Source organism: Algoriphagus boseongensis (genome assembly GCF_004362805.1).
In the GTDB taxonomy this organism is placed as follows: domain Bacteria; phylum Bacteroidota; class Bacteroidia; order Cytophagales; family Cyclobacteriaceae; genus Algoriphagus; species Algoriphagus boseongensis.
Genome location: NZ_SNYF01000005.1, coordinates 1,012,468 through 1,068,261, shown reverse-complemented (window position 1 = coordinate 1,068,261; position 55,794 = coordinate 1,012,468). Strand labels below are relative to the sequence as shown.

The 55,794-nt window shown below is 40.0% G+C and carries 57 protein-coding genes and 1 riboswitch (1 of these 58 only partly in view); of the genes, 18 read left to right on the top strand and 39 right to left on the bottom strand.

The genetic code is table 11. The features are described from left to right. Positions 1-1,172 carry the 5' portion of a glycoside hydrolase family 32 protein gene (locus tag DFQ04_RS04675; RefSeq protein ID WP_133553166.1) on the bottom strand. 313 nt of this gene lie to the left of the window's left edge, so 1,172 of the gene's 1,485 nt are visible here — the first part of the coding sequence; its start codon is at positions 1,170-1,172; its stop codon lies beyond the left edge, outside the window. A gap of 174 nt (positions 1,173-1,346) precedes the next feature. Between DFQ04_RS04675 and rfbA the strand changes: the two genes are divergently transcribed. Beyond that, positions 1,347-2,207 (top strand): glucose-1-phosphate thymidylyltransferase RfbA, encoded by an 861-nt coding sequence (rfbA, locus tag DFQ04_RS04670; RefSeq protein ID WP_133553165.1) that lies wholly within the window; start codon positions 1,347-1,349, stop codon positions 2,205-2,207. A gap of 3 nt (positions 2,208-2,210) precedes the next feature. Further along, positions 2,211-2,666, top strand: coding sequence for a hypothetical protein (locus DFQ04_RS04665; protein ID WP_133553163.1), 456 nt, complete (start codon positions 2,211-2,213; stop codon positions 2,664-2,666). On the opposite strand, the gene DFQ04_RS04660 is transcribed toward DFQ04_RS04665, so the two are convergent. The 6 genes from DFQ04_RS04660 to DFQ04_RS04635 form a co-directional block, all read right to left on the bottom strand. Then, positions 2,659-3,531 (bottom strand): CorA family divalent cation transporter, encoded by an 873-nt coding sequence (locus DFQ04_RS04660; protein WP_166637250.1) that lies wholly within the window; start codon positions 3,529-3,531, stop codon positions 2,659-2,661. The genes DFQ04_RS04665 and DFQ04_RS04660 overlap by 8 nt on opposite strands. A 48-nt stretch (positions 3,532-3,579) precedes the next feature. Then, positions 3,580-4,596, bottom strand: a complete 1,017-nt coding sequence (locus DFQ04_RS04655) for a hypothetical protein (RefSeq protein WP_133553159.1) — start codon at positions 4,594-4,596, stop codon at positions 3,580-3,582. Positions 4,597-4,599: 3 nt separating this feature from the next. After that, the gene (locus DFQ04_RS04650) at positions 4,600-4,911 is read right to left on the bottom strand and encodes a DUF3817 domain-containing protein (protein ID WP_133553157.1); all 312 of its coding nucleotides are present in this window, start codon (positions 4,909-4,911) and stop codon (positions 4,600-4,602) included. A 6-nt stretch (positions 4,912-4,917) separates the two neighbouring features. Next, positions 4,918-5,502 (bottom strand): hypothetical protein, encoded by a 585-nt coding sequence (locus tag DFQ04_RS04645; protein WP_133553154.1) that lies wholly within the window; start codon positions 5,500-5,502, stop codon positions 4,918-4,920. Positions 5,503-5,593: 91 nt separating this feature from the next. After that, positions 5,594-6,121, bottom strand: a complete 528-nt coding sequence (locus tag DFQ04_RS04640; protein ID WP_133553152.1) for an acyl-CoA thioesterase — start codon at positions 6,119-6,121, stop codon at positions 5,594-5,596. Positions 6,122-6,238: 117 nt separating this feature from the next. Beyond that, positions 6,239-6,895 carry a protein-L-isoaspartate(D-aspartate) O-methyltransferase gene (locus DFQ04_RS04635; protein ID WP_133553150.1) on the bottom strand — a complete coding sequence of 219 codons (657 nt, stop codon included), beginning with the start codon at positions 6,893-6,895 and terminating at the stop codon, positions 6,239-6,241. 112 nt (positions 6,896-7,007) lie between these two features. Between DFQ04_RS04635 and DFQ04_RS04630 the strand changes: the two genes are divergently transcribed. Then, positions 7,008-7,598: a riboflavin synthase gene (locus tag DFQ04_RS04630; protein ID WP_133553148.1), complete on the top strand. Its 591-nt coding sequence runs from the start codon at positions 7,008-7,010 to the stop codon at positions 7,596-7,598. 42 nt (positions 7,599-7,640) lie between these two features. Here the strand turns inward: DFQ04_RS04630 and ggt are convergent, their stop codons facing one another. From ggt to DFQ04_RS04615, 3 genes are read right to left on the bottom strand one after another with little or no spacing between them, the layout of a single operon-like run. Further along, positions 7,641-9,344: a gamma-glutamyltransferase gene (ggt, locus tag DFQ04_RS04625; RefSeq protein WP_133553146.1), complete on the bottom strand. Its 1,704-nt coding sequence runs from the start codon at positions 9,342-9,344 to the stop codon at positions 7,641-7,643. Positions 9,345-9,346: 2 nt separating this feature from the next. Further along, the gene (locus DFQ04_RS04620) at positions 9,347-11,707 is read right to left on the bottom strand and encodes a S9 family peptidase (RefSeq protein ID WP_133553143.1); all 2,361 of its coding nucleotides are present in this window, start codon (positions 11,705-11,707) and stop codon (positions 9,347-9,349) included. A gap of 24 nt (positions 11,708-11,731) precedes the next feature. Next, a complete protein-coding gene (locus DFQ04_RS04615; RefSeq protein WP_133553141.1) occupies positions 11,732-12,067 on the bottom strand; it encodes an Hpt domain-containing protein in 336 nt (111 codons plus the stop codon). Positions 12,068-12,224: 157 nt separating this feature from the next. Here DFQ04_RS04615 and DFQ04_RS18305 point away from each other — a divergent pair, with 157 nt between their 5' ends. From DFQ04_RS18305 to DFQ04_RS04605, 3 genes are read left to right on the top strand one after another with little or no spacing between them, the layout of a single operon-like run. Continuing rightward, positions 12,225-12,380 (top strand): hypothetical protein, encoded by a 156-nt coding sequence (locus DFQ04_RS18305; RefSeq protein WP_166637249.1) that lies wholly within the window; start codon positions 12,225-12,227, stop codon positions 12,378-12,380. After that, positions 12,377-12,835, top strand: coding sequence for a DUF2452 domain-containing protein (locus DFQ04_RS04610; RefSeq protein WP_133553140.1), 459 nt, complete (start codon positions 12,377-12,379; stop codon positions 12,833-12,835). Before DFQ04_RS18305 ends, DFQ04_RS04610 begins: the two co-directional genes overlap by 4 nt. Before the next feature lie 3 nt (positions 12,836-12,838). Next, complete coding sequence (locus DFQ04_RS04605) at positions 12,839-13,483, top strand: DUF7255 family protein (protein ID WP_133553138.1); 645 nt, start codon at positions 12,839-12,841, stop codon at positions 13,481-13,483. A gap of 46 nt (positions 13,484-13,529) precedes the next feature. Here DFQ04_RS04605 and DFQ04_RS04600 read toward each other — a convergent pair whose 3' ends face one another. Beyond that, complete coding sequence (locus DFQ04_RS04600; RefSeq protein WP_133553136.1) at positions 13,530-14,147, bottom strand: deoxynucleoside kinase; 618 nt, start codon at positions 14,145-14,147, stop codon at positions 13,530-13,532. Positions 14,148-14,162: 15 nt separating this feature from the next. Continuing rightward, positions 14,163-15,053: a 3-hydroxybutyryl-CoA dehydrogenase gene (locus DFQ04_RS04595; RefSeq protein WP_133553134.1), complete on the bottom strand. Its 891-nt coding sequence runs from the start codon at positions 15,051-15,053 to the stop codon at positions 14,163-14,165. 180 nt (positions 15,054-15,233) lie between these two features. Between DFQ04_RS04595 and DFQ04_RS04590 the strand changes: the two genes are divergently transcribed. Beyond that, entirely contained in the window at positions 15,234-16,067 is an 834-nt protein-coding gene (locus DFQ04_RS04590) for a CvfB family protein (protein ID WP_133553132.1), read from the top strand. Here DFQ04_RS04590 and DFQ04_RS04585 read toward each other — a convergent pair. Continuing rightward, entirely contained in the window at positions 16,064-16,423 is a 360-nt protein-coding gene (locus tag DFQ04_RS04585; RefSeq protein WP_133553130.1) for an arsenate reductase family protein, read from the bottom strand. The genes DFQ04_RS04590 and DFQ04_RS04585 overlap by 4 nt on opposite strands. Positions 16,424-16,486: 63 nt before the next feature. Between DFQ04_RS04585 and DFQ04_RS04580 the strand changes: the two genes are divergently transcribed. Together DFQ04_RS04580 and DFQ04_RS04575 are read left to right on the top strand one after the other, a co-directional pair. Next, positions 16,487-16,987: a YkgJ family cysteine cluster protein gene (locus DFQ04_RS04580; protein ID WP_133553128.1), complete on the top strand. Its 501-nt coding sequence runs from the start codon at positions 16,487-16,489 to the stop codon at positions 16,985-16,987. A 43-nt stretch (positions 16,988-17,030) separates the two neighbouring features. Further along, on the top strand, positions 17,031-17,963 hold the full coding sequence (locus DFQ04_RS04575) for an ROK family protein (RefSeq protein ID WP_133553126.1): 933 nt from the start codon (positions 17,031-17,033) through the stop codon (positions 17,961-17,963). Here DFQ04_RS04575 and DFQ04_RS04570 read toward each other — a convergent pair. After that, positions 17,944-18,330, bottom strand: a complete 387-nt coding sequence (locus tag DFQ04_RS04570) for a hypothetical protein (protein ID WP_133553124.1) — start codon at positions 18,328-18,330, stop codon at positions 17,944-17,946. The genes DFQ04_RS04575 and DFQ04_RS04570 overlap by 20 nt on opposite strands. A 226-nt stretch (positions 18,331-18,556) precedes the next feature. Here DFQ04_RS04570 and DFQ04_RS04565 point away from each other — a divergent pair, with 226 nt between their 5' ends. From DFQ04_RS04565 to DFQ04_RS04550, 4 genes are all read left to right on the top strand, one after another. After that, on the top strand, positions 18,557-19,048 hold the full coding sequence (locus tag DFQ04_RS04565) for a DNA topoisomerase IV (RefSeq protein WP_133553122.1): 492 nt from the start codon (positions 18,557-18,559) through the stop codon (positions 19,046-19,048). Between the two features lie 6 nt (positions 19,049-19,054). Then, on the top strand, positions 19,055-20,953 hold the full coding sequence (locus DFQ04_RS04560; protein WP_133553120.1) for a DNA topoisomerase IV subunit B: 1,899 nt from the start codon (positions 19,055-19,057) through the stop codon (positions 20,951-20,953). Positions 20,954-21,031: 78 nt separating this feature from the next. Next, positions 21,032-23,662 carry a DNA gyrase/topoisomerase IV subunit A gene (locus tag DFQ04_RS04555; RefSeq protein ID WP_133553118.1) on the top strand — a complete coding sequence of 877 codons (2,631 nt, stop codon included), beginning with the start codon at positions 21,032-21,034 and terminating at the stop codon, positions 23,660-23,662. A gap of 21 nt (positions 23,663-23,683) precedes the next feature. Next, a complete protein-coding gene (locus DFQ04_RS04550) occupies positions 23,684-24,391 on the top strand; it encodes a TrmH family RNA methyltransferase (RefSeq protein WP_133553116.1) in 708 nt (235 codons plus the stop codon). Here the strand turns inward: DFQ04_RS04550 and DFQ04_RS04545 are convergent. Continuing rightward, a complete protein-coding gene (locus DFQ04_RS04545) occupies positions 24,388-24,987 on the bottom strand; it encodes a hypothetical protein (protein ID WP_133553114.1) in 600 nt (199 codons plus the stop codon). The two genes, DFQ04_RS04550 and DFQ04_RS04545, sit on opposite strands and share 4 nt — an antisense overlap. A gap of 104 nt (positions 24,988-25,091) precedes the next feature. On the opposite strand from DFQ04_RS04545, the gene DFQ04_RS04540 reads away from it, so the two are divergent. Further along, positions 25,092-26,654: a hypothetical protein gene (locus DFQ04_RS04540; protein WP_133553112.1), complete on the top strand. Its 1,563-nt coding sequence runs from the start codon at positions 25,092-25,094 to the stop codon at positions 26,652-26,654. A gap of 44 nt (positions 26,655-26,698) precedes the next feature. Here the strand turns inward: DFQ04_RS04540 and DFQ04_RS04535 are convergent, their stop codons facing one another. After that, positions 26,699-27,136, bottom strand: coding sequence for a peptidylprolyl isomerase (locus DFQ04_RS04535; RefSeq protein ID WP_133553110.1), 438 nt, complete (start codon positions 27,134-27,136; stop codon positions 26,699-26,701). A 122-nt stretch (positions 27,137-27,258) separates the two neighbouring features. Further along, the gene (pckA, locus tag DFQ04_RS04530) at positions 27,259-28,863 is read right to left on the bottom strand and encodes a phosphoenolpyruvate carboxykinase (ATP) (RefSeq protein ID WP_133553108.1); all 1,605 of its coding nucleotides are present in this window, start codon (positions 28,861-28,863) and stop codon (positions 27,259-27,261) included. 347 nt (positions 28,864-29,210) lie between these two features. On the opposite strand from pckA, the gene DFQ04_RS04525 reads away from it, so the two are divergent. Beyond that, complete coding sequence (locus tag DFQ04_RS04525) at positions 29,211-30,710, top strand: peptide MFS transporter (RefSeq protein ID WP_133554354.1); 1,500 nt, start codon at positions 29,211-29,213, stop codon at positions 30,708-30,710. Between the two features lie 313 nt (positions 30,711-31,023). On the opposite strand, the gene DFQ04_RS04520 is transcribed toward DFQ04_RS04525, so the two are convergent. From DFQ04_RS04520 to pdeM, 9 genes are all read right to left on the bottom strand, one after another. Next, positions 31,024-33,987, bottom strand: coding sequence for a TonB-dependent receptor (locus tag DFQ04_RS04520; RefSeq protein ID WP_133553106.1), 2,964 nt, complete (start codon positions 33,985-33,987; stop codon positions 31,024-31,026). 319 nt (positions 33,988-34,306) lie between these two features. After that, positions 34,307-34,648: a gliding motility protein GldC gene (gene gldC / locus DFQ04_RS04515; protein ID WP_133553105.1), complete on the bottom strand. Its 342-nt coding sequence runs from the start codon at positions 34,646-34,648 to the stop codon at positions 34,307-34,309. A gap of 56 nt (positions 34,649-34,704) precedes the next feature. Continuing rightward, entirely contained in the window at positions 34,705-35,364 is a 660-nt protein-coding gene (locus DFQ04_RS04510) for a 3-oxoacid CoA-transferase subunit B (RefSeq protein ID WP_133553103.1), read from the bottom strand. Between the two features lie 26 nt (positions 35,365-35,390). Continuing rightward, complete coding sequence (locus DFQ04_RS04505) at positions 35,391-36,086, bottom strand: CoA transferase subunit A (RefSeq protein ID WP_133553101.1); 696 nt, start codon at positions 36,084-36,086, stop codon at positions 35,391-35,393. A 12-nt stretch (positions 36,087-36,098) separates the two neighbouring features. Continuing rightward, positions 36,099-37,022, bottom strand: a complete 924-nt coding sequence (locus DFQ04_RS04500; protein WP_133553099.1) for a bifunctional riboflavin kinase/FAD synthetase — start codon at positions 37,020-37,022, stop codon at positions 36,099-36,101. Then, on the bottom strand, positions 37,009-37,692 hold the full coding sequence (truB, locus tag DFQ04_RS04495) for a tRNA pseudouridine(55) synthase TruB (RefSeq protein ID WP_133553097.1): 684 nt from the start codon (positions 37,690-37,692) through the stop codon (positions 37,009-37,011). The genes DFQ04_RS04500 and truB overlap by 14 nt, the downstream gene beginning before the upstream one ends. A gap of 39 nt (positions 37,693-37,731) precedes the next feature. After that, positions 37,732-37,941: a DUF3098 domain-containing protein gene (locus DFQ04_RS04490; RefSeq protein WP_133553095.1), complete on the bottom strand. Its 210-nt coding sequence runs from the start codon at positions 37,939-37,941 to the stop codon at positions 37,732-37,734. 3 nt (positions 37,942-37,944) lie between these two features. Further along, entirely contained in the window at positions 37,945-38,835 is an 891-nt protein-coding gene (locus DFQ04_RS04485; RefSeq protein WP_133553093.1) for a cell division protein FtsX, read from the bottom strand. 41 nt (positions 38,836-38,876) lie between these two features. Next, positions 38,877-39,566: a ligase-associated DNA damage response endonuclease PdeM gene (gene pdeM / locus DFQ04_RS04480; protein ID WP_133553091.1), complete on the bottom strand. Its 690-nt coding sequence runs from the start codon at positions 39,564-39,566 to the stop codon at positions 38,877-38,879. A gap of 56 nt (positions 39,567-39,622) precedes the next feature. Here pdeM and DFQ04_RS04475 point away from each other — a divergent pair, with 56 nt between their 5' ends. Continuing rightward, complete coding sequence (locus DFQ04_RS04475; RefSeq protein WP_133553089.1) at positions 39,623-40,066, top strand: DUF2147 domain-containing protein; 444 nt, start codon at positions 39,623-39,625, stop codon at positions 40,064-40,066. Positions 40,067-40,092: 26 nt separating this feature from the next. Here the strand turns inward: DFQ04_RS04475 and DFQ04_RS04470 are convergent, their stop codons facing one another. From DFQ04_RS04470 to DFQ04_RS04420, 11 genes are all read right to left on the bottom strand, one after another. Next, the gene (locus DFQ04_RS04470) at positions 40,093-41,142 is read right to left on the bottom strand and encodes a homoserine O-acetyltransferase family protein (protein ID WP_133553087.1); all 1,050 of its coding nucleotides are present in this window, start codon (positions 41,140-41,142) and stop codon (positions 40,093-40,095) included. 8 nt (positions 41,143-41,150) lie between these two features. Further along, on the bottom strand, positions 41,151-42,452 hold the full coding sequence (locus DFQ04_RS04465; RefSeq protein ID WP_133553085.1) for an O-acetylhomoserine aminocarboxypropyltransferase/cysteine synthase family protein: 1,302 nt from the start codon (positions 42,450-42,452) through the stop codon (positions 41,151-41,153). A gap of 177 nt (positions 42,453-42,629) precedes the next feature. Beyond that, positions 42,630-42,738: riboswitch (SAM riboswitch) on the bottom strand. A 107-nt stretch (positions 42,739-42,845) separates the two neighbouring features. Then, positions 42,846-44,180, bottom strand: a complete 1,335-nt coding sequence (gene argH, locus DFQ04_RS04460) for an argininosuccinate lyase (protein WP_133553083.1) — start codon at positions 44,178-44,180, stop codon at positions 42,846-42,848. An 11-nt stretch (positions 44,181-44,191) separates the two neighbouring features. Further along, a complete protein-coding gene (locus tag DFQ04_RS04455; protein WP_133553081.1) occupies positions 44,192-45,262 on the bottom strand; it encodes a M20 family metallo-hydrolase in 1,071 nt (356 codons plus the stop codon). After that, positions 45,262-46,062: an acetylglutamate kinase gene (argB, locus tag DFQ04_RS04450; protein WP_133553079.1), complete on the bottom strand. Its 801-nt coding sequence runs from the start codon at positions 46,060-46,062 to the stop codon at positions 45,262-45,264. The genes DFQ04_RS04455 and argB overlap by 1 nt, the downstream gene beginning before the upstream one ends. A gap of 24 nt (positions 46,063-46,086) precedes the next feature. Next, on the bottom strand, positions 46,087-47,031 hold the full coding sequence (locus DFQ04_RS04445; protein ID WP_133553077.1) for a Rossmann-fold NAD(P)-binding domain-containing protein: 945 nt from the start codon (positions 47,029-47,031) through the stop codon (positions 46,087-46,089). An 18-nt stretch (positions 47,032-47,049) separates the two neighbouring features. Continuing rightward, the gene (locus DFQ04_RS04440) at positions 47,050-48,183 is read right to left on the bottom strand and encodes an aspartate aminotransferase family protein (RefSeq protein ID WP_133553075.1); all 1,134 of its coding nucleotides are present in this window, start codon (positions 48,181-48,183) and stop codon (positions 47,050-47,052) included. 101 nt (positions 48,184-48,284) lie between these two features. Beyond that, complete coding sequence (argC, locus tag DFQ04_RS04435; RefSeq protein ID WP_133553073.1) at positions 48,285-49,253, bottom strand: N-acetyl-gamma-glutamyl-phosphate reductase; 969 nt, start codon at positions 49,251-49,253, stop codon at positions 48,285-48,287. Then, positions 49,246-50,436: an argininosuccinate synthase gene (locus DFQ04_RS04430; protein WP_133553072.1), complete on the bottom strand. Its 1,191-nt coding sequence runs from the start codon at positions 50,434-50,436 to the stop codon at positions 49,246-49,248. Before DFQ04_RS04430 ends, argC begins: the two co-directional genes overlap by 8 nt. A gap of 32 nt (positions 50,437-50,468) precedes the next feature. Continuing rightward, positions 50,469-51,152 carry a GNAT family N-acetyltransferase gene (locus tag DFQ04_RS04425; protein ID WP_133553070.1) on the bottom strand — a complete coding sequence of 228 codons (684 nt, stop codon included), beginning with the start codon at positions 51,150-51,152 and terminating at the stop codon, positions 50,469-50,471. Between the two features lie 384 nt (positions 51,153-51,536). Continuing rightward, positions 51,537-52,781, bottom strand: a complete 1,245-nt coding sequence (locus DFQ04_RS04420) for an aminotransferase class V-fold PLP-dependent enzyme (protein ID WP_133553068.1) — start codon at positions 52,779-52,781, stop codon at positions 51,537-51,539. Between the two features lie 41 nt (positions 52,782-52,822). Here DFQ04_RS04420 and DFQ04_RS18300 point away from each other — a divergent pair, with 41 nt between their 5' ends. Both DFQ04_RS18300 and DFQ04_RS04415 read left to right on the top strand, forming a co-directional pair. Continuing rightward, complete coding sequence (locus DFQ04_RS18300) at positions 52,823-52,978, top strand: hypothetical protein (protein ID WP_166637220.1); 156 nt, start codon at positions 52,823-52,825, stop codon at positions 52,976-52,978. A gap of 112 nt (positions 52,979-53,090) precedes the next feature. Further along, the gene (locus tag DFQ04_RS04415) at positions 53,091-53,798 is read left to right on the top strand and encodes a DsbA family oxidoreductase (protein WP_133553066.1); all 708 of its coding nucleotides are present in this window, start codon (positions 53,091-53,093) and stop codon (positions 53,796-53,798) included. Between the two features lie 76 nt (positions 53,799-53,874). Here the strand turns inward: DFQ04_RS04415 and DFQ04_RS04410 are convergent, their stop codons facing one another. Both DFQ04_RS04410 and DFQ04_RS04405 read right to left on the bottom strand, forming a co-directional pair. Beyond that, on the bottom strand, positions 53,875-54,798 hold the full coding sequence (locus DFQ04_RS04410) for an SMP-30/gluconolactonase/LRE family protein (RefSeq protein ID WP_133553064.1): 924 nt from the start codon (positions 54,796-54,798) through the stop codon (positions 53,875-53,877). A 10-nt stretch (positions 54,799-54,808) separates the two neighbouring features. After that, the gene (locus DFQ04_RS04405; protein WP_133553062.1) at positions 54,809-55,702 is read right to left on the bottom strand and encodes a TolB-like translocation protein; all 894 of its coding nucleotides are present in this window, start codon (positions 55,700-55,702) and stop codon (positions 54,809-54,811) included. Positions 55,703-55,794 lie beyond the last annotated feature (92 nt).

The following is a 55,794-nucleotide window of genomic DNA, read 5'->3' as shown; positions in this document are numbered from 1 at the left end:
TCCTCCACTTCAGCGATTAATTCAAATGCTTGAGACGGAAGAGGGTATTCCTCATTCGAAATGGAATATTCCTCTTTTCTTAGGTTTTCCAGTTCCTTGGCAGGCTTGGATTGTAAAAGGAGGGTTCCATTAATATCAATTAAAGACAATTCTCGAGGTAAAGTCATGGCCGATCTCCATGATTTTGTAGGAACGACTTGGGCATAAAGCCAATTACTCATCCAGCCTATGAAAAGCGTTCTGTTTTGAGAAGAAGGTAGATTGGACCAAGTTACTCCTGCGTAGTTGTCTGGTCCATAATCAAGCCATCGGATCATGGTATCATCAGGAGTGAATTTTCCTTCTGCAAAGTTTCCAATAAAGTATTGCGTAGCAGACCCCTTTTGAGGCCCTCCTGGATTTATACTTACCAATAAAACCCATTTTTTTGTTCCATCAGGAGCAGTCATCTCCAAAAGATCCGGGCATTCCCAAACTCCTCCATGAGCACCCACATCCTGTCCAAATTCACTAAGTAATTTCCAATTCTTGAGATCAGGAGATTCAAAAAATTGGATTCTATCCATTACAGCCAAAGTCATTATCCATGACTTTTGACCATCAGGATGAATTATTTGCCTGACTTTCGGATCTCTAAAGTCTTTGATTCCTTGATTAGGAAGAACAGGGTTTCCGGCATATTTCGTCCAGGTTTTTCCCTTATCCAGAGAAAAAGCAATACCCTGACTTTGATAATCTGTTTTCCCGGATTTTTCTCCTTCCATGTCATGGTAAGTAAAGATGGCTATCAAAGGTGGATTCTCTGAACTACCAAGTCCTGAAGTATTTTCTCCATCATAAACCGCACTTCCGGAAAAAATATAACCCAAGGAATCAGGATATAAACCAATGGGTTTTTCTTCCCAATTAACCAAATCTGTTGAAACTGCATGCCCCCAATGCATCGGTCCCCAAACAGTGCTATCTGGATAATACTGAAAAAACAGATGATATTCTCCATCAATGAATATCATTCCATTCGGGTCGTTTATCCACCCTTTCTTAGGAGTAAAATGATATTCAGGCCGATAGGTTTCTAGTTCACTTTCTTGGAAAACCGGTACTTCTGATTTTTTACAAGAGAATAAGAGGAGAGTTAGTGAAAAAAATAGGATGGTGTAGAAATACTTCATAATCAGTGCTATTTGGATGAAATCAAATTTCATCCGAAAAATACTACCAAAAGGTCTTTCCAAAGTGCCTAAATCGATTTCATTTTCATCTCAGGGCCTTTATTTATGATTGGTTTTTTTTAATCTGCTTAGGATTATAGCTTTGTGCCAGTATTTATTCTGTTTTTCACATTTATGAAAGGAATCATTTTAGCCGGAGGATCCGGAACACGACTTTATCCTTTGACCATTTCAGTTAGTAAGCAATTGATGCCGGTCTATGATAAGCCCATGATTTATTACCCCTTGTCAGTTTTGATGATGGCGGGAATCAAAGAAGTTTTGATAATCACTACTCCAGAGGATTCTGCATCATTTCAAAAGCTTTTGGGAGATGGATCTCAATTGGGTTGTTCTTTTGAATATGCAGTTCAGCCAAGCCCAGATGGCTTGGCTCAAGCTTTTATTATAGGTGAGAAATTCATCGGGAATGATAAAGTTGCTTTGATCCTTGGGGATAATATTTTTTACGGATCGGGATTACATAAAACGCTTAAGGAGAATACCAATCCAGAAGGAGGAGTGGTCTTCGCCTATCACGTGAATGACCCTGAGCGCTACGGAGTGGTTGAATTTGACGAAAACCAAAAAGCAATTTCAATCGAAGAAAAGCCTGTTAACCCTAAGTCAAATTTCGCGGTTCCCGGTCTTTATTTCTATGACAATCAGGTTGTTGAAATAGCTAAAAATATCAAGCCAAGCCCAAGAGGAGAGCTCGAAATCACTGATGTAAATAACGAATACCTTAAAATGGGCAAGCTTCAAGTGGCTATTTTGAATCGAGGTACTGCTTGGTTGGATACAGGAACGCATCAATCTCTACTTCAAGCGGCTCAGTTTGTGGAGGTAATTGAAGAAAGACAAGGATTGAAGATCGGTTGTATTGAGGAGATTGCTTACAGAAATGGCTTTATCGAAAAAGAACAACTTCTGAAAGCTGCTGAAAAGCTTGGGAAAAGTGGATATGGAATCTATTTGAAAAGATTGATCAAATAGAAGATGAAAATTTCTCAATTCCCCGAATCCTTTCTTTCTAAACTTGGACAAAAGACTTTAAAGGAAGTCGAAAAGCTTAATCAGCTAATTTCAGCTGCAAATCAGCATGATGTACGCGAGGATTTGGTAGCAAAATGGAATGGTAAATTCGAGGAATTGAGAAGTATATCTGCCGAGGACAAGGCATTATCAAAACAAGTAAATTCAACTTTTTCTGCTTTTCTAAAAGATCTAAACACCCAAGCGGGTTTGTATTCTCCACAGCATTTCCAAACACTATGGATGGGAATAGGAATGGCAGCGTTTGGGATTCCTTTTGGCGTAGCATTTTCAGCAATCCTAAAGAATTTTGCATTCATTGGAATCGGGATTCCTATTGGACTGTCTTTGGGAATTGCAATTGGAGCAGCAAAAGACAACCAAATCAAAAAAGAAGGCAAACTGCTGGATTTTAAATAATCCTTTTCCTTTTAAACCAAACAAAAATTAAGACCGAGATCAAAATCATGGTCAAAATGGTATAGTAATATCCATATGGGTTACTGAGTTCAGGCATATGCTGGAAATTCATTCCATAAACTCCTACAATAAAAGTTAGCGGTAAGAAGAATGCTGAGAAAATGGTCAGCAACTTCATCACTTCATTAGTTTTTTGGGAAGTGGTAGATATGTAAATATTGAGAAGGGAATTGGCATCTTCCAAAAATTCATCCAGTTGGTGAATCAGATTGTAAAGAGTTTCCTTTTCATCTTGAAGCTTGGTAACATTATCCGGATGTACCTGAACCTGATTCAAAACGGTTTGGGTTAAGAGAAGAAGTTTTTTACATACCCTAGCTTTGGCTTTCCCATAATATAGGTCATGAACAGAAAACTTCTGGAGCTTGTGGAGAAATACGTCTTTTTCAAATTTATCCATCAAGTCAGATAGCCACTCTGTAGGTTTTTCATACGTCTCCAACATTCTTTCCACAATCTTGATCATCAAGGACTCTGGATCTTCAATGTCATCACCTATGTTTTCCAAAAATTTAAACCCTTTTTGGTGAATGGTAATCAAAGTGGAATCGTTGTAGAAAAAGCCAATTTTATTGGTAAGATCGGAGATAGTGGAAGACTGCTTTTCAGGGCTTACCGAATAAGCTCGTAAGATTATAAAATTAAGGTTGTTTAGCTTTTCGATTTTGGGCAGGTGGCCCACCTGCAAAGTATCCTCCAAAACATGGTAGTCGATTCCAAATGGTTTGATTAATTCAGCCAATTCTGATTTTTTTGGATTCTCATAATCGACCCATTCAAAAGTTTGGAATTTTCGGACGTTCATTCCCATAGTGCTTTGGCTTATTTTCTAAAATAAGGGTTTTGGTTGGATTTACAGAACTTGCTCCAAACTAGTTCTTAGAATTTCACCCATGTTTTTGCAATCCAAAAACTTTTGATTTTTGTAATGCTTGGCTAATTCCTGCTTCAAGGAGTTCACATTTTCGGCTGGAGCTATCCTGTCCTTTTCCATGGTGTGAAGAATATCTTCGATCTCTTTATGAGAGGATTTAAGGCGGGTTGCGATCAGGGCTCTTTCCTCACGTTGGTATTGACGCATGGATTCTGGAGTGATATATTCCATTCCCAGCTTGATCAGGCCATTATTTTCTTTGAAATATTGCGGAAGGTAGATCGACTTTTTCCCTTCATAGGATTGCTGGTCAAAATCTATAGCACGAATACGATAATGGGTTTCTTCGAAATCTGGGGTAACGTCCACCACAAAATTGGACGAATGCATATCTCCCAAAAGCCGTACAAAGCAGCGCTCATTGAATTTTACAAACTCTTTAGCCAAACGAATGGGATTGAGGTTAGGATCGGCCTCAAATTGCCTCATGAACTTATCGCCTGGAATTCCAGCAATATGTTCCTCAATTAGGGTATTCTTGTGAACCAAGTAGCTTATTCGATTTGGAGAAAGTAAATCCTCCAATTCTAATCCATAAACCCTCGAGGCATCCGCATTTTTGATATAGAAATAATCGAAGTTATCGTTGATACGATTCACGATTCTCACTCGAAATGGCTGAGTATTTCCATAAATACACAGGTCAATCCGGTCAATGTACAAGTGATTCATCACAGACATATCTCCACCAGCTTTGAGCAAGGCGTAGATTTTTTTGACATTCAGGTGAATTTCTTCCCGATCACTTTGGTCATAGAAAACAGTCTCCCAAAGCGTATCTTGATCTTTAGAATCGTATAGGGCAATAGAATTGGAGTACCGCAAAAGTTCATGGTAATGAATGGGAATATCCACTTCCCGTCCATATTTGATCAGGTATTTTCTCAGTCCCGCAGAAATAGGGTAGATGAGCTTTTTCTTACTGATCAAGGCCATGATTTACAATTTTACATGTTGGTTTTTCCTCAGATTTCTATCGAAAATAAAAGGACCAAATGGCAAGATGGATGCTAGCAAGGCGAAAAATGTTCTTCCAAATTCCCATTTCAATTTACTGGCAGTAGGAAAAACGGTGTAGATATAAAGAATAAACAGCAACCCATGAGCCCAGCCCACATAAGTCACGGCAAGTGGCATATCCATGATGTATTTTAAAGGCATTGCAATAAAAAGCAAGATTAGGAAGGACATTCCCTCGATCAGACTGATCCACTTAAATCGTTTAGCCCACTTGATTTGTTCGGCGTTCATTTGCTCTTAGGTAGTTAATTTGAATAATTTTTGAAGGGCTTGCCAAAGATCCCTTTTGAGTTTCTTGTCCTCAGCTATCATGGATAAAGAATCCGCAAACAGGTATTCGGTTTCATCTTCAGAAAAAACTTCATAGGGATGAGCCGGAAGGGCGTTGATAAGATGTTTGATTCTTCCAAACTTCAGCACAATGTGAGCATTCAAAGCCAAAAACTCATCCATTGTTCTGTTTTCCAAGGATTCTGAAGAGACCAACCCAATTTCTGACATGGAATGCCCACAAGCATTGATCATTTTGACTAGCATATCCATCAAGTCAGAATTAAGTTCTGATTCCTCATGTACCAAGAGAATTCCTTTAGAAAAGTTTCCTTTTACAGGAATCGGATCGGGTTCAATTTGAGAAAATGATTCCTCTACCATGCTTGAACTCACTTCCGTAGAATTCTCAACTGCCTGAATTTGATTTTGAATGGGTTTGGCCTTGGGAGTGGCCTTTATTTCCTGTAAAACTTTTTCCCTGTCTTCCGGAATCAAATAAATTTCTTCTTGGAGGAACTGGCTAAGTTGTTCAAGATTCTCTGTGTTCATGCTGGGAAATTGCCTAAAAAATGCCGGAAGGCAAAGTTTGAATTTGATTTAAAAAGCAAAAAGGAAAGCTTTTTTGCTTTCCTTCTTAGTTTCAACTCGGTTGGTCCAAATTAAAAATCGATTTGAGTTCTTGAGCATCTTCAGGTTTCATTCGTTTTGCCAAAACCAAGCGCAATTGACGTCTTCTTAAGGCGCCTTCATAAAGCTCTTTCTCTTCAGCAGTTTCTGGAATCAACTCAGGAATTTCGATAGGTCTCCCGTTTTGATCTACCGCCACGAAAGTGAAAAAAGCACGATGCGTTGTCAGTTTTTTGCTTGCAGGAATATCTTCAGCCGTCACTTCGATATAAACCTCCATAGAAGAATTAAACGAACGAGTGACCTGCGCTTTTAAAGTGACGACATTACCTAAGTTGATGGGCTGCTTGAAGGAGATGCTATCTGCAGATGCAGTTACCACAATCCGATTGCTATGTTTTTGAGCTGAAATTGCCGCTACAATATCCATCCAATGCATCAAACGTCCCCCCATTAAGTTATTCAAGGTATTGGTATCGTTGGGAAGTACCATCTCGGTCATGATGGTAACTGATTCTCTCGCAAATTTTTTCTTAGCCATAAAAAAGAATTTCAACAAAAATAAGAATAATATTTTGTTTTGGTAGTCGATAATTGGATGATCAGAATATTATTCTAATTCATGTGTTAAAACTGGACTTTAACTTTCAGCTTTCTCTCATCTCCAACCATCTTTTCCCAAAAGGGGTACAAAAGCAAATCCTTCAAATTCTTCTCTTATAACTTCTTTTGAAGATTTTTTGGTGATTTTTACCATGGTCTGCCTCTTTCGATCACCAACAGGAATGACCAAGATCCCTCCAATCTTTAATTGTTGGATCAGCGCTTCTGGGACAACAGGCGCACCTGCAGTTACAATGATTTTGTCAAAAGGGGCATATTGTGGCAAGCCTCCTGTTCCGTCTCCATAGAACAGATGCATTTGAATCCCAAGTCTTGCCAAGAAACGCTGGGTCTTTTCGAAAAGCTTTTTCTGATACTCAATTGTAAATACCTCAGCTCCTAAAAGATGAAGAATGGAAGCTTGGTATCCAGAACCTGTTCCAATTTCCAAAACTTTATTTCCTGGTTTGATCTCTAAAAGTTCTGTTTGGAAGGCTACGGTATAGGGTTGGGATATCGTCTGGCCTTCACCGATAGGGAATGCTTTGTCCTCATAGGCATGAGAAATCAATGCTGTATCGAAAAAGAAATGTCTGGGTAAGGTATTAATGGCATCCAAAACCCGTTCGCTTTTAATTCCTTTTGCCTTGATTTCCTGAACTAATGCGCGCCTTTTTCCTTTGTGGAGATAGGTGTCTTCGAGTTTAAGCATGCTTGGTTGATGGGTTTGACTTTCGAAGATAAAGTAATATTTCGCTTACTTTGAAACCGAAAAAGGCAATTTTTGCTTATTCCTTGAAACATTGAATTTTAAAAATCAACAGATGTTCACCGGTATCATCGAATCCTTTGGAACTATCCAAAAAATCACCCAAGAGGGATCTAATTTTCATTTTGATCTTTCTTCAACTATAGCCCACGAGCTTAAAATCGATCAATCCTTGGCTCATGATGGAGTTTGTCTTACTGTTGTCCAGACATCTCCAGAATTCTACAGGGTAACGGCAATTCAGGAAACTATCCAAAAGACGAATCTTTCCACTTGGAAAGAGGGCAAGAAAGTAAATCTGGAAAGATGCATGCCTGCTAATGGACGATTTGATGGACATATTGTGCAGGGACATGTGGATCAAACCGGAGTCGTAAAAAAGATCTCAGACCAAGATGGTTCCTGGATTTTTGATTTTGAATTTGATCCGAATACCGGAAATGTAACAGTGGAAAAAGGCTCGATTACTATCAATGGAACCAGTCTAACCTGTTTTAATAGCGGTCCGGGGAAGTTCTCCGTGGCCATCATACCTTATACCTATGAGCATACTAATTTTCACCAGTTGGAAGTAGGGGATTTGGTCAATTTGGAATTTGATATCATTGGAAAATATATCGCAAGAATAATAAAGGGCTACTCGTAAGAATAGCCCTTTTATTTTTTAGATAAGACTTTCTATGGGATTTTAAAACCCAACCGCCTTATCGTCACCTCTTCGGTCAGCGCCACCTTCTAATTTTCCATCCGGCAACACCAAAATTGCATCCACCTTTCCAATAACCGGACTGTTTCCTTCATTGATTAGGTATCCCCTTGATTTTAGGGTTGAAATAATGGTGGAATCAAAAGAATCCGGCTCGAAATTAACCAAGTCAGGAAGCCATTGATGGTGGAATCTGGGCGCATTCACAGCTTCCTGCATTCCCATGTCAAATTCTGCCACATTCAATATCGTCTGCAAAACAGAAGTGATAATTGTAGATCCTCCCGGAGTGCCTACCACCATCCAGAGCTTACCGTCTTTTTCAACGATAGTTGGAGTCATGGAACTGAGCATTCTTTTGCCCGGTGCTATGCTGTTTGCCTCCGCACCGATCAGTCCAAACATGTTTGGAGTTCCTGGTTTGGCGCTGAAATCATCCATTTCATTGTTCATGAAAAAGCCTAATTCATCAATAAACAATTTGGAGCCATAACCTCCATTCAGGGTAGTGGTCACGGAGATAGCATTACCTTCTGCGTCAACAATAGAATAATGGGTAGTTTCCATACTTTCTGAAAACTGGATTTTCCCCTCAGCAATATCTTCGGATTTGGTGGCTTTTTCTATGGAGAAATTCTCCATCCTTGACTTTAGATATTCTGAGTCAAGTAATTGATCAACAGGAATATTTACAAAATCAGGATCGCCCAAAAAATAATTCCTATCTGCATAAGCTCTTCTTTCCGCCTCGACCAAAACCTGGATATATTCTGGAGAATGGTGGCCAAATGACTTCAAATCAAATGGTTCAATCATCTTAAGAATTTGTGCCAAAGTGATTCCCCCAGAACTAGGAGGAGCCATGGAGATAATTTTAAAACCTCGGTAAGGAAAAACGATCGGATCTCTCCAAACTGCCTGATAATTAGCAAGGTCCTCTTCAGTTATGATTCCACCTTTGGCCAGCATATGCTTAGCCAGAATTTTGGCTGTTTCGCCTTTGTAAAATTCATCTCTTCCATTTTTGGCGATTCGTTCAAGTGTAGCTGCCAAAACAGGGATTTTTAGAGTATCTCCAGATTTTATTTCTTGATTGAAGAAAGTTTCCTCACCGTTGACTTCGACGACCACCTGCCTTACTCTTTCAAGCCTAGTGGCTTGATTTGGAGTAACAACAAATCCGTTTTTAGCCAAATCAATTACGGGTTGAAGGATTTCTGCTGGAGAAAGTTTTCCAAATTTTGCCTGAGCTTCAAATACTCCTGCAACTGTGCCTGGTACTCCTGAAGCTAAGGCACCCTTGGTGCTTAATTGGTTTAAAAACTCTCCGTTTTCATCCAAATACATATCTTTTGAAGCGGCAAGAGGAGCTTTTTCCCTATAATCCAAGGAGCCAGTGCTGCCATCTGCCAAGCGATAGACCATAAATCCTCCTCCTCCCAAATTCCCTGCAAATGGATAGGAAACCGCTAAAGCCATCTCGGTAGCCATCATGGCATCAAAGGCATTTCCTCCTTTTTGGATGATTTCCAATCCGATTTTTGAGGCTTCTTCACGTGCAGAAACCACCATGGCTTTTTCTGCAATCAGCCCTCTTTGAATTACTCTAGGCGCTTCTTTTTTCTCACATGAGAAAAGAAGAAAACCTAAAGAGATTAGTAAATATGTCGTGCTAAGTTTTTTCATTTTTATTCTTCAAGTAGGGTGGTGTTGAAAAGCTTCAAGATACGCTTGTATTCGTCTGCCCAGGAACTTGGCTCCACAAACCCATGATCTTCAACTGGATAAACTGCCATTTCCCAATTGTCTTTTTTCAATTCAATCAATCGCTGGGCTAATCGAACGACATCCTGAAAATGTACATTGACGTCTAGCATTCCATGGGCTATGAGGAGATTTCCTTTCAAACCTTCAGCAAAATAAATTGGGGAGGAACGTCTGTAGGCAATCGGGTCTTCCTCAGGGGTATTTAGAATATTTGAAGTATATCCATGATTGTAATGCGCCCAATCGGTAACTGAGCGCAAGGCTGCACCTGATTTGAAAACGTCTCCATGGTTGAAAAGAGCCATTAGGGTGATAAAGCCGCCATAACTTCCCCCATAAATACCAATTCGATCAGCATCAACTCCATGCTGGGAAACGAGATATTTAGCGCCATCAACCTGATCGGAAAGGTCTTTTCCTCCCATATGTCTATAGATTCCTGTTCTCCAATCCCTTCCGTAGCCAGCCGAAGCTCTATAGTCTATATCCAAAACCGTATATCCCAGGTCAGTCAATAAATTATGGAACATATATTCCCGGAAATAGCTGCTCCACCACTTGTGGACATTCTGGAGATAGCCTGCGCCATGAACAAAAATCACCGCGGCTCCATTTTTCTTAGAAGCTTCTGGTAGATAAAGTCTTGCCGGAACTTGAGCGCCATCTTGTGCAGGGAATCGGACAATTTGAGGATCCTTCCAGGCATAAGCCTTGAATTCCTCGCTCTGACCTGAGGTTAATTGCTTGGCTTGTGCGCCTACTTTGTTTTCTTGGATATAGAGTTCAGCAGGTTTGTTGCTGTAGGAATAGATGATTGCTAAATACTTTTCATCCGGAGAAAGTGTTACTTCATTGTTTCCGGTCATGGAAGTCAATTTTTCCATTTTTCCTCCCAAGACAGGCATTTTGTAAAAATGTCTTTCCCCAGGATCAACCTCTGAAGTAGTCAGGTACCAGTGCTTTTTATCCTTAGATAGGAAAGGAGAAAAGACCTCATAGGTACCAGAAGTAAGGGCTTTTTTCTCTTCAGTAGTCACATCTAATAAGTATAAATGAGAATACCCGCTTTCCTCAGATTGGAAATAGATGTGCTTATTATCCGGTAACCAGCCAAATGTTCCTCCAAATCCACTCACTCCAGGGCCACCAATCCAAGCTTCGTCCCGTTGTCTATCGAGGTTTTTTAAATTTCCAGTTGTCAAATCCACTTCCGCAATCCACCGATCTTTATTGTCATTGGAACGACCCTGAACGACAGCCTTTTTTCCATCAGGTGAAAAGTAGGGTCCAGAAAGTAGGACACTTCTTTCTTTTTCTTCCCAGGTTTTCTCTGGGTAATCCTTCACATAATCAGGCAAATCCTTAATTCCTGGCAAGGAACTTACATTGACAAAATAGACCGTATCTCGAGTTAAGTCATAGATTCCAATTTCGACTTTGGCGGGATTGGTTCCCACTTTTGGCCTTGCATTAAGATCTTCTGTATAGCCGGATGCCGCTGTGTAGTCAGGTACTTTTGTGTTTTTATTGGTTGCAGGGGTGAAGATTGAAAAAGTTGCAAAACTGCCATCAGGACTTAATTGGAGATTGGAAAGGTTTTTTCCTCCTGTGTAGTACACAAAATCGGTAGCTCTTTCCCTGATTGCATCTCTATAGGCTCTGGTTTGAGTTTGAGCATCTTTTCTTTCTCTGACTACTTGGAGTAAGGCTAGATTTTCAGCTTCCAAAAATCCTGGATTGGATTCTGTAGAAACTCCTGAACCATTGGCTGGTTTTGTTCCCGAATTGATTGAAGTAACTTTTGAGATTCTCTTTGATGTACGGTCAAAAACAAAAATATTTCCTCCTGAATTGAAAGATATCAAATTCTCATCAGAAAGGAATTGGAGGTTGCTCACAGGCTCATGCCATTCAAAAAGAGAAATACTGCCTTTCTTTTTATCTTCCAAAAAGACTTCGTTTTTTACTCGATAGATTTTCAGGGATAGATCAGCATTATAAGCTTCCTGCTCTTTTCTCAAGGTTTTTTGCTCTGCCCAATGGACTTTTGAAATCAATTCAGGATTAGCTAAAACAATTTTATACAAGGAATCGGATGGATCATTTTCAAGGTTATAATTAAAAAAGACAGTTTTACTATCCTCACTCCAAATGGGAGAGGAAGGAAAAGTCCCCATCCATTTGGGATCCCTCATGATGTAGTCAACAGATAAAGGAGTTTGCGCCTGCGCTGGTGCCAAATAGCAAAGCATAATCGGCAGAAGGAATAATTTCCGCTGCATTGGTTTCAATTTGAGTTTTGGTTTTTACTTGATTGCGGAGAGAAATTTATTCAGCTCCGTTTCGATGATCCCTAATTGATCTTGAAGGGATTGATTCAATCCTTTGGAGGATTCGAGGTTTTCCTCGATTTCTTCCAGGGTTTTTCTTGTTTTGAGCGCGCCGATATAGCTCATACTTGGTTTGGCTTTATGGCATCTCTTTTTGATAGAAACAAAATCTCCCGAATCATAGAAGGTGTTCAACTCTTTCAGGTCTTTGATATTGGTTTCTAGAATGATTTGGATCATTTCCCGGATCATTTCTGGATCATCGTCCCCAAAATACTGATAAATGGACTGCTCGCTGATGAGTTGATACATAGTCGGGTTAAAATGTGTGTAGGTGATAAAAATTCTGTTTCTTCTCGTCTTCGCTAAATTTAAAAACAATTTTGAAAAAGCATGATTTCTATTCTTGAGAATTAAATGAACATAAAAAAATCTCAAGTGTTAATTTTGTAGCCATAAGGCGAGTACCATGCAGAAGAACAAAAAACTATTCTTGATTCTCTTTGTCATCTTTATGCTGATTGTATTGTACATCGGGTACGATATTTCCAGCCGAACAACCTTTCCTGGATCTAAAGGAAATCTCAAAGAAAGAATCTCCACAGAAGTAGAATCAAGCAAATGACAGGCAAAAAGATAGATGTGGACAAGCTCGACTTAGAGCTGATGAAGGAAAAAACTACCGAAAATCCGGGTACGCTTCCCTATGCCCACCATTCCGGAAGTGCGATAATTAAGCCTGAAGATAAAGGTAAAATTACCGGTCGTGCCGTGGCTGCTATGCATAGCCAGACGGATATGCAATTGTCTCAGATTTATGAGCAAATGCAATTACTTGCTGAGCAAGCAAAGAAAATTCAATCAAGGGTAGAGGTTTCAGAAAGAATCTATCAGGCCTCTGTGGCTTTTGAACCCCTGATCAATCACATCTATTATTTATACCAAAAGCAAGATGGATCTGATTTTTTGAGCATGATCGCTCCGGAGGAATGGGGTAGAAAAAAAGATTGGGCGTTTTTTGTCGCAGAAATTAAATTATTGGCGGATCATACCTGGGAAATCCTAAGGGAAAATACCTAAGCCATGGAGCATTTGATGACCCGCCAGCTAGACTTGATCCTAAAGGAAAGTGGGATTGAGTACGAATGGCAGCCTCAATTGGAGATTGTACCCAAATACCTCGATGCTAAAGGGAAAAGCTGGCTTAAGGAAATTCTCGAGGATTTGGGAGGAAATGGATCTTTGCCACTTCTTGAAAAGTTAAAATTCGATTTTAAGATTGGACGGTACTTTATCCTTTGGGATGAGGAGCTTCACTTTAATCGCTACCGACTTACTTCATTTCGATCTGAAATGTATTCGGAGTTTAACTTTTCTTTTTCGGAAGCTTACAAAAGGCTTTGTCGCTCTTATGAAAAAGAGGCTCTAAAAGCAGGGTTTCAAACCCGGATTTGGAACGGTCCCCCTGTTGCCAAACATGTATTTGGAGAGGCGTCCGAATCGGGGGATTTTACTGGAAATGGAGCAACAGGATGGAAGCTTCTAGCCTATAACGATGCCCAAATTGACTTACAGACCCGTATTCATGGTTACAAATTGATCAGGCTTTCCCCATTTGAAACCTTAATGACTGGAGGTTCATTGAAGAGATTGGATCAACTTTTAGTCAATCCAAAAGAGGAGCAGAGACAAATTTTGTTTAATTGGTTGCAGAGGAAGTTGGTATAAAAAAAGGCCGAAATCTTAAAATCTCGACCTTTTTGATTTTTTATGATCAGGCAAATAGCCCAAACATTTCCCGTTCAATTTTTCCTACCACGAAGGCGAAATCTTCTTGTCTTTCCACAAAGTCCAAGTCATTCACGTCAATGATAAGAAGTTTTCCTTCTTTATATCCTGAAATCCAATCTTCATAGTGCTGATTAAGATTTTTCAGGTAATCTATCCGCATGGCAGTCTCATAGGTTCTTCCGCGCTTTTCGATTTGACCGACCAGCTTCGGAATATCTGCTTTTAGATAAATCAGCAAATCTGGCGCTTTGACATGCTGAATCATAGAGTCAAACAAACTTCTATAATTCCAATAATCCCGCTCGGTTAGGAGTTTGCTTTTGTAGAGGTTTGCTGCGAAAATGTATGCGTCTTCGTAGATGGTTCTATCTTGGATAGTATTCTCATTGCTGTCCTGAATAGTCCGGATTTGGTTGTATCTGGAATTCAAAAAATACACCTGAAGATGAAATGCCCATCTCTTCATATCCTCATAGAAATCAGGTAAATAAGGATTGTTGTCTACAGCTTCAAATTCAGCCTTCCAGCCATAGTGTTTGGCTAGTTTTTCTGTAAGCGTAGTTTTTCCGCTACCAATATTTCCTGAAACAGCTAAATGCATAATTTCTTCTTAAGCTTATTTTGCAAATCTTGGAGCGACCACTAATTCTTTGCTTCCCGGAGTGTACTGATAAAATCCTTCTCCAGTTTTAACGCCTTTGTATCCAGCTGTCACCATATTCACCAATAGAGGGCAAGGTGCATATTTTGGATTTCCGAATCCATCGTGCAAGACTTTTAAAATAGAAAGGCAAACGTCCAAACCAATGAAATCTGCCAATTGCAATGGTCCCATAGGGTGTGCCATTCCCAATTTCATCACCGTATCGATTTCTGCAACTCCCGCCACTCCTTCAAATAAGCTATAAATCGCCTCATTGATCATTGGCATGAGAATTCTGTTTGCAACAAATCCTGGATAGTCATTCACTTCAACAGGCTCTTTGGAAAGATTTCTGGAAAGCTCCATGATTTGTTCCGTCACTTCATTGGATGTGGCATATCCTCTTATGACTTCAACCAATTTCATTACGGGCACTGGGTTCATGAAATGCATTCCAATAACCTGAGCTGGTTTTTGGGTAACCGCGGCGATTTTTGTAATCGAGATAGAGGAGGTATTGGTGGCCAAAATTGCCGATGCAGGGGCGAATTGATCCAGTTTTTTGAAAATCTCAAGCTTTAAATCAAGATTTTCTGTAGCAGCTTCTACCACCAATTCTGCATTTTTCACACCTTCTTGCATATCGGTAAAGGTGGAAATCCCCGCAAGAGCTGCTGACTTATCCTCTTCAGTTAAACTTCCTTTTGCTACTTGGCGATCCATATTTTTTGAAATGGTGGACAAAGCCTTTTCAAGTTGGGTTGCTTGGATGTCTACTAGGGAAACCTGAAATCCATGTTGTGCAAAAACGTGGGCGATTCCATTTCCCATGGTACCTGATCCTATAACTGAGATTGATTTCATAAGTGAATGATTACGAGTTAAAAACGTTACTATTTGGGTTTAATTTGGCTTAAACTGCCATTTGTATAGGCCAAAACTAAGTCTAAGCCTTTCTAATTCCAATTTCAACTTCAGCTTTCCTGACTTTGTTTGTCGTTATTTTGAAACTTCCGATCGGATTAATCTTTATACCTTTGGACTATGAAAGAACTCGGCCTAATCAGCAAACTCCCGATCAATCGATTTACAGATTTTGGTGCCTACTTGGCATTATCGGATGGGGGAGAAGTGCTTTTACCCAAAGGTTATCTTCTCGGTGAAGAGAAAGAGGGGGATGAAATAGAAGTATTTATCTATACAGACAGCGAGGATAGACCTGTTGCTGTTACCCAAAAACCTCTGGCAATCTTAGATGAATTTGCGGTTTTGGAAGCTAAAGAGGTTACCAAATTCGGGGCTTTTATGGACTGGGGACTTCCCAAAGACCTTTTTGTTCCCAATGCAGAAATGGGAAAACCCATGATTGCGGGGCAAAAATATCTGATTCGTGTCTGCGTGGATTACCGTTCTAATCGGCTTATCGGAGTAAGTAAGTATAGAGAATTTATCTACCCGGCGCCTAAAGATTATGAATCGGGAAATGAATGTGAAGGATTGATCTTTGACAAAACTGACCTGGGGTATAAAGTGCTTTTGGAAGATCGTTATGAGGGTTTATTGTACGCCAATGAAGTTTTCCAGCCTCTGGAGATAGGAGAAAGGAAAAAACTATTCGTCAAAAAAAGAAGGGATGACGGTAAGTTAGATTTGCAATTGCTTCCCACTGGACGAGTCAAATACGAAGAAGGCGCAGAAAAAATCCTTCAAATTTTGGATGAAAAAGGGTTTTTACCCCTTCATGATAAATCTGACCCTGAAGAAATCAAGGCTATTCTTGGCATGAGCAAAAAGCACTTTAAACAGTGCATTGGACAATTGTACAAAGCAAGGGAAATCTTGATACAGGAAAACGGAATCTCCTTAAATCGGGATTAATCAAGCTTCAAAATATCCGTCGGAGTTTTGCAGAGGATAGCTTTGTTTTTGAAAATCGCAATTGGTGATTTAATCAGGTGAGGATATCGAACTAGAATATTGAGCCAGCTTTCTTCATCCCATTCTTTTCCTGCGATCAGGTTTTGATAGTCAGGATGAGCTCTATTTAAGAGATCTTTTGGCCTGAGATTTAGCATTATGAGAATTTGATCCCATTGCGTGGCAGTAATATTTTCTTTCATCAAATCAATTTCATTGACAAATTGAGTGATGGATTTCGCATAAGCCTTGGTTTGCTTATCGATGGGCTGAAGCGAGCTGTGATAGAAATAAAGCTCTGAGGGGTGAATTTTCATAACAACTGGGTTTATCTCCCTTTAAGATACTTATAATTCTAATAATTTGAAATTCAATAGCTTGTGAATTCAACGGTAGATTTGGAGAAATTTGGAAAGGAAAGCAAGTCTGAATTTCCTGCCCATAAAAAGCTTAAGGAAAGGCTGAAAAAAAGTAAGCCTAAGAATCTGGACGCTACTTTTCATCAGCTTCATGAAGAAGCTTTTCAGCAGATTGACTGTTTGGATTGTGCAAATTGCTGTAAAACCACCAGCCCGATTTTTATACAGACTGATATTGATCGATTGGCGAAGGTTTTTCGAATGAAAAGCAGCCAATTCATGGAGGAATATTTATATCGGGATGAAGACGGGGATTATGTGTTGAAAACTGCCCCTTGCCCTTTTCTTGGAGCGGATAATAAGTGCTTGGTATACGAAGACCGACCGAAAGCTTGCAGGGAATATCCCCATACCGATCGAAAGAATATGCTGGGTATTTTGGAATTATCTCTAAAAAATACCCTGGTCTGTCCTGCTGTTCACAAAATTTTTTACGAGATCGGCAAAGAATATAGGAAGTGAACCAATAGTTTTGCTTTTTTGACAATCAAACCTATAAATAACAATGAAGTCAACGGATACTCAGTTTTTGGGAGTGGATGTGGGGGGAACTCATCTTAAGATCGGCTTAGTGGATAAGGAAGGCAATATGCTTGACTTCCAAAAAGAAGATACCACCACCCATAGAGAAAATCCTGCTGGTTTTGGACCCTGTTTCGTAGATATCATCGGAAAATACCTGGCAAAATATCCCAATGTGGAAAAAGTCGGAATTGGACTTCCCGGGATGATTACCAAGGACAGAATGACACCTTTGGAGATTCCAGCCATTCAGGATTTAAATAATTTCCCACTCAAGTCCAGTTTGCTGGAAAAGTACCCCAACCACGAGTTTTTCCTTGAAAACGATGCAGCGGCGGCGGCCATTGGAGAATTCTATTTTGGTCAGGGAGAAGTAGCTGAAAACTTCCTTTTCATCACCATGGGTACCGGAATCGGAAGCGCTTTGGTTCTAGATGGACAAGTGTTCAAAGGATCTAGAGGTAATGCGCTGGAGATGGGACATATGCTTTCCAGAGGAAATGCAGGTCTAGAAACCTTGGTAGGTAGAAATGGAATCCTAAAAATCATGGATAATCTAGTCACAGCTTATCCTGAAAAAGCCGGAGTACTTGTAGGAAAAGAATTGGGAACTCACTTGCTTGTAGATACTGCAAAAGCAGGTAATGAGGTTTCTTTGATGGTTTTCAAAGAAGTAGCAGAGATCCTAAGTGAAGCGATTGTTTCATCCATAAGAATTTTGGACGTGACGGATGTCTACTTTGGAGGAGGAATTTCAGCAGGATTGGAATTTATGATGCCGACCATTGAATACAACACCAGAAAATATTTGACTCCTTACTACGTGAAGGATCTTAAATTGAGGAAAGCGACACTTGAAAATAATGCCGGAACTCTTGGTGCAGCTGCGCTTTGCTTTATGGGTTCAGGTTTGTAATTGTTACCTCAGAAACTTTACTGATAGCATTTAGCCGAAAAAGAACTCGTAAGGGTTCTTTTTCTATTTCTACCCCTTCACATTCCTTGCTAGGCTCAAGAAAGTAAAAGAAAAAACTTTGGCTTTTGTCCATCAAATCCACACGATCTGGCCTTCCAAAAGTCTTGATTATCGCTTGGTTATCAGCTCCTAAAAATGTGTTTTTTATGGCTTCCAATTCTTCCAAATCCTGTATTCTAAGTCCCTTGCACCCGTAACGGTCTGCCTTCCAATTTTCAAGGTTTATTTTGCCTGCATCCAACGGGGCACTGCAAGAACTCAAAATCAAACTGAAAAGGATACTTAAATAGAATATTGATCGCTTCATGAATTACTTTTTTGAAAGGCCAAAGATCGGCTGAAATTACTTGGCATTCTAAACTTAAGTCGAGGAATTCTTTTCGATTCCTTTTGTTCAAAGAAAGGTTGTTGAGACTCACAGCTTTGTGAAAAAAAACCTCCGAATTGTCAGAAATTGCCGCATTTAGAACTCGGGATTTACCCTTTTGGTTTGCTCAAATAGGTTATATTAGCACGTTCAATCCAATTAATTCATGTACTACAGATTTGGCAAGGCCTTCTACTATTTGAGTATTCTGGCATTTATCTTCTTCCTACTTTATTTCTATTCAGCACTCCCTGATCAAGTAGGAGTCGGATTCGATTCAAATGGGGATTTAGCAAGGACATGGAGTCGAGATGCCTTTTTTTATGGCATGATAGGAGGATTTATTATTCTGAACTTTGTGGTTCTTTTTCCTCCAAAATCCCTTGAAACTAAATCCAATAAAAAGCTTCACAGGATTTTTCCGGTAGGAGATAGTTATCGGGATTATTTTCTTACCTGGTTTTATTCTTTCGGAGGAATTTTAAATTTAAGCCTTGGCCTTTTGGTCTTTTACATACACTCAATCAATAACCAAGAGGTAATTGCAGCAAGTGAATTTAACTTTTGGTTTTACCTGATGCCAGTGCTTTTGCTGGTATGGGTTGTTGGCTTGTTTCTTTTGTTTATTGGAAAATTCAAATCGGTACAGCGCAGTTAAAAAACTATGGCAGAACCAGTTAAGTATACAGAAGATAGTATCAAATCTCTGGATTGGAGAGAGCATATCAGGCTCCGTCCTGGGATGTATATCGGAAAATTGGGAGATGGAAGTGCCCAAGATGATGGGATCTATGTTTTGGTAAAGGAGATTTTGGATAATTCCATCGATGAACACATGATGGGGTTTGGAAGGACCATAGAAGTCAAAATATCTGAGCACAAAGTAGAAGTTCGTGATTATGGTCGTGGTATTCCACTCGGAAAGGTGATTGACTGCGTGTCTAAAATCAATACTGGAGGTAAATATGACTCAGGAGCATTTCAGAAATCAGTTGGATTAAATGGTGTAGGTACCAAGGCTGTAAACGCGCTTTCTGATTACTTCAAAGTTCAGGCTTTTAGGGATGGAGAAACCAAAGTTGCCGAATTTGAAAAAGGGGTTTTGATCTCAGAATCTGCGATTGAAAAGACCTCTGAACGAAATGGAACCAAAGTCATTTTCACTCCGGATTCCGGTATTTTTAAGAATTACCATTTCATTCCTGAGTATCTAGAAAATCAGATTTGGAACTATGCCTATCTAAATGCTGGGCTTACTATCAATTTTAATGGGAAGAAGTTTTTCTCTGATAAAGGTCTTTATGACTTGCTTTCCAATAAAATTGATGAAGAAAGTATCCGCTACCCGATCATTCATCTCAAAGGAAATGATATCGAAGTGGCCATAACCCACTCAGGAAGTTATGGTGAAGAGTATTATTCCTTTGTCAATGGTCAATATACCACCCAAGGCGGTACCCACTTGGCAGCCTTCCGAGAGGCGATTGTCAAGACGGTAAGGGAGTTTTATAAGAAAGATTACGATTCCTCAGATATCCGACAATCTGTGGTAGCTGCGATTGCAGTTCGGGTTCAGGAACCAGTTTTTGAATCTCAAACCAAAACCAAACTAGGTTCCCAGAGTGTTGGCCCAGATGGCCCGACCTTAAGGACTTTTGTCAACGACTTCATCAAAACGGAGTTGGATAATTATCTCCATAAAAATCCAGCTACAGCTGATGCATTGCTCAAGCGAATTCTTCAATCTGAGCGGGAGCGGAAGGAAATCTCAGGCATTAAAAAGCTCGCCAATGAGCGGGCTAAAAAGGCGAATCTTCATAATAAAAAGCTAAGAGATTGTCGGGTACATTATGATGATTCGAAAGGGGATGAGGATGTGAAAAACAATACCATGCTCTTCATCACCGAGGGAGATTCTGCCTCTGGATCAATCACAAAATCAAGGGATGTTCAAACTCAAGCAGTTTTTTCTCTTCGGGGAAAACCTTTGAACTGCTACGGCATGACCAAAAAGGTTGTGTATGAAAATGAGGAGTTTAATCTGCTTCAGCATGCTTTGAATATCGAAGATGGAATAGAAAATCTTCGCTATAGAAAAATCGTAATCGCTACGGATGCTGACGTAGACGGAATGCATATCCGTCTGTTAATCATGACGTATTTCCTACAGTTTTTCCCTGATCTGGTAAAGAATGGCCATTTATTCATTCTGGATACACCTCTTTTCCGAGTAAGGAATAAAAAGGAAACGATTTATTGCTATTCAGACGAAGAGAGACAGCGAGCCATTCATAAACTGGGCGGGAAGCCTGAGATTACCCGATTCAAAGGATTGGGAGAAATTTCTCCGGAAGAGTTTGGAACCTTTATCGGTGAGGAAATCCGATTAGATCCAATTATCCTCAACAAGGAGACCAAAATTTCGGATTTACTTGGGTTTTACATGGGGAAAAATACTCCAGATCGCCAGAATTTTATCATCGATAATCTTCGAATTGAGAAAGATTTGGCATTGGATGACCCTAAAAAGGCTGAAGAGGAAGAGGAAAGTGAAGCAGCCTGATTACACTAAATATTTTCTTATCAATTCTTGATCATGGAGGAAGGATTTCCTTATTCCCACATCAAAAATGAATTCTAAATGAGTGACGAAAATAACCTAGTCGATGGTGCAGACGAAAGTTTGCATGATTCCGTCCCTGTCACCGGGATGTACAAAGATTGGTTCTTGGACTATGCTTCCTATGTGATTTTGGAGCGGGCTGTGCCTGCCATAGAAGATGGTTTGAAACCTGTACAGCGCCGAATCCTTCATGCGATGAAGGAAATGGATGACGGTAGATTTAACAAGGTTGCCAACATCATCGGCCAGTCCATGCAGTACCACCCACACGGGGATGCTTCGATTGGAGACGCAATCGTGAATCTGGGTCAAAAAGACTTATTAATTGAGACTCAAGGGAACTGGGGAGATGTCCGAACCGGTGATGGTGCAGCCGCCGCTAGATACATTGAAGCAAGACTTTCCAAGTTTGCCCTTGAGGTAGTTTTCAACGCGCAGACTACTGAATGGCAACTTTCCTATGATGGGAGAAAAAGAGAACCCATCACCTTGCCGGTTAAATTTCCACTTCTTCTCGCTCAAGGGGTAGAAGGGATCGCAGTTGGACTTTCTACCAAAATCCTTCCCCACAACTTCATTGAATTGATCGAAGGGTCAATTGAAATCCTAAAAGGAAACAAAACGAATGTTTTACCGGACTTCCTTACTGGTGGATTGGCTGATTTTTCTGACTATCAGGAAGGACACAGAGGCGGAAAAATCAAAGTTCGCGCAAGAATAGAAGAAGAGGATAGCAAAACCTTGCTGATCAAGGAAATCCCTTACGGGACAACCACTGATTCCTTGATTGATTCTATTCTTAAAGCCAACGACAAAGGAAAAATCAAAATCAAGAAGGTGGTAGATAATACCGCCAAGGATGTTGAAATTCAGATTCAATTGGCTCCTGGGGTTTCGCCGGATGTCACCATAGATGCGCTTTATGCATTTACAGATTGCGAGGTTTCCATATCTCCCAATGCCTGTGTGATCATTGAAGAAAAGCCTGTCTTCTTGACGGTCAACCAAATTCTAGAATACAACACCAAGCAAACCAAGGCCCTTCTAAAGCGGGAATTAGAGATTAGAAAAGGGGAATTGATGGAAAAGCTTCTTTTCTCTTCCTTGGAAAAAATCTTCATAGAAAACCGGATCTACCGGGACATTGAAGAATGTACCACTTGGGAAGCGGTTTTAGAAGCTATTGATCGTGGTTTGGATCCTTACAAACCTGATTTTTATCGGGAAATCACTCAGGAAGATTTGATTCGACTTACTGAAATCAAGATCAAGAGGATTTCTAAATACGATACATTCAAGGCGGATGAGTTGATGAAAAGACTTCAGGAAGAACTCAAGGAAGTCAATTACAACCTCAAGCACCTGACCGAATATGCCATCAAGTATTATCAAAACCTTTTGGATAAATACGGAAAGGGAAGAGAAAGAAAGACCGAAATCCGTGCATTTGATACGATACAGGCTGCAGTTGTTGCAGCCAACAATGCCAAGCTTTATGTGAATAGAGCAGATGGTTTTGTGGGTTTTGGTTTGAAGAAGGACGAATTCATCTGCGATTGCTCTGATTTGGATGATATCATTGCCATCCGCAAAGACGGAAAAATGGTAGTCTCCAAAATTCAGGAAAAACTCTTTATGGGTAAGGATATTCTCTTTGTAGGGGTCTTCAGAAAGAACGACGAAAGGATGACTTATAACCTGATTTATCTGGATGGCACTTCGGGTAGAACCATGGTCAAGCGTTTCCAGGTAGGAGGGATTACCAGGGACAAAGAATACGACTTGACTAAAGGAACCAAAGGATCAAAAGTTCTTTACCTAACTGCAAATCCAAACGGAGAAGCCGAAACTGTTACTGTTTACCTTACCCAAGGAGCAAAAGCCAGAATCAAGGTTTTTGACTTTGACTTCAGTGAAATTGAAATCAAGGGAAGGAATGCAGGAGGAAATATTTTGACCAAATATCCTGTTCGAAAAATTCAATTCAAGATGGAAGGGGTATCTACTCTGGGAGGATTGAATGTTTATTATGATCCTTCTGTGGGCAGATTGAATACCGATCAAAGAGGTAAGTTAATTGGTAATTTCCTCGGTGATGATAAAATCCTGATTTGCTATAAAAATGGGGATTACGAATTGACAGGCTTTGAGTTGACCAATCGATACGAACCATCGGATGTTTTGCTCATTGAGAAGTTTGATGCTCAAAAAGTAATCTCAGCCATATATTTTGACGGTGGAAGTAAATCCTATTTTGTCAAAAGATTCTTAATCGAGACCACCACGCTTAATAAGCGCTTTAATTTCATAACCGATCATAAGCAATCTTACCTCAAGGTTGCTACCACGGATCCTGCTGCTCAAGTCGTCATCACTTTGCTTAAAGGTAAAGAAGAAGAGGTGATGGAGTATGATTTGGAAATGCTGATCGATGTGAAAGGCTGGAAGGCAATTGGGAATAAGCTAAGTTCAAATCCTGTCAAAGAAATTCAACTTATAGAATCGGAGAAGTCTTCAATTTCATCTAAAAATGAAGAAGAAGATACTGTCGACGATTCTGAGGAGGAAACTGAAGATGAATTGGAAATTGGCAGCACTATTGACCTTACTCCAAAGAAGGAAGATGACGAACAATTGGGGCTTTTCTAAAAGCCCCAATTTTCTTTTAAAATGAGTAAAAAAGAACCAGAAATAGAATTTGACCAAGGGCTCCTAGATTACTTGGGCCAATACATAACCGAGCATAAAAAATCGGTAATGGAAAAGGTGCTGGAAAATAGAACCCGATTTTTTACGGTGGTTTTGGAGGATATCTATAAGCCCCACAATGCTAGTGCCGTGATCCGAACTTGTGATTGCTTTGGAATCCAAGACATGCATGTGATCGAAAAGACGAATACTTATAAGATCAACCCTTATGTCACACGTGGCGCTTCTCAGTGGGTGGATTTGCATAAGTATTATTCAAAAGATTCCTCATCAGTAGAGCTTTGCTTTAGTTCCTTGAGAGAAAAAGGATACAAGATCTACGGAACCAGCCCGGATGCTTCTTCTATTTCAATTCATGAATTAAAAGCCCATGAAAAATTAGCCTTAGTTTTTGGAAATGAGCACGAAGGGATTTCTGAGGAGGTAAAGGAAAAGGTTGATGGCTTGGTCCATATACCTATGTTGGGTTTTACCGAAAGTTTCAATATTTCGGTTTCCGCTTCGATATTCCTTTATGACTTAATAAAAAAGGCTAAAGAATTCAAAAACCCCGATTTTTACCTAAGTGATGAAGAAAAAAATAAGTTAAGGATGAAGTGGTATCGGGAAATTGTCAAGAGATCGGATATCCATGAAAAGTTGTATTGGCAGCAAAATAACCCGACTTAATCCTTTTTGAACCAATCTGAAAATGTCGTTTTAGAAGAGGACTGTTTTCTGGCATTTTTAGCTTTCTGACGTTGTCTTTGCTTCTTTTTTTGGTCTTTACTTTTTACCAAAATAGTTCTGGCAGAAATCCCAATCTGCCCACGATAAAATTCCTCCCGACCCGTCAAGTTGATATTTGGTTTGTAATCTAAAGAAATCACTGCTCCAGCAAGAGCTAATTCCACTCCGCCTATCAGATCAATTCCCAAGGTTTGATTTCCATAAGTATGGATGATTTCCTTGGTTTCTGGACGTTTCTGGAAGCTTTCTTCAGATCCAAAAGCCATACCTCCGCCGTAATAAAAATTGAATCTTTTGGACAAAAGTGAATGATGTCTTTCCACCAAAATTGAGGTAGTGGAATTTCTAGAAAAATCTGTTTGGATAATTCCTTCCAAAGTGATTTTTGGTGCTACCCTTTGTTGGACTGAAAGCCCCAAGGTTCTATTCAAATCCGAATTGCCTAGTCTAAGACCAAGTGCAGTTCCATACTGCTGAGCAAAAGTGGAAAAGGAAAATCCAAGAATGAAAATTGTAAGTAGATAGTTTTTTTTCATAAGGATGCAATTGGGGAAACCAACTGTTCAATTTTCATTCCAGAAAAGGGGATATATGAATTGATTCATTTTTAGTAGTTTATGGACATCAATCTTAATCCTACATGAAAAAGGCCCTTCTAGCTTTATCCATCTTAGTTTCCCTCTTGGTTTTAATCGGTATCGGTTTGGGTATTTATAGATTTAGAGACAGGCACTCTGGTTATGGGATTGATATTTCTTTAAAGAGTCCAAAGCAGATTTTGAAAGCTGGATTTTCAAAAGTGAATATTACTCCCAGCTTTTTTGAAACCTGGACGGATGCCAATGGAGATTCGAGATACAATCCAGAGGATGGGGATACCTACGAGGATTCAAACGATAACGGAAAATTTGATGCGATTTGGCTTGCAGGTTTTCATAATTCCCGACCTGCACAAGGGATTTTAGATCCGCTTTGGGCCAGAGCGATGGTTTTGGAATCAGGTGACGTCATCATGGCTGTGGCTGTAATTGATATGATTGGCTTTGGGAATGATGAAGTAATAGCCACAAGGAAGTTGATTAAGGAATCTTTCCCTGAATTGGATTATGTAATCATTCAGAGTACACATGTTCATTCTTCTCCGGATTTAATGGGAATTTGGGGTCCTTCAGAATATGTTAGAGGAGTATATCCAGAATACCTGACTCAAGTTCAGGAAGGAGTCAAGGAGGCAGTTGCTCAAGCTATTTTAGCTAAAAAACCTGCTAAAATTAGATTTGCCGAGGAAAGTGAAAGTTTAAAGCCCTTGGTGGGCGATACGCGAATGCCCCATGTTTATGACCCTAGCCTCCGTCTGATGCAGGTAATTGATAGGGAATCTGATGAAACTCTTGGAACCATCATGAATTGGGGAAATCATCCGGAAACTCTCTGGGCGGAGAATATTCAGATCAGTTCTGATTTTGCAAGTCCTTGGAGGGAATTTGTGGAAAATGGCCTTGATACTTCCGATTCGACAAAGCTTGATGGTTTAGGCGGAGTAGCGATTTTTATGAATGGGGCAATTGGAGGATTGATGACTACTCATCCCGAAATGACTGTTACAGACCCTTTTTCTGGAGAAAACTTCCAAAAGCAAAGTCCGGAGAAAATGATGGCACAGGGAAAGGCATTGGCAAAAATTACGCTCGAACTTCTTCAGGATTCCAGCTTAACTCAATTTTCCGAATTGGATTTATCGATCAGAGCAAAGACTATTGACTTAAAAATGGACAACGGTTTGTTTCATTTAGCTGCTTACTTGGGGATTTTTGATCGGGGTTTTATTGCATGGAAAACTATTCGTTCAGAAGTTTCCGCCTGGACTTTGGGGCCTGCTACCTTTGTACATGTGCCTGGGGAGTTGTACCCTGAAATTCTTCATGGAGGAATTGAAAATCCAGAAGGTGCTGATTTTTCCATGGAACCATTGGAAGTCCCATCAATTCAAAGCCAAACTCCAGGGAGTTTTAAGTTTTTTGCCGGAATGTCCAATGATATGGTAGGTTATATCATACCTAAAAGTCAATGGGATGTGGATCCGCCCTATACCTATGGAAGATCGCAAAGACCTTACGGAGAAATAAACTCTTTGGGACCTGAGACAGCGCCAACTATCCACAAAGCCATTTTAGAAATTTTGAAAGAGCTGAAAGAGAAATAAAAAAGGTCTGCCATGTTTTAAGGCAGACCTGATATTTGGGTTAATTAATCTTCGAGGATTACAATTTTCTCAATTTTATCTCCTGCACGGATGGCATCAATGACTTCCAAGCCTTCCACTACCTTTCCAAAGCAAGTGTGATTTCTGTCTAGGTGTGCGGTGTTTGTTCTGCTATGACAAATGAAAAACTGTGAACCACCTGTATTTCTTCCGGCATGAGCCATGGAAAGGACACCACGGTCATGGTATTGATTATCCCCATCCAATTCGCATTTGATTTTATAACCTGGTCCACCGGCTCCGTTTCCGATTGGGCAACCACCCTGAATCACGAAATTTGGAATCACTCGATGAAAAGTTAAACCGTCATAGAACCCCTTTTTTGACAGGTCAATAAAATTTTGAACGGTGTTGGGAGCATCTTTTTCATAAAACTCCACTTTCATAGTGCCTTTTTCGGTAATAATTTCAGCTGTTTTCATCAAGAGTTATTTGTTTTTGGCCAATTTCTAGGTAAAAATTCAAGAGGCACAAAAATAGGGTTTGAACTTGTTTTTTTTGGCTTTTTAAAAGAAAAAGGAGTGATTATCACTCCTTTTTTTGATTAACTGACTTTTGGCGCTCCTGAAAGGATATCTTCTGAGGCGTATTCTCTAAACTTTTCAAAGTTTTTGACAAAGGCCAATGCCAATTCTTTGGCTTGCTTATCATAGCCTTCTGGATCGTTCCATGTTTTTCTTGGGCTCAAAACTTCAGATGGAACATTAGGGCAAATTTTGGGGACTTCGAATCCGAATATTGGGTCTTTTGCAAAAGGAGCAAAGTCCAATTTGCCTTCTAATGCAGCTGAAATCATGGCCCTGGTATAGGCTAATTTCATTCTGGAACCAATTCCGTACGGACCACCAGTCCATCCTGTATTGATCAACCAGACATTTACCTCATTTTTCTCCATTTTCTCCCCAAATAGCTTGGCGTAGGCAGTTGGATGAAGTGGCAAAAATGCCGCGCCAAAGCATGCCGAGAAGGTGAGCTTGGGTTCCGTGATTCCCATCTCAGTTCCTGCGACTTTGGCGGTATAGCCAGAAATGAAATGATACATAGCCTGACTTTTATTCAGTTTTGAAATAGGTGGAATCACTCCAAAAGCATCTGCGGTCAGAAAGAAAATGTTTTTTGGAACACCTGCTATGGAAGGCTCGACAGCGTTTGAGATATGATGAATTGGGTAGGCGGTACGGGTGTTTTCAGTTACGGATTTATCAGTAAAATCAATTTCCCGCGTTCCTTTCTTGAACCTTGTATTTTCGACAATTGCTCCGAATTTGATGGCGTCAAAAATCTCAGGTTCTTTTTCTCTGCTCAAGTCAATCACTTTTGCATAGCAACCTCCTTCAAAATTAAAAACTGAATTTTCTGTCCAACCATGCTCATCATCACCTATTAGATATCTTTTTGGATCAGCAGATAAAGTGGTTTTTCCAGTCCCAGAAAGCCCAAAGAATATTGCTGTATCACCATCTTCCCCAAGATTAGCGGAGCAATGCATGGAAAGCACATTTTTCTGATAGGGGAGGATAAAATTCAAAACTGAGAAAATTCCCTTCTTCATTTCTCCTGCATACCCAGTTCCTCCAATCAGAATCATCCTTTTTGAAAGGTTGATGATCGCAAAATTTGGATTTTTGACTCCATCTTCTTGTGGATCAGCCTCAAAACCTGGGGCGCAGATAATGGTAAAATCAGGTTCAAATTCTTTCAATTCTTCCTGATTTGGCCTGAGGAACATGTTGTTGCAAAATAGGTTGTGCCAAGCCCAGGTATTGATCACACGAAGGTTCATCCGGTAATCTGTATCCGCTCCAGCAAAAGAATCCCGAGTATACAGGTCTTTATCCTCAAGATACTTTACCATTTTCTGAAGAATCCTTTCAAAATACTCCTCAGAAATAGGGATGTTGATGTCTCCCCACCAAACTGAATTCTCTGTTAACTCATTACTAACAATGTAACGGTCTTTTGGAGACCGTCCCGTGAAACTACCTGTATCAGCCATGAATGCGCCTGTGGAAGTCAGGCTACCTTCTTTTCTAGCTAATGCATGTTCGACCAATTCAGCAGGGCTCAGGTTATGAAAAATTTTGCCTGAAGTCTGAATTTTTGAAAAGGAATTAGAAAGGATTTGGGGTTCCAGAACGAGGTTCTGCATAATGATTTGGGTTTATTTACTGAAAATTGTCTGGACAAAATTAAGTAATGAAACTCAAAGTCAAGCTAAAAAAACATCAAAATTTAGCTTTTCAATCGATTTCGAAGCGAATTCCATATAATCTTCTGATTTTAATCATCTTATTTTTTCTGGAGAATTGGATTGTGGAATTTTCTCGAATTCAATCTAAACAAAGCAATTGCTTTCCTTAAGGGAATTCTTTTGAAACAAGAGCCAAAAAGATTTATCATTGTAAAATTAATATCACCAAAAAAGTATAATCCTTGGAAAATTTAAGCAATTCAGAATTTAAAGGAGGGACTGCATTTGGTCATCCTAAAGGGCTAATGACTTTGTTTTTCACAGAAATGTGGGAACGATTTAGCTATTATGGCATGCGGGCTCTTTTAATCCTTTTTATGACCAAAGCCATTGTCGATGGAGGTTTGGGATTTGATGATAAAACAGCCGGAGCAATTTATGGCCTATACACTATGGGCGTTTATCTGCTGGCTTTGCCTGGTGGCTGGTTGGCTGATCGACTTTTTGGATTGAAGAAATCTGTTTGGTATGGGGGGATTATTATTGCCCTAGGTCATTTTATGATGGCTCTACCAGGCATTGAAAATTGGATAATAGGTTCTTCCGGACCAAAGGAATCTTTGAGTGCTTTAGACACCAATTCATTCTTTTTAGGTTTGATATTGATCGTATTGGGAACGGGCTTATTAAAGCCAAATATCAGTTCCATTGTTGGTCAGTTGTATCCTGCGGGAAGTTCAAAGCGAGATGCTGGATTTTCGATTTTTTATATGGGAATTAACCTGGGAGGATTCATCGCTCCAATTGCTTGTTCCACAGTTGCAGAATATGATATGCATTTGGGATTTGGACTTGCGGGATTAGGAATGGTCTTTGGCCTAATTCAGTATAAGTTGACTGGCAAATCCTTGGAAGGTTTCGGAGATCAGCCTGTGGTAGAAACTGAAAAAGAAATTACCTCTCAAAAGAAATTGAAGACGATAACTTCTTCTATTGGAATCGTACTTGCCGTGGTGATTGGTATCCTTTTTACAGGAATTATTCCAATTGATGCTTCCTCAATCGCCGGAGCGTCAGGAACTGTTATTGCAGTCGTTGCTTTTGGTTATTTGGGATATGTAATAGCCTTTGGAGGATTACAAAAGGCAGATAAGAATAAGGTTGGTGTGATTGCCATTCTGTTTATTTTCTCCGCTATGTTTTGGTCAGGTTTTGAGCAGGCGGGTTCTACCTTGAATCTGTTTGCAGAACGGTTTACCGATCGAACTATCTTTGGTTGGGATATCCCAACCGGTTATTTCCAGTCTATCAATTCTCTTTTCATTATCATTTTTGCTCCGTTTTTTGCAGCTCTTTGGGTATGGCTAGGAAGAATGAATCTTGAACCAAGTTCTCCATTAAAATTCACTTTTGGCTTGTTGCTTTTGGGCTTAGGCTTTTTCGTGATGTATTTCGCTACCAAGATTGCAGCATCAGGCGAATTAGCGGCTCCTAGCTGGCTTATCATTACTTATTTGCTACATACCTTCGGTGAGTTGAGTTTGTCTCCTGTAGGCCTTTCTTTGGTTACCAAATTAGCTCCAAATGGATACGGAGGGCAAATGATGGGAATCTGGTTCCTTTCTGTTGCTTTGGGTAATCTTTTTGCAGGATTGATTGCTGGTGAAGCGAGTGGGGGAACAGAGGAGGGAATTGCAGCTATGCCGGATCAGTACATGATGATTGTGTATACCGTAGTTGGTTCTGCAATAGTTCTATTCTTGCTTAAATCTACTCTCAAGAAAATGATGGGTGAGGTGAATTGAACACCTTAAGACCAACTGAAAAAAGGCTAATTCCACTATGGAGTTAGCCTTTTTTGGTTTGAGACTTATCAGTAATAAAATTGAATTTCTTACTCTTCATATTTAAGGTTTGCCTATCCAAGGCATTTGAATTAAACCTTTACTTAATCTCTTGAAATTCTTTTAAAAACACCCTACCAATCCCAAAAGAAAGAAGTGAGAACTCTTTTAAGCTTAATCACTTTAGGTCTTTTTTGAATAGTATTTAAACTCCTAAAAAAGAAAAAGCCATCCCATAATTGGGATGGCTTTTGGTTGGTGGTTAGTTGTAATCTTAATTCAAGAACTCATCAAAGGTGATGCTGATGTAGTACATCGCTCCAATAGTTGGGTTACCCCAGTTAGACTGGTAGGACTGATTGAGAATGTTTGTACCGCCAATTTTCACAATTGACTTGATGCTCTTCAATTTGTAATTCAATTGAGCGTCAAGAGTGCTGAAAGATGGCATTACGCTTTGCTCAGTAACTCTAACAGCTGGACCTACGAAAGAAGACTGCCACAAGTAGCTATCCTGATATCTCCAAACTACATTGAAGCCAAGCTTTTTCTTGCTGTCACGATATCCAAAAGAAACATTGTATCTGAATTCAGGAGTATTGAAAGCAATCTGCTCATTAGATAGTCCTGCATTATCGTTCAACTTGTTATAAGCGATATTACCACCTAAGTTGAATGATTTAGCCAGTTTATAATCAAGTCCTAAGGCCCATCCAAAAGCCTTAATTTTTTCATCCAAATTGGTAGGCAAAGAATAAACTTCTCTAGTTGCTGGGCCAGTAGGTTTTACAATTACCTGTCCAGCGATGAAGTTTTCATACGTGGTATTGTACAAAGATGCATCTACCAACATTCTTTGACCTATCAAGGTCTTGTAACCAAATTCATAAACTACAGCTCTTTCTGGCTTGAATTCAGTGAATTCATACAATTTTGGACTACCTGCCAAGACAGATTCTAGAGTATATGACTTACCTACTAAATCATATTTGTCTCTAAAGAAAGGCAAACCTCCAATTAGTCTAGCTTGAGGAGTAGCTAAGTCAATGTATTGATCCTGAGTTGTTGGAATACGGAAACCAGTTTGGTAAGAAGCTCTAAAGTTGTGGTTTCCTGCAGAGTATACACCTGATACTCTAGGTGACCACTGACCTTTGAAATTTACGTTTTTATCATATCTCAAAGAGCCTGTCAGTTTCAATTTATCATTGATCAAACTTTTAGCCGCCTGAACATATCCACCAAATTCGGTTATTTTTTGCTCTTCGCCATTTTCGTCCAATGCAAACAATGTGCCTTCAGAATTTAGGTCATAGACTCGGTAATTACCGCCAATTAAGACTTCAGCAAACTTGATTTCATTTTTAAAATTATACATACCCTCATAGTGGTACATATTAGATTTGTCAACAAACCTTCCACCTCTTGGAATTGGATTTTCTTTTACTTGAGACACGATATTATTAAATGCCTCTGATCCTGGTTGTACATCTGCTCTTCCTAATCCTACTGGACTTCCAGTAGAAGAATCAGCTACACCTCTTGCTGCTCCATGAAGGTTTCCAACATTTGAATTTACCGCTGCAGTTGCAGCTGCCTGAGCTTGTGCAGGAGTAGCTCCTTGAGAAATAGCAGTTAAATAAGCTGTAGCATAGATCTGATAGGAGCCACCACCAAATGTGGTGAAGTATTGAGGATACCAGGTTGTAGAAGGTTTCCAAGCCTCATTAACTAATGCAGCTGTAGTTCCTATCGCAAAAGCATCGCCAGAGCGCTCTTGGGTAGTATAAGCTCTTAAGAAGAAATTATCACCTCTTAATTCAGCCTTGATTTGATACAAATAGAAGTCTTTTAGAGCATATCTATCAGCGCCAGTGTACACACTTGTACCTGTACCATAGTTTCCTTGAAGAATACCCTCTATTTTATCATTAAATCTATAGTGTAAAGCAAGGTTTCCTTTAAAGCTTTTGGTATTGTAATCTGCCAAATCTCTCTCCAAATAACCAATTCTAGAAATGTTAGTCACAGTTGAGCCAGGAATCATTTGGTTAAACAACTGCTGAGGAGTTTGTCCAGTCAATTGAGGTAAGGTAAATCTACCTAATGGAGTCTGAATTTGATTAGTAGCTATGAATCCTAAGAAAGGAGAAGTTCCACCAGCTCCAGTTCCAGGCTGACCATTTGCAAACAAACTGTTATACATATTCACGTTGGTCTCATCTCCATAAGAGTTTACACCGTTGTATCCAATATTATTTGCATGGGAACCATCATTTAGACCATTTCCATTCAATAAGCTTTGGTCTCTAAAATCATTGGCTTGCCAATCCTGAGCCTTCAAGTAACTCAAATTGATTTTATAAGCGAACTTGTTTCCAATAGACTTGGCATATCTGATTCCTACATCATAAAAGCCAGTAGCACCCAATTTATCTCCATTGTTATCTACTCTTCCTTCCTCATTCATCAAACCAGTTTTAGCATATGCGCTTAAACCTTGATATTGGAAAGGACTCTTACTATTCATTAATAGTAATCCGGTCAAGGCGTTTGGACCATACAAGGCAGACGCTGCACCTGGAATCAATTCGACGCTTTCTAGATCTAATTCAGAAATACCTACAATATTTCCGACAGAGAAGTTTAAGCCTGGAGCTTGGTTGTCCATACCATCGATTAGTTGAACCATTCTTACGTTACCGTTTGATCCAAAACCTCTGGTATTTACACTTCTGAAGGTCAAACTTTGAGTCATCATGTCAACACCCTTCAGGTTGTTTAATGCATCGTAGAAGGTCGCTGAAGGAGTTTCTCGGATAGCGATGATATCCATCTTTTCAATGGATACTGGTGATTTCATGATGTTCTCTTCAACGCGAGAAGCAGAAATTACCACTTCCTGACCCATGATGGAGGATTCTTCCAATTCAACTGAAATGTTTGAGGCTCCACCGGTTACTTCTACCTCTGTTGAGGTATAGCCAACCATTGAAAATATTAAGGTAAATGGAGGCTCCTGATTCACATTCAATGTGAATTTTCCTGAAAGGTCTGTAATTGTTCCAATTACTTTTCCTTTCACTACGATATTTACACCGACCAAAGTTTCTTTAGTTTCCTTGTCGGTTACCGTACCTGAAATGGTGGTTTGAGCAAACACTGAGGAGGTTCCAAAAGAAACCAAGAAGGCCAGTGTTAATACTGAGCACCAGATTTTGCTAGTAAAATTTCTCATAGGCTATTTTATGATTTTTTATAAGGTGATTGAATAAGCTTTTTAGCATTCCAATTGCTCGAAATTTATAGTAAAAAGCGCATTTCTAGTTCTTATACCAAGAAAAAATAAAATTGATTTTCAAGGACACTTTTAGCCATTTGATGGAAACCGAGGATGTTTTTCCTAAAAAATCAAAAATTTAGGAGGGTCTATTGGAAATTGTTCAAACTAAATAAGCGTTTATTAAAAATTCCAAAAATTAACTTTTTCAAAAATTAAATTTTCCAAAACAAAAAAGGCTTAGAATTTTCTAAGCCTTTCCTAAAATTTTTAAGTATTAAGAGTTTCTTTGGTTCTCTTCATTGACATGCTTGACCATCCGATCGCAGAGGTCTTTCATCTCTTCGGACATATATTCATCACCTGTACTTGTCAAAAGTGTTTGGGCCATTCCGCCAATAATGTCTATATAAAATCGCTTCATCTCGGCAACTGACATGTCCTCAGTCCAAAGATCAATTCGTAAAGTTGAATGATTCAAGTTGTCCCAAACGTTGAGACTGATACTTCGGGTCGATTCAAATCCATCCCCTTCTTTATCTGAAGCATCCCATTTAATTGCTTTTGGAAGATTATTCTCGTCTAATTCGACCTGAAACTTTATTTCTGATTTTTTCATTCTTTTGATTTTTGGTACAAACCCACTTTTTCTTCTTGTGGTTCCTTGGGGTAAAATTAATTGAAACTCATTTCTGGAACTGGTCCGTCGATAATCAATTTTCCGGCAGTTTTGGTTTGGATTTCCTCAACACTTACTCCCGGAGCTCTTTCCTTAAGAATAAATCCACCCTCAGGAGAAATTTCCAAAACTGCTAAGTCACTTACGATTTTTTTCACGCATCGAATTCCTGTGATGGGTAGGGTACACTCAGGTAAAAGCTTGGATTGCCCGTCTTTTGAGCAATGCTGCATGGCGACAATGATATTTTCTGCAGAAGCTACCAAATCCATTGCGCCTCCCATTCCTTTGACCATTTTTCCGGGAATTTTCCAGTTGGCGATATCTCCATTTTCAGAAACTTCCATCGCTCCAAGGATAGTCAAATGCACATGTCCTCCTCGAATCATGGCAAAGGATTCGGCAGAATTAAATAAAACTGATCCTGGAACCATTGTAATGGTCTGCTTTCCTGCATTGATAAGGTCGGGATCCACTTCGCTTTCCTTAGGAAAAGGACCAATTCCCAATAATCCATTTTCTGACTGAAGAACTACGTCGAGATTTTTCGGGATGTAATTCGCTACTAGGGTAGGGATTCCGATGCCTAGATTTATGTATTGTCCATTTTGGACTTCTTTCGCTATTCGCTGGGCTATTTGCTCTTTGTTTAACATTTGGGCTTGCTTTTGGAATGAATGGATTACTTGGAGATGGTTCTTTGCTCGATTCTCTTCTCGTAATTTTCCCCTTGGAAAATCCTCTGAACATAAATCCCAGGGGTATGGATTTCATTAGGATCCAAGGCCCCGGCAGGTACCAATTCCTCAACTTCTGCAATGGTGATTTTTCCGGCAGCTGCCATGATCGGGTTGAAGTTTCTTGCAGTCCCTTTAAAAATCAAGTTTCCAGCTGTATCGCCTTTCCAAGCTTTGACAATGGCAAAATCAGCTTTGAGCCATCGTTCCATCAGGTAAAGTTTCCCATCAAATTCACGAATTTCTTTGCCTTCGGCTACTTCTGTTCCCACGCCTGCTGGCGTAAAAAATGCAGGAATTCCAGCTCCTCCGGCTCTCACTCTTTCTGCTAAAGTTCCCTGAGGGATTAGTTCTACTTCGAGCTCTCCACTTAATAACTGGCGCTCAAATTCAGCATTTTCTCCTACGTAGCTGGAAATCATTTTTTTGACCATCCGCTTTTTTAGAAGCAAACCGATTCCAAAATCATCCACTCCGGCATTATTGGAAACGATGGTCAATCCCTTGATGTCTTTTTCTAAAAGAGCTGAAATGCAGTTTTCAGGAATTCCGCTTAGGCCAAAGCCTCCCATCATCAGGAAAGCATTGTTTGGAATATCTGCCACTGCCTCTTTTGCTCCGGAAACAGTTTTATTAATCATGTCAAATTGGGTTTATAGTATTGATTTCGCTGTTTTTTGATCTTGGGTCAATTGATTTTTCAATTCTTCCAAGCTTCCAAATTTCTTTTCCTCACGAATAAACTCCTTGAAATAGATCGTAATTAGTTTATTGTAAAGGTCTCCCTGAAAGTCAAATAAGTGGGCCTCGACGGTCTTCCTTGTGCCATCCACCGTTGGCCGGTTTCCGATATTCAGCATGGCCTTGTAAAGAACCCCATCCACTTTGGCCTCCACTGCATAAACGCCGTCATGGGGGATAAGTTTATAGCTATTGGGAATATGGATATTGGCCGTAGGAAATCCAATCGACCTGCCAATCTGCTGTCCTTTCACTACCAAACCATTCAATTCGTATGGTCGTCCCAAGTAGGAGGTGGCGGTTTTTATATCTCCGGATTCAAGGGCTTTCCGAATTTTAGTACTGGATACTCCGATTGCATCTACATCTTGTCTGGAGATTTCCTCCAGTTTAAACCCGAATTCCTCACTATTGGCTTGAAGGTACTCGAAGCTTCCTTCCCTGTTTTTACCAAATCGGTGATCATATCCTATAACCAGGACTTTGGTCTGAATTTTCTCGATAAGGACTTTTCTGATAAACTCCTCAGAAGAAAGCTGAGAAAACTCCGGAGTAAAAGGAATGGTAACCAAATGATCTATTCCCAATTGGCGGAGCAAATTCGCTTTTTCTTCAAAAGTGGATAGAAGTCGGAGGTTGTGCTCATTGGGATAAAGGACCAGTCTTGGATGTGGCCAAAAAGTAATAAGAACGGTCTCTCCTTGAATCTCTCTTGCTAAATCTCTGATTCGCTGAATGATCTTCTGGTGGCCTAAATGCACGCCATCGAATGTGCCCGAGGTGACAACGGCATTTGAAATAGGCTTAAAACCTTCTAGTCCTTCATAAATTTTCATTGGGCCTAGCTTTTATTTCCTCTACTAAAGGCAACAATTCTTTGGCTTCAGAAAGTTTGAATTCTCCGATTCGTGTTCTGCAAAGGGCTTTCAAATAAGCTCCGACCTCCAATATTTCTCCAAGATCTCTGGCTAAACTTCGGATATAGGTTCCCTTGGAGCAGGAAATCCTAAAATCTACCTCATTGTTTTCAAATCGAGTGATTTCAAATTCTCTGACCCGAACAGGTCGGGCTTCCATTTTTACCTCTTTTCCGGCTCTTGCGGCTTCGTAGACTCTTTTTCCATCTACTTTTATTGCAGAATGCATGGGAGGAACCTGAAGAATATCCCCAGTTAGCTTTGCTGCTGCTGAGATGACTTGATCCAGCGTAATATGTGAAGCGTCTTGACTATTGATAATAGGTTTTTCTAAATCAAAGGATTCAGTAGTTCCGCCAATCACAAAAGTTCCGGTGTATTCCTTTTCCTGCCCCATAAAGGTCTCGATTTGCTTGGTCATTTTGCCTGCACAAACAATCAATAATCCAGAAGCAAGGGGATCTAGTGTGCCGGCGTGACCGACTTTTTTTATTCGAAGGGCATTTCGGACCTTCTTGACTACATCAAAGGAAGTCCATTCTAAAGGCTTATTGATTAGAAATACTTCTCCGTAGGTATTGGGTTGCATGGAGTTGGGTTAACCTTTCAGTAGGAAAGGGGAGGGAAATCAGTTTTTTTCTGCCTTCGCAAAGATGGCATAAAATTCAAAAATGAAACCTGCAAGGGTTACAATTGGACCAATTGTTAAGCCCAAAATCCCATTTCCATGTGGCTGATCATCCAAGCCAATCAGGATAAAACCCAGAATAATCAAGGCTAATCCAATAAGCATAAGCTTATAATTTTTTGGAGAAAAGGGGAGAAGGTTATTGCTCATAGCTTAATAAAGTTCGTCCAAAGACATGTTTAAATATTTATTGACAGCACGTAGAGTGCTAAATACCGAAAGAATACCTCCAATAATAATCAAGGCACCAAATAGGATAAGCAGCATTTCGAAATTTTGAAGCATGGCAAATCCTTCGATATTGGACTTGGTGTATTCTACTAAACCAAAAAGAATGGCAGAAGCCACACCGCCAGCTATCATCCCGAAAATCAATGCTCGGACAAGAAAAGGCTTTCGGATAAATCCTCTAGTTGCACCTACCAATTGCATGGATCGGATCAGGAATCTTTGTGAAAATAAAGCCAGGCGAATGGTATTGTTGATCAGCATTACTACGGTGATGATCAGGATTAAAATAAATCCACCCATGACAATACTGACTTTCAAAAGATTCTTGTTGATCGAATCAACCAAATCAGTCATATAAGACACCTCAAAAACGCCGGAAATGGTCTCCAATTCTTTGGCAATGGCCTCCAGTTGCTCAGAAGTTTGAAACTCTTCTGCCACAGCGATTACATAACTGTCTCTGAGGGGATTGTCTTCAAGAAACTTAGTGAAATCTTCCCCGGTGCTTTCTATAAAAGCTGCAGCAGCTTCCTCATCGGAAATAAATCGTATCCCAATTGAATCAGACTTGGTTAAAACGAATGGTCTTGATTTAATGGAATTTCCAATTTCGGTTATCTGAGTTTCTTCTAGATTCTTATCCAGAAAAACCTGGATTTCAATATTCTCCCGAATCATTTTGGTAAGTGACCTAGCTTGAATTAAGATCACTCCAAACAATCCAACTATAAAAAGGGACAGGGTTGTGCTGAAGAGTACGCTTCCGAATTTGAAATGTCCTAGAGTCTTTTTCTTTCGGTTTGGGTTAGCCATAGTGGGATAATTCTGCTCAAAAATAGAAAAGCCAAGGGGATTTAACCAATCGATGTGCCAGAAAGGAGAGGAATCACTTTTTCACCTGAAATTACCCAGATTTTATCAGTGGCTTTAGGCTGTAAGGATACCGAACCGGTAAAATTCCCAAAACTTGGAAGGGTCAAAACTGACTCTGCCAAATGAAAGCAAGGTAATCTTACTCCCTGCCTTGCCTTGCCTTTTAGAAAAACTCCCGGATGAATGTGTCCGCAGATATTAAGAAACTCGTCTTCTACCTTTTCCATAGGCTCGTGAGAGAGGATCATTTTTCCAAGCTTCAAAGGTTTTTCATGAATCTGAAGAATAGATTGTCTATAAGCTGAAGGAGCCAAAATATCATGATTTCCTTTAATCAGATGAAATTGGGTTCCTATGAATTTTTCCAAGAAAGAGTTAAGGATTTCCCATTGTTCATTCCAATCGCTATGGAACAAATCTCCCAAAAAATAGGTGTGAACTGGTCTATAGGTGGAATGAAGCGTTTCCAGTCGTTTTAAATCCCAATCATGTACAGGTTCAGGAATTGGAATGCCGGATTTTCGAAAATGTGCTGCTTTACCAAAATGAAGATCAGCAATCAACAAAGTTTTTAATTCCTTGATCCACAATGCTTTTTCCCAGAGCATTTCCAGAAAAAACTCATTATGAGTACAACCAACCCTTATTTTTCCCGCTTCTTTTATTTCCATGACTTCTAAACAATTTCAAATCTATCCGTATTTAAGGATATCAAATCTTAATTTTCATGAAATTCTGTCAATTCGCTTCCTTGTTTTTGCTAGTCATGCTTTTCCAAAGCACTCAGCTCATGGCTCAGTCAGAAGGAGCAATACTAGGTGTGTGGTATAACACAGAAAAAACCGCACAAGTTGAAATCATTAAAACTGGTTCAGAATACTTGGGAAAAATCGTCTGGCTGAAGGATCCTAATCCTGAGGGCAAACCTGCTGTCGATAAGGAAAATTCAGATCCCAAATACAGAACCAGACCCTTGATGGGACTTCCAATTCTGAAAGGATTAAAATACTCTTCAGGAATTTGGAAAGATGGGGAAATCTATGACCCCAAGTCTGGTAAAACCTATTCCTGCGAAATCAAATTGAAATCACCTGAGATTTTGGAAGTAAAAGGTTACCTCGGTTTTTCTTTTGTAGGAAGGACAGTGGAGTGGACAAGAGCAAAAAAATAAAGGAGGAAAATCCCTCCTTTATTTTTTTATCCCTCCAAGTAAAATGATCTCAGATGAAAGGTCAGCTGCTCAAATTCAATCAGAAAAGCATCGTGTCCGGCAGTCGAAGTGATTTCTTTGTACGTTCCTCGTTTTACTTTTTTACTGATTAATTGAGATTCTTCAGGAAGAAAAAGCAAATCTGAGTTGACTCCAATGGCCAAAACCTTGGCCTGAATTTGACTTAAGGCGTGGTCGATTCCATCTCGATTCCTCCCTAAATCATGACTGTCCATAGCTTTAGAAAGCGTCCAATAAGAAAGCGCATTAAACCGGTTGGCAAGTTTTTGACCTTGATACCTTAAGTAGGAGGAAGCTCTAAAACCATCCAGTTTTTCTTCAGTTTCTTTTTGCTTTTTGGCTAGGTCGTCCGGATGTCGATAGCTTATCATGGCGATTGCCCTGGCAGTTTCCAATCCTTTTTTCCCGGCATCCTCTTGCTTCAGTCCCCAAGTACAATCTGACTCTATTGCCATTCTTTGGGTTTCATTTAGGCCTATGACCCAGGGAGAAGTTTTGGCTGTAGAGGCTAAAACGACAGCATTATCCAATTTTTGACCTAGAGTCACTGCCCATTCCAAAACAACTTGCCCTCCCAAAGATCCTCCGATCAAGGTATGGATTTGATCCAACTGAAGATGTGTCCTAAGTCTTTCCAAACTTGCAGCTAGATCCCTTGGAGTAATCTGGGGGAAATCGTAGAAGTAATTTTCTCCTGTTTTTGGATTCAAACTTAGGGGATTGGTTGAGCCATAATTACTTCCCAGTAGATTGGCACAAATGATAAAATATTGGGATGGATCGTAAAATTTATCTTCTCCAATTAAACCGCTCCACCATTCGGCAGCCTTGGAATCGCCAGTTAAGGCATGGATTACCCAAATGACATTTGATTTTTCCCGGTTCAACTGACCATAGGTAGTATAGGCTAGGTCAAATTGCTCCAAAACCTCTCCAGATTCCAAGAGTAATGGTTGGTCAGAATGGAAAGTCTCAATTGTCATAGTCAGGTCTGCAAATTCGCTGATTAGATTCATTTACTGGGTTAAATGGTTTGGAATGCTTGCTGGATATCTTCTTTAATATCATCGATATGCTCAATACCCAAGGATAATCTCAAAAGGGTAGGAGTAACTCCCGCCGCTTTTTGTTCTTCATCCGTCAATTGTTGGTGGGTTGTTGCAGAAGGTTGGATGATCAATGTTTTGGCATCGCCAACATTAGCCAAGTGAGAGATCAGTTTCAGATTGTTGATGAAAGTAGATGCGGATTCTTTATCGCCTTTAATTTCAAAACTCAAAACACCACCAAAACCATTTCTGAGGTATTTTTTAGCCAAGGAATGATAGGGAGAAGAAGCCAATCCAGGATAATTTACTTTAGAAACCTTAGGGTGACTTTCTAGCCATTTGGCTATTTCCAAGGCATTATCAACGGTTCTTTGTACTCGGAGGGAAAGAGTTTCTATTCCTTGAAGCAAAAGGAAGGAATTGAAAGGGCTAATCGCAGGACCAAAATCTCTCAATCCTTCAACTCTGGCCCGGATTGCAAAGGCAATGTTTGGAAGGCCAAGTGGATTATTTTCTCCAAATACTTCCCAGAAATTCAATCCGTGGTAGCCTTCAGATGGCTCCGAAAATTGCGGATATTTTCCATTTCCCCAATTAAAATTTCCGGCATCAATAATCACTCCGCCAATTGAAGTTCCATGCCCTCCAATCCATTTTGTTGCTGAACAAGTGACAATATTGGCACCATGATCAATTGGACGGAAAAGGAATCCTCCAGCTCCGAAGGTATTATCCACGACCAATGGAATATCATGTTTTTTGGCCAATCCTGCGATTGCTTCAAAATCAGGGATATTGAATTCTGGATTTCCAATGGTTTCCAAGTAGATAGCTTTTGTCTTGGAGTCAATAAGTTTTTCAAAAGCCTCTGGACTGTCGCCTTTTGCGAAGCGGGCTTCAATTCCTAGGCGCTTAAATGCTACTTTAAACTGGTTGTAGGTTCCGCCATACAAAAAGGAGGTGGAAACAAAATTTTCACCAGCTTGGAGGATATTATTCAAAGCCAAAAATTGAGCAGCTTGTCCAGAACTTGTTGCTACAGCTGCAACACCGCCTTCCAAGGCTGCAATTCTTTTTTCAAAAACATCTGTAGTAGGATTCATGATCCGCGTATAGATATTTCCAAATTCCTTCAATCCGAAGAGATTTGCCCCATGTTCGGCGCTGTTGAAAACATAAGAAGTGGTTTGGTAAATTGGAACTGCCCGTGAATTTGTGGTTGGGTCGGGAGCCTGTCCGGCGTGTAATTGAAGTGTTTCAAATCGATAGGTAGACATAGTTTTATAGTTTAGGTTAAAAGTTTCTGAATAGAATAATTGCCATTTCAAGCCAATAGGGCTGGAAATTCAATTTTAAGAACTAGGGAAAAGCGTGAATCTTACCGAATGGAATCCGGATTTTGATTTAGCAGCAGGAAACTGAAATGGGATAAATCGCTTGTTCATCTTGCAAGGAATTTATAGTTCCGAATAAGACCATCTTATTCGGCAGGAATTGGCACCTTGGACTTTCCAGGTTGCCAGAGGGTCATAGAGCCTGTCTCTCGCCTCTTCTTTATAAATCCTTGCACTAAAAAGTGAAAGGATAGAGCAAAGAAAAAGCTCGAATCTTGAAAATCAAAATGTCGAGCTTTAAATTTTATTTTTAAATCAAGTAAAAGAGGAATCGAATCACTTGATTAAGCCTTGAATCGCTTGTAGAACTCTTTCAAAGTCAAATTCTTTTTGGCTTTTGTTCATTTTTTCTTGAATCTCTTTGGTACAAAGGTTTCCAATGCTTCCTTCATGGGTGTGATTCAATGAAGTTTGATCGGGAGAAAATTGATCTGCTTCGATATCCAATCCTACTTTTTTATAGGCATCTCTAAATGGGACTCCCTGAAGCACCAGTTCATTGACTACTTCTACAGAGAAAAGGTGTTTATAAAAAGAGTCTTGCAAAATATTTGGCCTTACTCGGATAGACTTGAGCATAAAGGTGCTCATGCTCAGGCAGGATTTCATGGTCTCGATGGCGGGGAAAATCTCCTCTTTTAGCAATTGCATATCTCGATGATAACCTGTGCTCATATTGGTTAAAAGATAACCCACTGCCGTAGGAACGGCCTGAACTTGATTGGTTTTTGCCCGGATCAACTCGAATACATCAGGATTTTTCTTATGAGGCATAATACTGCTTCCCGTAGTCAAATCATCTGGAAAAGAAATGAAAGCAAAATGCTGGTTCATGAAAAGGCAAACATCTGTAGCCAACTTGTTTAAAGTCCCAGCTAGTCCGGCTAAAGCGAAACTTAAGGTTCTTTCTGTTTTTCCTCGGCTGTTTTGGGCATTGATCACGTTATGGTGAAGGTCTGCAAATCCGAGTAATTCAGTGGTCATGGTTCTATCCAAAGGAAAGCTGGAGCCGTAGCCTGCCGCAGAACCTAAAGGGTTTTTATTGCTTAAATCAAAAGCGGCTTTCAAGAGCCCCATATCTTCAGTCAAGCTCTCTGCAAACGAACCAAACCAAAGTCCAAAAGAAGAGGGCATGGCCAATTGAGTATGGGTATACCCAGGCATCAGGTCGTTTTTGTGCTTTTCAGAAAGGGTCAAAAGGAGATCAAATAATTCGGAAACTTCTCCCACCAATTCTTGGATTGCAGCTCGGTAATACAACTTTAAGTCCACCAAAACCTGGTCATTTCTACTTCTTCCGCTGTGTAGCTTTTTCCCTACCTCACCGTATCGTTCGGTAAGCAAAAACTCTACTTGGGAATGCACATCTTCGACTCCAGGCGCTATACTGAATTTTCCTTGCTCAATTTCAAAATAGATTTCCTTCAGACCTTTTTGAAGTATCGCATTATCCTCTTCAGTCAATAAGCCAATTTTGGCGAGCATATGCGCATGAGCCATTGATCCCAAAACATCAAAAGGAGCCAGAATACTATCAAATTCAGGATCCCTGCCGATGGTGAATTGTTCTACTTCTTTTTTGCTGCCGGTGGCTTTTTGCCAAAGTTTCATGGTCGTTATTTTTAGCTGAGCTCAGCGTATTTTTCAAGTATTGAGATATAGCCTTGGATTCCTTTTTTAATTTCTGAAAGATAAATAAACTCATCAGCTGTATGAGAACGTGCTGAATCTCCAGGGCCAATTTTTACCGAAGGCCAAGGAATCAAGGCCTGATCGGATAGGGTAGGGCTTCCGTATTTTTCAAGATTTAACGCATCAGCAACCTGATACATCAAATGATTCTCAGGTAAATGTGAGGATTGTAATCTCAAAGATCTTGGAACCAATTCCGCATTTAGGTTAGATTCTAATTCATCCAAGGCCTCTTCTAAGGTATAAGCATCGGTCACTCTCACATCTAAAGTGAATTCGCATAAATCAGGAACTACATTATGCTGCTGACCTGCTTTGATAACTGTGCAAGTGACCTTCGTTCTACCCAGAAATGCAGAGGTTTTTCGGAATTGAAAATTTCGGACTTTCTCCAAGTCCTCTAAGGCTAGATAAATGGCATTGAGTCCCTCTTCTCTTGCGGCATGACCTGCTTTACCTTTGACCTTAGCGTCGATTACCAAAAGTCCTTTTTCTGCTACCGCTAAGTTCATAAGGGTAGGTTCACCTACAATGGCAAGTTCGGCTCCTGGCAAAGTGGGAATGATTGAAGAAATCCCGTTTTGACCAGAAATTTCTTCTTCAGTTGAGGCTATCAGGAGAAGATTAAAGGGTAATTGCTTTCCAATAAAATGGCAAAAAGTCGCAATCAAGCTTACTAAAGGCCCTCCAGCATCATTACTTCCCAAACCGTAAAGCTTTCCATCCTCCTGAATTGCATTAAATGGATCCTTGGTATAACCTGAATTGGGTTTGACGGTATCGTGATGGGAATTAAGCCAAATGGTCGGTAGGATTGGATTGTACTCTGAGGTAAAAGCCCAAATGTTATTTCCAGAGCGATTTACTTCTACACCTTTTGACTTCAAAAATGACTCAATTAAATCCCCTGTTTTTACCTCTTCCTTTGAAAAAGAGGGGGTTTGGATCAGTTTCTTGAGTAGTTCTACAGCCTCAAGGTATAGGATTTCCAGATCTGCCATTAGTACAAATCGTAACGATGACGTTCTATGGTAGTGCCTGAAAGTTTTCCTTTAGCTGCTAAAAGCAGGTTTTCGGCTTTTCCAATCCAAACATGTTGTACGCCCTTTTCGAGTGCAGCAAAGGCATTGTCCAGTTTAGGAATCATCCCGGAATGAATCACACTTTCCTTTTTCAATTCTGCATAGATGTCTTCATTGATCAAAGGAATGATGGAACTCTCGTTTTTTTCGTCAATCAATACCCCGCTTTTGTTGAAGCAGAAATACAAATTCACATGGTGGTCTTTCGCCAAACTCGTTGCTAGGGAGGATGCAATGGAATCGGCGTTGGTATTGAGCAATTGACCCTTTTTATCATGCGTAATTGCATTGATTACGGGTTGCAAACCGGCCGCCAATAAAGTATCCAAAAGCTTGGTGTTTACTTCCTGAATATCTCCAACAAATCCATAATCGATGCTTTTTACAGGTCTTTTGATCGATCTGATCAAATTTCCGTCGGCACCAGTCATCCCGATTGCATCTACTTTGAGGGCTTGAAGCTTAGCTACAATATTTTTATTGATTAAACCCGCATAAACCATGGTCACAATGTCCAAGGTGTCCTTATCGGTGATTCTTCTCCCATCCACCATTTCTGGCATTACTCCCATGCTTTCTCCAAATCTTGATGCCAAGATTCCACCCCCATGAACCAATATTTTATGTCCGGGGAACTTGGCAAATAAGGCCAAAAATGCATCCAACTTCTCCGGGAAGTCGATGACGTTGCCGCCAATTTTTATGATAGAGATTTTCATAGGTTGGGAGGGTTTAAAAAGATTTTAGCCGAGGATTTTACTGATCACGGCTTGTGCTGCATAGATTCTATTTTCAGCTTGTTTTTGTACCAAAGATCTTGAGCTGTCCAGAATTTCATCGGACAATTCCAGATTTCTTCTCACAGGTAGGCAGTGCATGACTTTGGCTTCCGGAGCATGTTTTAGATGCTTTTCTGTAAGCATCCAACTTGAGTCCGTGGAAATGATTTTTCCATAATCATTGAATCCTGACCAGTTTTTAACATACACAAAATCAGCACCTTCTAAGGCCTTACTTTGATCGTATTCTAGGGTTGCTCCTTTGGTGAATTCCTCATCCAATTCATACCCAGAAGGGTGGGTGATGGTCAGGTCATGACCCATTCCCAAAGTCCATTCTGCAAAGCTATTCGCTACTGCATGAGGTATAGCTTTGATATGTGGACCCCAAGTCAGGACAACTTTCGGCTTCTTTTTTCCAGCCAAATTTTCCTGAATGGTTATCTGGTCAGCCAGACTTTGTAAAGGATGTCTAGTAGCAGATTCAAGAGAAATCACTGGTACACCGCTGTATTTGATAAATTGACTAAAAATAAAATCGGTAACATCTTCCTCCTTGTTAGTCAAAGAAGGAAACGCTCTGATAGCCAAAATATCGAAATAGGTTCCTAAAACACCAGCAGCATCTTTGATATGCTCGACGGTTCCTTTGTTCATGATGGCACCTTCATTCATTTCAAGCGCCCAGCCTTCTTTGTCCATATTCAGGACAATTGGTTCCATGCCGAGGTTTTGGGCGGCTATTTGTGTAGAAACACGAGTCCTTAGTGAGGGATTTAGAAAAATACAACCCACCCTTTTTCCCTGTCCTTTTGCGAGGTCAATTCTTGGATTGGCTTTGTAAGCAAGGGCTAGTTCAATAAGTTCTTGCCCTAAATCAAAAGATTCAAATTTTGTGAAATGCATCATCTCTGGATTTTTCGATTCTCAATTGGAGAGAATCTCTTTTAATGCGACTATAAACGAATTTAACTCATTCCATTCTACAGACAAAGGAGGAAGGAGACGAATGGTTTGCTTTCCTGCGGCTGATCCGGTGAAGATGTGGTACTTTTTCACCAATTCATTTCTGACTGGACCAGCATCTCGATCCAGATCTAATCCGATCATTAGTCCAATTCCTCGGACTTCGGTGACACCAGGAATTTTTCTAAGTTCCTCCATCACCTTATTCCCTAGATCCAAGGCCTTAGATTGAAGTTTTTCCTTTTCCAAAACCTCCAAAACAGCCAATCCAGCTGCACAAGCTAAATGATTACCCCCGAAAGTGGTTCCCAATAAGCCATAGCTAGCTTTGAATTCTGGTGAAATCAAAAGACCTCCGATAGGAAAACCATTGCCCATACCTTTGGCCATGGTAATCAAATCTGGCATTACTCCGTCAGCCCACTGGTGAGCAAAGAATCGCCCAGTTCTTCCGTATCCGGATTGAACTTCGTCAAGGATTAATTTGGCTTCATATTTTTTAGCAAGAGAAGAAAGACCCTGTAAAAAAGAAACCTCCGGAACCTGGATTCCGCCAACTCCTTGAATTCCTTCAATGATAATTCCAGCAATGGCATTTGATTTCAAAGCTTCCTCGACAGATTCTAAATCTCCCCAAGGTAGAATATGAAAATCTGTACGTTCATTGCATGGCGCCACAATTTTTGGATTGTCAGTCAATGCTACAGCACCGGAAGTTCTCCCATGAAATGATCCGGAAAAAGCAATAAAACCAGGTTTTCCAGTGGCAAAGGATGCCATTTTCAGGGCGTTTTCATTTGCTTCTGCACCAGAATTGACCAAAAAGAGCTTGTATTCATGAAGACAAGAAAGTTCTCCAAGCTTTTGAGCCAATTGTTCCTGAATAGGGATATGAATGGAATTGGAATAAAACGCAATCTGATCCAATTGATCTTTGATTCGCTTTACGTAATGTGGGTGAGTATGACCTATGGAAATCACGGCATGACCACCATACAAGTCTAAATATTCCTGTCCCTGATCATCCCAAAGTTTACATCCTTCAGCTTTCACCAAAGTCACTGGAATTAAGGGGTATACGTCGAATAAATTCATTTGAAATTCTGATTTACGATTTACGAATTACGAGGTGTTTTTTGCTCAAGCCCTTGGCTTTAAACCAGTTCTTTCTTTCCTCTAGCTTCGTAAACTTGTTTTTAAAAAGCTATTGATTTGAGGTTTAAACCCAACTTTTCATCTAGACCAAAGGCAAGATTGAAGTTTTGAACTGCTTGTCCAGATGCCCCTTTCAGCAGGTTATCTATAGCAGAATAAATCACCAATTGCCCAGCCTCTTTTTGAATATGAAGTATGCATTTATTGGTGTTTACAGCCTGTTTTAGATCGATATCCTGCGCTGAAACATGCGTAAAGGCCGCATTTTTATAAAACTCTTTATAGGCTTTTACCGCTTCCTCTTCAGTTCCTTCGAAAGGAAAATAGGCTGTTACCCATATTCCTCTGGAGAAATTTCCCCGATAGGGGACAAAGAGCAATTCTTCAATGAATTCTGGCTTGATCTGCCTAAAGGTCTGGCGGATTTCTTTGAGGTGCTGATGGGTAAAAAGCTTGTAAACAGACATATTTCCCGTTCGGTAGCTGAAATGTGAAGTTTCAGCCAATTTTTTTCCAGCACCGGTAGAACCCGTAATTCCTGAAATATGAATAGAATCATTTACCCATCCATTTGCGATAGCAGGAGCTAAGGCTAATTGGATTCCAGTTGCAAAGCAGCCTGGATTTGCGATTCGCTTGGCGGATTTGATTTTAGCTGAATTTACTTCAGGGAGACCATAAACAAAGCCATGTGATTCATCTCTGAAGTCAGTTGATAAATCAATGATCACTGTTTCCGGAGAAAATTGATGAGCATCCAAAAATGCTTTTGTTTCTCCATGGGGTAAGCCCAAGAAAACTGCATCTAAACCCTCTGTTGGAACTTCATCTGTGAAAACCAAGTCGCAGTCTCCAATCAAATCGGGATGAACCTCGGCTACTTTTTTTCCTTTTTGGCTATTGGAATGGACACAAACCAACTCGCAGGCAGGGTGGTGGACCAAAATCCGGAGGAGTTCTCCTCCAGTGTATCCTGCAGCACCGATGACAGCGGTTTTGATCTTAGTCATGGCTATTTACTTTATGGAAAATTGAAGTTTGATTTCCCAGAATTCGAGTAAATCCTTTTACATCTTCACCAGTGTAGCCTTTGTTCATTTCACCATAGCTGCCAAACTTAGATGACATCAAATCATGCTCAGAGTGAATTCCCAAAAGGGTAAAACGATACGGCTGAAGCAATACCCGAACATCACCTGTTACAAATTCCTGAGTACTGGAAAGGAAAGCTTCCAAATTTCTCATTACAGGATCTAGGTAATGGCCCTCATGAAGGTGATTTCCGTAAAACTCGGAAAGCTGGTTTTTCCAGAACATTTGCCATTTGGTCAAGGTATGTTTTTCCAAAAGCTGATGTCCTTTGATGATTATTATAGGCCCAGCAGCTTCAAAACCTACCCGACCTTTAATCCCGATAATGGTATCTCCGACGTGGATATCACGTCCAATTCCGTATGGAGCAGCCAATGATTGAACTTTTTGAATAGCATCCACTGGGTTTTCAAAAGCGACTCCATCCACTCCTTTTAACTCGCCCTGAACAAAAGTCAATTTGATCTCTTTAGGGGTAGTTTCAGTGACTTGAGTAGGCCAAGCTTCCTCTGGTAGAAACTCAGAAGAAGTCAATGTTTCTTTTCCGCCTACCGAAGTTCCCCAAATTCCTTTGTTGATAGAATAAGCCGCCTTTTCGAAATTCATTGAAACTCCATGCTTCTTTAAATATTCGATTTCTTCCTGACGGGAAAGCTTCAAATCTCGAATTGGAGTGATGATTTCGATATCTGGAACGATAGTTTGGAAAATCATATCGAATCTAACCTGATCATTTCCAGCTCCTGTGGAACCATGAGCAACTGCTTTGGCACCAATTGACTTTGCATATTCAGCCAAAGATTTGGCCTGAAGAATACGCTCAGCAGATACCGAAAGAGGGTAGGTTGCATTTTTCAATACATTCCCAAAAACTAGGTATTTGATAACTTCTTGATAATAAGTGTCAACTACTTCAAGAATTTTAAATGAAGCAATTCCCAGACTTTTGGCGCGAGACTCGATAGACTCTAATTCATCTTTGGAAAATCCTCCAGTATTTACCAATACAGCATGGACCTCATAGCCCAAATCTTTGGAAAGGTGAAGTGCGCAAAAGGTGGTATCTAAGCCTCCACTATAGGCCAAAACTACTTTTTTCATTTTTTAATAGGTTTTTTCCCTAGGGAAATAGATTAGAGGAAAAAGCTCTTTGCTGAGTCTTTTGACTTGGCCAATTTGAGCATTACATATTTTTTAAGACGAACCCAACGGTCGAATAACTTGATTTCTTTTTTGAAATTCTCCCGAAGTGCCATTTCTTCAATTTCTTTCTTTTTGGCATTTGGATCATAAAGCATTGCCGTGCACAGACAGTTTTGACGGTTTTTTGCCATCAAAATCTCATAGTTGATGCAGCTCTGGCAACCTTTCCAAAACTCCTGATCATCGGTCAAATCTGCATATGACACAGGAATATAACCCAATTCGGAGTTTATCTTCATCACTGCAGCTCCTGTAGTCAATCCGAAGATTTTGGAATCTGGGTATTTTTTGCGACTCAGTTTGAAGATTTCTGCCTTGATTTTTCGTGCCAAGCCATATTTTCTGAATTCGGGGGATACGATCAAACCAGAGTTGGCAACATATTTTCCATGTCCCCAGGCTTCAATATAACAGAAGCCAGCCCAAGTTCCATCCGAAGTCAAAGCGATAACCGCTTTTCCTTCCTCCATTTTAGTTTCGATGTAGGCAGGACTTCTTTTGGCTATACCCGTACCTCTGGCTTTGGCAGAGTTTTCCATTTCCTCAGTGATCTGAGTAGAATAGATCTTGTGAGAGGGATCAGCTACAATGATTTTGAAAGAGATTTCTTCCATTGAGTTGGCATGAATTGGCCAAATCCGAAAGGACTTGGTTTTGGGTTTAATAATTTACTTTGGGAATTAGGCTAGGGGAGTTTTCCACGTAGGAAAACAAAATGCATTATAGGGTCAAACCCTAAAAGTAAACCTGTTCCTCCTAAGAGGTGAAAAATTAGGCATAGCAACAGTTCTCAACACAAGGCTGAAAGCTGAAGGAGTTTTAGTCGCTATGTCTAGAGTGTATGTCATGCTTTTGAGGGTGCAAATGTTGTAGGTGAGAAGTTTAATTGCAAGAAAAATACCAAAAAAATATCCGTTTAGGGTTAATTATTCTAAATCAACCCATTAAGCTTTGGTTAAACCTCAAAAAACAAGGGGGAAAATTGAATTTTTTCTATTCTAGCCAGCCATTTCTTTTAAAGCATTTACAAAATGATCTAGGTCTTCGGTACTCGTGTAAAGATTTGGACAAATTCTGCACCCCTTAACTCCTGCACCATCAATGGCAACGGTGAAGATATTGTATTTTTCTTTCAAGGTTTTTGCCATGTCAGCCGGAGTGAAATTCTCTACCCAAACATTTCCGATTCCGCAGGATCTAGCAGGGTCTTCAGGTGTATTGACCATGATTCCAGGATGATTTCTCACCTGATTTGACCAGTATTTTTGTAAAAATCTCAATCTATCTTCCTTCCTCTTTGAACCAATTTTTTGCTGAAAATCGATCGCGTCCAATACAGTCAAATCTGTTGCGACGGGATGCGTGCCAATATGATTTAGGTAACCAATAGTAGTCAAGTCCAAATTGAAAGGGGCTAAAAGAGGCTGGATTTTGCTGATTTTATCCTTTTTCACATAAAGCAATCCAGCTCCTAAAGGCACGCTGAGCCATTTATGCAAGCTCGAACCATAATAATCACAATCTAGATCATGCATGTTGAAGGTGAAATGCCCTACAGCATGAGCTCCATCTAGCATAATATCTACCCCGTAAGAATGAGCCATATCGGCAATTTTTCTAACCGGCAGGATATGACCCGTGATATTGACGATGTGTGGCACCATCATCAATTTCGTTTTTGGGGTGATGGCTTTTCGATAAACCTCGACGATTTCCTCATCGGAGGCGGGATGAAGGGGTATATCGACTTTCACCGTTTTGATTCCCCAACGCTTGGAAGCCAATTCAAACATGGTCTGCATACTTCCGTAATCCTGAATGGCATAAATCGCTTCGTCTCCAGCTTGCCAAGGAAAACCGGAAATAATCAAATCCAAGGACTCGGTGGTATTTCTAGTTAATACAACCTCCTCAGGGCTTGCACCAACCAATTCAGCTAAAGCTGCCGCAGATTTTGCCTTATTTTCAACTTGAACAGTCCGCATATACCAAGAGCCCTGGTAGTTAACATCTCGGATATGTTTGATGTATTTTTCAAGAGTTTCTTCCGGCAAAAAGCAGTAATACCCGTTTTCCAAATTGATGTAATCGGGTTTTAACTTATATCCTGCCCTAATCTGATCCCAGATGTCATCTGAGTTCCAATCCAAATTGTCGAAAGAAAAGGCCTTGGAATTCGTGGGGAAAAGTGTGCCGCCAAGTCCAAATGCAGTTAGGTATTTTAAGAAAGAGCGCTTATTCATAGCTGGGTCTGGTGGGTTAGAGGATATAGGAAATTAACCAAATGAGGACCAAGAAAATGGCCATCCATGTAATCCAGGCGGATCTCTTTGGAAATTCAAATTTGCATATAGGACAAATCTTTGCCTTCGCATCGATCTCCATCGCACAAGAGGGGCATTCTTTGGTTTTCACAGGTTTTCTTGAACTCTTTGGGTGAATTTCTGATTTGTCTTTAAGTAAATAAAAATTACTAGGAAATCCAGCATGACTTTAAGAAGGTAATTCAAATGGTGGGTTCTCCATAAGAATTTAAAATCAAGCAAAATCATATGAAAATCGAAATTTGGTCAGACGTCGTTTGTCCGTTTTGTTATATCGGAAAGCGTAAAATGGAAAAAGCTTTGGAAAAATTTCCTTTCCGGGATAAAGTGGATATTGAATGGAAAAGCTTTCAATTAAACCCTGAGCAAAAAACCAATCCTTCAATCAGTACTATCCAGCATTTAGCAGAATCAAAGGGGTGGTCCTTGGAACAAACCAGACAAATCACAGCCAATGTGGTTGAAATGGCAGAGGCTGAAGGGTTGACTTTTGACTTCGAAAAGGCTGTGGTAGCCAATACAAAAAATGCCCATAGACTGATCCATTTGGCTAAAGAAGTTGGTTTGCAGGATGCCATGAAGGAGCGGCTTTTGAAGGCCTATTTCTCTGAAGGTAGAAATGTAGATGATTTTGATACTCTGATTTCCCTTGGAAAAGAAGTAGGATTAGAAGGAGAAAAGATAAAAGCTATGCTTGAATCAGAAATTTATCAAGATGCTGTTGATCAGGATATTTATGAATCTAGATTGATAGGAGTAAGAGGAGTTCCTTTTTTTGTTTTGGATAGGAAATTCGGAATTTCTGGTGCACAGCCAGATGAGGTTTTTGACCAATCACTGGAAAAAGCTTGGTCCGAGTTTGCGAAAAATAACCCTGTTCTGGATGTGGTTTCCTCTGAAGACGGAGGAAGCTGCGATTTGGAAGGAAATTGCTAAAATAGCTTGGAGTTGGAAGACCGAAGTAAGCTGCAGATTGCTTCTTCGTTACTTCGGTCTTCTTTCTTCTTAGTTTTCACCAAACTCCTCTGGCTTTCATTTTTAAGGTATAAACCGAACCCATGGCCGTGATGAAGAGGGTTTTTCTGTCTAATGCTCCGAAAGTGACGTTTGCGGTCCAGTTTTCAGGAACAGGGATATGAGCGATTTGCTCCCCATTTTTATCAAATACAGTTACTCCCTTTCCAGTGAGGTATACATTTCCCCGGTCATCGATAGTCATTCCATCTGATCCCATTTCACAAAAAAGAGTCTTGTTGGTCAAATACCCATCTTCCATGATTTCGTATTTCCATGTTTTTTTATCTCCAATATCAGCGACATAAAGAAATTTCCCGTCCGGAGTTCCAATAATTCCATTGGGTTGCTTCAGATCCTCAGTAACTCTGAAAAGTTCAGAACGGTCGGCGGATAGATAATACACATGCTGTCCATCTTGCTCCATTTCTTTTCCTCTTATTCCTTCCCAATAAGGCCTTGGGTAAAGCGGATCAGTGAAATACAAACCTCCTTTAGGACGAACCCAAATGTCATTCGGGCCATTTAGCTTTTTTCCCCGAAAGGAAGGAACCAAAACGGTTTCTTTTCCAGATTTCGGATCGATTTCCCATAGTTCATTATTTAAATCAGCTGCGGCAATTAGCTTCCCGTCTAGCTGAAAATAAAGCCCGTTTGACCTTCCAGCACTTTCTTTAAAGAGCGTGACTTGATTACTGTTAGAGTTCCAGACGTAAATCTTATCGTTTGGCTGGTCAGTGAAATACACGTCTCCAAGTCGATTGATTGCTGGACCTTCAGTAAAACTGAATCCGTCTTTCACTTTGGTAAGTTCTGCTCCTTTTGCCACTAGGCCTCTTTTGTCCTCGATTTGGGCAGAAAGAGGGGAGGCAAAGAGTAGGATAGAGGATAAGACCAATAAATTTTTAAAATTCTTATTCATGAGTTTTGGGTTAATTTCTTTGCATGACAATTACAAGCTTATTTAGCTCCAGACTGTAAGCCATTCGGGTAATATTTTTATGAGTTGATGAGGTGATTTTTCCAATTGAATTCCATTCAGAACCGGTAGCAGATTTGATAAAAACTTCATTTCCTTTAGCCATCAGCAGGTGGTTTTTATCAATCCAGATTAAATCTTGTGATCCGGGTAAGGAATTACCCATAGCGTTGATTTTCTTTTTCTTCAGGTCATAAGTTTTAATCGGAACTAGGTTACCTTCCGGACTTTCTTTTAACTCATTTCTATCCAAAAAGGTGATTTCGGCTGTTCTAGGCCTTTTTTTAACTGATCGGTCGATGTTGTTTGCAATTACTTCAACATTTCCTTTTCCCCATGCATAAACCAATTTGTTGGGCTCTCCCAAGACAAACATAGCAGCTTTGTTATCATACCAATCGTAATATCCGACCGGAGCTATGTCATCATAAAGCAATTCAGCAGGTTCCTGATTAATCGGATAGAGCCAAAGTCTTTGTTTTCCATCAGGTTCTACAACAACAGCAGAAATATATTGCTTGCAGTCAGTTAAAGTGGGGGAGTACTCACTTCGATCCGAGGTTTTACTCAAATTGGTAAAATTCCCAGTTCGAAAACTGTACAGGATAATATCGTGATTTCCCTGATTATCAGCCGCAGAAAAAACCAACTCCGAATCATTGATAAAATTGGGTTGGTTGTCATATTCAGGCCGATTCGTTAGAGACTTAGCGGTTTCCGCTAAAAGTTTTAAACTACTTCCTTTCCCTTCCGTATCCACTACCCATAGGTCAAAGGAAGTTTGAGCTTGGACAAATTGAATAGATAAAAAGGAAAGGATAATAAGTAAATAAGGTATTCGGGACATAAGCTATTGAACAGAGCGCTCCAAAATACAAAATGCTTGCAAAACGACTTTCGGATTTTCAAGATTTCTATTTTTCAGGTTGGAATTTCTGA

What these genes read in the sequence shown, in the direction of transcription:
- rfbA (WP_133553165.1), top strand. Translation starts at nt 1,347, where the DNA reads ATGAAAGGAATCATTTTAGCCGGAGGATCCGGAACACGACTTTATCCT.
- DFQ04_RS04665 (WP_133553163.1), top strand. Translation starts at nt 2,211, where the DNA reads ATGAAAATTTCTCAATTCCCCGAATCCTTTCTTTCTAAACTTGGACAA.
- DFQ04_RS04660 (WP_166637250.1), bottom strand. Translation starts at nt 3,531, where the DNA reads ATGAACGTCCGAAAATTCCAAACTTTTGAATGGGTCGATTATGAGAAT.
- DFQ04_RS04655 (WP_133553159.1), bottom strand. Translation starts at nt 4,596, where the DNA reads ATGGCCTTGATCAGTAAGAAAAAGCTCATCTACCCTATTTCTGCGGGA.
- DFQ04_RS04650 (WP_133553157.1), bottom strand. Translation starts at nt 4,911, where the DNA reads ATGAACGCCGAACAAATCAAGTGGGCTAAACGATTTAAGTGGATCAGT.
- DFQ04_RS04645 (WP_133553154.1), bottom strand. Translation starts at nt 5,502, where the DNA reads ATGAACACAGAGAATCTTGAACAACTTAGCCAGTTCCTCCAAGAAGAA.
- DFQ04_RS04640 (WP_133553152.1), bottom strand. Translation starts at nt 6,121, where the DNA reads ATGGCTAAGAAAAAATTTGCGAGAGAATCAGTTACCATCATGACCGAG.
- DFQ04_RS04635 (WP_133553150.1), bottom strand. Translation starts at nt 6,895, where the DNA reads ATGCTTAAACTCGAAGACACCTATCTCCACAAAGGAAAAAGGCGCGCA.
- DFQ04_RS04630 (WP_133553148.1), top strand. Translation starts at nt 7,008, where the DNA reads ATGTTCACCGGTATCATCGAATCCTTTGGAACTATCCAAAAAATCACC.
- ggt (WP_133553146.1), bottom strand. Translation starts at nt 9,344, where the DNA reads ATGAAAAAACTTAGCACGACATATTTACTAATCTCTTTAGGTTTTCTT.
- DFQ04_RS04620 (WP_133553143.1), bottom strand. Translation starts at nt 11,707, where the DNA reads ATGCAGCGGAAATTATTCCTTCTGCCGATTATGCTTTGCTATTTGGCA.
- DFQ04_RS04615 (WP_133553141.1), bottom strand. Translation starts at nt 12,067, where the DNA reads ATGTATCAACTCATCAGCGAGCAGTCCATTTATCAGTATTTTGGGGAC.
- DFQ04_RS18305 (WP_166637249.1), top strand. Translation starts at nt 12,225, where the DNA reads ATGCAGAAGAACAAAAAACTATTCTTGATTCTCTTTGTCATCTTTATG.
- DFQ04_RS04610 (WP_133553140.1), top strand. Translation starts at nt 12,377, where the DNA reads ATGACAGGCAAAAAGATAGATGTGGACAAGCTCGACTTAGAGCTGATG.
- DFQ04_RS04605 (WP_133553138.1), top strand. Translation starts at nt 12,839, where the DNA reads ATGGAGCATTTGATGACCCGCCAGCTAGACTTGATCCTAAAGGAAAGT.
- DFQ04_RS04600 (WP_133553136.1), bottom strand. Translation starts at nt 14,147, where the DNA reads ATGCATTTAGCTGTTTCAGGAAATATTGGTAGCGGAAAAACTACGCTT.
- DFQ04_RS04595 (WP_133553134.1), bottom strand. Translation starts at nt 15,053, where the DNA reads ATGAAATCAATCTCAGTTATAGGATCAGGTACCATGGGAAATGGAATC.
- DFQ04_RS04590 (WP_133553132.1), top strand. Translation starts at nt 15,234, where the DNA reads ATGAAAGAACTCGGCCTAATCAGCAAACTCCCGATCAATCGATTTACA.
- DFQ04_RS04585 (WP_133553130.1), bottom strand. Translation starts at nt 16,423, where the DNA reads ATGAAAATTCACCCCTCAGAGCTTTATTTCTATCACAGCTCGCTTCAG.
- DFQ04_RS04575 (WP_133553126.1), top strand. Translation starts at nt 17,031, where the DNA reads ATGAAGTCAACGGATACTCAGTTTTTGGGAGTGGATGTGGGGGGAACT.
- DFQ04_RS04570 (WP_133553124.1), bottom strand. Translation starts at nt 18,330, where the DNA reads ATGAAGCGATCAATATTCTATTTAAGTATCCTTTTCAGTTTGATTTTG.
- DFQ04_RS04565 (WP_133553122.1), top strand. Translation starts at nt 18,557, where the DNA reads ATGTACTACAGATTTGGCAAGGCCTTCTACTATTTGAGTATTCTGGCA.
- DFQ04_RS04560 (WP_133553120.1), top strand. Translation starts at nt 19,055, where the DNA reads ATGGCAGAACCAGTTAAGTATACAGAAGATAGTATCAAATCTCTGGAT.
- DFQ04_RS04555 (WP_133553118.1), top strand. Translation starts at nt 21,032, where the DNA reads ATGAGTGACGAAAATAACCTAGTCGATGGTGCAGACGAAAGTTTGCAT.
- DFQ04_RS04550 (WP_133553116.1), top strand. Translation starts at nt 23,684, where the DNA reads ATGAGTAAAAAAGAACCAGAAATAGAATTTGACCAAGGGCTCCTAGAT.
- DFQ04_RS04545 (WP_133553114.1), bottom strand. Translation starts at nt 24,987, where the DNA reads ATGAAAAAAAACTATCTACTTACAATTTTCATTCTTGGATTTTCCTTT.
- DFQ04_RS04540 (WP_133553112.1), top strand. Translation starts at nt 25,092, where the DNA reads ATGAAAAAGGCCCTTCTAGCTTTATCCATCTTAGTTTCCCTCTTGGTT.
- DFQ04_RS04535 (WP_133553110.1), bottom strand. Translation starts at nt 27,136, where the DNA reads ATGAAAACAGCTGAAATTATTACCGAAAAAGGCACTATGAAAGTGGAG.
- pckA (WP_133553108.1), bottom strand. Translation starts at nt 28,863, where the DNA reads ATGCAGAACCTCGTTCTGGAACCCCAAATCCTTTCTAATTCCTTTTCA.
- DFQ04_RS04525 (WP_133554354.1), top strand. Translation starts at nt 29,211, where the DNA reads ATGACTTTGTTTTTCACAGAAATGTGGGAACGATTTAGCTATTATGGC.
- DFQ04_RS04520 (WP_133553106.1), bottom strand. Translation starts at nt 33,987, where the DNA reads ATGAGAAATTTTACTAGCAAAATCTGGTGCTCAGTATTAACACTGGCC.
- gldC (WP_133553105.1), bottom strand. Translation starts at nt 34,648, where the DNA reads ATGAAAAAATCAGAAATAAAGTTTCAGGTCGAATTAGACGAGAATAAT.
- DFQ04_RS04510 (WP_133553103.1), bottom strand. Translation starts at nt 35,364, where the DNA reads ATGTTAAACAAAGAGCAAATAGCCCAGCGAATAGCGAAAGAAGTCCAA.
- DFQ04_RS04505 (WP_133553101.1), bottom strand. Translation starts at nt 36,086, where the DNA reads ATGATTAATAAAACTGTTTCCGGAGCAAAAGAGGCAGTGGCAGATATT.
- DFQ04_RS04500 (WP_133553099.1), bottom strand. Translation starts at nt 37,022, where the DNA reads ATGAAAATTTATGAAGGACTAGAAGGTTTTAAGCCTATTTCAAATGCC.
- truB (WP_133553097.1), bottom strand. Translation starts at nt 37,692, where the DNA reads ATGCAACCCAATACCTACGGAGAAGTATTTCTAATCAATAAGCCTTTA.
- DFQ04_RS04490 (WP_133553095.1), bottom strand. Translation starts at nt 37,941, where the DNA reads ATGAGCAATAACCTTCTCCCCTTTTCTCCAAAAAATTATAAGCTTATG.
- DFQ04_RS04485 (WP_133553093.1), bottom strand. Translation starts at nt 38,835, where the DNA reads ATGGCTAACCCAAACCGAAAGAAAAAGACTCTAGGACATTTCAAATTC.
- pdeM (WP_133553091.1), bottom strand. Translation starts at nt 39,566, where the DNA reads ATGGAAATAAAAGAAGCGGGAAAAATAAGGGTTGGTTGTACTCATAAT.
- DFQ04_RS04475 (WP_133553089.1), top strand. Translation starts at nt 39,623, where the DNA reads ATGAAATTCTGTCAATTCGCTTCCTTGTTTTTGCTAGTCATGCTTTTC.
- DFQ04_RS04470 (WP_133553087.1), bottom strand. Translation starts at nt 41,142, where the DNA reads ATGAATCTAATCAGCGAATTTGCAGACCTGACTATGACAATTGAGACT.
- DFQ04_RS04465 (WP_133553085.1), bottom strand. Translation starts at nt 42,452, where the DNA reads ATGTCTACCTATCGATTTGAAACACTTCAATTACACGCCGGACAGGCT.
- argH (WP_133553083.1), bottom strand. Translation starts at nt 44,180, where the DNA reads ATGAAACTTTGGCAAAAAGCCACCGGCAGCAAAAAAGAAGTAGAACAA.
- DFQ04_RS04455 (WP_133553081.1), bottom strand. Translation starts at nt 45,262, where the DNA reads ATGGCAGATCTGGAAATCCTATACCTTGAGGCTGTAGAACTACTCAAG.
- argB (WP_133553079.1), bottom strand. Translation starts at nt 46,062, where the DNA reads ATGAAAATCTCTATCATAAAAATTGGCGGCAACGTCATCGACTTCCCG.
- DFQ04_RS04445 (WP_133553077.1), bottom strand. Translation starts at nt 47,031, where the DNA reads ATGATGCATTTCACAAAATTTGAATCTTTTGATTTAGGGCAAGAACTT.
- DFQ04_RS04440 (WP_133553075.1), bottom strand. Translation starts at nt 48,183, where the DNA reads ATGAATTTATTCGACGTATACCCCTTAATTCCAGTGACTTTGGTGAAA.
- argC (WP_133553073.1), bottom strand. Translation starts at nt 49,253, where the DNA reads ATGACTAAGATCAAAACCGCTGTCATCGGTGCTGCAGGATACACTGGA.
- DFQ04_RS04430 (WP_133553072.1), bottom strand. Translation starts at nt 50,436, where the DNA reads ATGAAAAAAGTAGTTTTGGCCTATAGTGGAGGCTTAGATACCACCTTT.
- DFQ04_RS04425 (WP_133553070.1), bottom strand. Translation starts at nt 51,152, where the DNA reads ATGGAAGAAATCTCTTTCAAAATCATTGTAGCTGATCCCTCTCACAAG.
- DFQ04_RS04420 (WP_133553068.1), bottom strand. Translation starts at nt 52,781, where the DNA reads ATGAATAAGCGCTCTTTCTTAAAATACCTAACTGCATTTGGACTTGGC.
- DFQ04_RS18300 (WP_166637220.1), top strand. Translation starts at nt 52,823, where the DNA reads ATGAGGACCAAGAAAATGGCCATCCATGTAATCCAGGCGGATCTCTTT.
- DFQ04_RS04415 (WP_133553066.1), top strand. Translation starts at nt 53,091, where the DNA reads ATGAAAATCGAAATTTGGTCAGACGTCGTTTGTCCGTTTTGTTATATC.
- DFQ04_RS04410 (WP_133553064.1), bottom strand. Translation starts at nt 54,798, where the DNA reads ATGAATAAGAATTTTAAAAATTTATTGGTCTTATCCTCTATCCTACTC.
- DFQ04_RS04405 (WP_133553062.1), bottom strand. Translation starts at nt 55,702, where the DNA reads ATGTCCCGAATACCTTATTTACTTATTATCCTTTCCTTTTTATCTATT.